Source organism: Oscillatoria salina IIICB1 (assembly GCF_020144665.1).
Lineage (GTDB): Bacteria > Cyanobacteriota > Cyanobacteriia > Cyanobacteriales > SIO1D9 > IIICB1.
Genome location: NZ_JAAHBQ010000053.1, coordinates 1 through 45,644, shown reverse-complemented (window position 1 = coordinate 45,644; position 45,644 = coordinate 1). Strand labels below are relative to the sequence as shown.

45 protein-coding genes, 1 tRNA gene and 1 other RNA gene are annotated in these 45,644 nt (G+C 41.1%); 23 read left to right on the top strand and 24 right to left on the bottom strand.

Features of this window, described 5'->3' with window-relative positions; genetic code table 11:
* Positions 1–4: 4 nt before the first annotated feature.
* The 3 genes from rnpB to corA form a co-directional block, all read right to left on the bottom strand.
* Positions 5–468, bottom strand: an RNA gene (gene rnpB, locus G3T18_RS16550) — RNase P RNA component class A.
* Between the two features lie 78 nt (positions 469–546).
* Positions 547–1,209: a hypothetical protein gene (locus G3T18_RS16545; RefSeq protein ID WP_224411680.1), complete on the bottom strand. Its 663-nt coding sequence runs from the start codon at positions 1,207–1,209 to the stop codon at positions 547–549.
* Between the two features lie 159 nt (positions 1,210–1,368).
* Positions 1,369–2,511 carry a magnesium/cobalt transporter CorA gene (corA, locus tag G3T18_RS16540; protein ID WP_224411679.1) on the bottom strand — a complete coding sequence of 381 codons (1,143 nt, stop codon included), beginning with the start codon at positions 2,509–2,511 and terminating at the stop codon, positions 1,369–1,371.
* A 165-nt stretch (positions 2,512–2,676) separates the two neighbouring features.
* Between corA and G3T18_RS16535 the strand changes: the two genes are divergently transcribed.
* Positions 2,677–3,279, top strand: coding sequence for a class II aldolase/adducin family protein (locus tag G3T18_RS16535; RefSeq protein WP_224411678.1), 603 nt, complete (start codon positions 2,677–2,679; stop codon positions 3,277–3,279).
* A 284-nt stretch (positions 3,280–3,563) separates the two neighbouring features.
* Here the strand turns inward: G3T18_RS16535 and groL are convergent, their stop codons facing one another.
* Positions 3,564–5,246 carry a chaperonin GroEL gene (groL, locus tag G3T18_RS16530; protein WP_224411677.1) on the bottom strand — a complete coding sequence of 561 codons (1,683 nt, stop codon included), beginning with the start codon at positions 5,244–5,246 and terminating at the stop codon, positions 3,564–3,566.
* Between the two features lie 240 nt (positions 5,247–5,486).
* Complete coding sequence (gene fabG / locus G3T18_RS16525; RefSeq protein ID WP_224411676.1) at positions 5,487–6,251, bottom strand: 3-oxoacyl-[acyl-carrier-protein] reductase; 765 nt, start codon at positions 6,249–6,251, stop codon at positions 5,487–5,489.
* Positions 6,252–6,382: 131 nt separating this feature from the next.
* Here fabG and trxA point away from each other — a divergent pair, with 131 nt between their 5' ends.
* Positions 6,383–6,700, top strand: a complete 318-nt coding sequence (trxA, locus tag G3T18_RS16520; RefSeq protein ID WP_224411675.1) for a thioredoxin — start codon at positions 6,383–6,385, stop codon at positions 6,698–6,700.
* Positions 6,701–6,821: 121 nt separating this feature from the next.
* On the opposite strand, the gene psb29 is transcribed toward trxA, so the two are convergent.
* On the bottom strand, positions 6,822–7,514 hold the full coding sequence (gene psb29, locus G3T18_RS16515) for a photosystem II biogenesis protein Psp29 (RefSeq protein ID WP_224411674.1): 693 nt from the start codon (positions 7,512–7,514) through the stop codon (positions 6,822–6,824).
* Positions 7,515–7,679: 165 nt separating this feature from the next.
* On the opposite strand from psb29, the gene G3T18_RS16510 reads away from it, so the two are divergent.
* A complete protein-coding gene (locus tag G3T18_RS16510) occupies positions 7,680–8,294 on the top strand; it encodes a chromophore lyase CpcT/CpeT (RefSeq protein ID WP_224411673.1) in 615 nt (204 codons plus the stop codon).
* Positions 8,295–8,356: 62 nt separating this feature from the next.
* Here G3T18_RS16510 and G3T18_RS16505 read toward each other — a convergent pair whose 3' ends face one another.
* Both G3T18_RS16505 and hemF read right to left on the bottom strand, forming a co-directional pair.
* Positions 8,357–8,725 (bottom strand): STAS domain-containing protein, encoded by a 369-nt coding sequence (locus G3T18_RS16505; RefSeq protein WP_224411682.1) that lies wholly within the window; start codon positions 8,723–8,725, stop codon positions 8,357–8,359.
* 158 nt (positions 8,726–8,883) lie between these two features.
* Positions 8,884–9,915 carry an oxygen-dependent coproporphyrinogen oxidase gene (gene hemF, locus G3T18_RS16500; RefSeq protein WP_224411672.1) on the bottom strand — a complete coding sequence of 344 codons (1,032 nt, stop codon included), beginning with the start codon at positions 9,913–9,915 and terminating at the stop codon, positions 8,884–8,886.
* 331 nt (positions 9,916–10,246) lie between these two features.
* Here hemF and G3T18_RS16495 point away from each other — a divergent pair, with 331 nt between their 5' ends.
* The 5 genes from G3T18_RS16495 (at position 10,247) to G3T18_RS16475 (ending at position 14,592) form a co-directional block, all read left to right on the top strand.
* A complete protein-coding gene (locus G3T18_RS16495; RefSeq protein ID WP_224411671.1) occupies positions 10,247–10,762 on the top strand; it encodes an SRPBCC family protein in 516 nt (171 codons plus the stop codon).
* Positions 10,763–10,984: 222 nt separating this feature from the next.
* Positions 10,985–12,046, top strand: a complete 1,062-nt coding sequence (locus G3T18_RS16490) for an Mrp/NBP35 family ATP-binding protein (protein ID WP_224411670.1) — start codon at positions 10,985–10,987, stop codon at positions 12,044–12,046.
* A gap of 232 nt (positions 12,047–12,278) precedes the next feature.
* Positions 12,279–13,571, top strand: coding sequence for a rod shape-determining protein RodA (rodA, locus tag G3T18_RS16485; protein ID WP_224411681.1), 1,293 nt, complete (start codon positions 12,279–12,281; stop codon positions 13,569–13,571).
* A gap of 62 nt (positions 13,572–13,633) precedes the next feature.
* Positions 13,634–13,822 carry an NAD(P)H dehydrogenase subunit NdhS gene (locus tag G3T18_RS16480; RefSeq protein ID WP_224411669.1) on the top strand — a complete coding sequence of 63 codons (189 nt, stop codon included), beginning with the start codon at positions 13,634–13,636 and terminating at the stop codon, positions 13,820–13,822.
* A gap of 83 nt (positions 13,823–13,905) precedes the next feature.
* Positions 13,906–14,592 carry an HAS-barrel domain-containing protein gene (locus tag G3T18_RS16475; protein WP_224411668.1) on the top strand — a complete coding sequence of 229 codons (687 nt, stop codon included), beginning with the start codon at positions 13,906–13,908 and terminating at the stop codon, positions 14,590–14,592.
* A 5-nt stretch (positions 14,593–14,597) separates the two neighbouring features.
* Here the strand turns inward: G3T18_RS16475 and G3T18_RS16470 are convergent, their stop codons facing one another.
* The 8 genes from G3T18_RS16470 to G3T18_RS16435 all read right to left on the bottom strand — a co-directional run bounded on the left by G3T18_RS16470 (position 14,598) and on the right by G3T18_RS16435 (position 23,323).
* A complete protein-coding gene (locus G3T18_RS16470) occupies positions 14,598–14,921 on the bottom strand; it encodes a hypothetical protein (protein WP_224411667.1) in 324 nt (107 codons plus the stop codon).
* Between the two features lie 176 nt (positions 14,922–15,097).
* Positions 15,098–18,712: a DNA polymerase III subunit alpha gene (dnaE, locus tag G3T18_RS16465; RefSeq protein WP_224411666.1), complete on the bottom strand. Its 3,615-nt coding sequence runs from the start codon at positions 18,710–18,712 to the stop codon at positions 15,098–15,100.
* 115 nt (positions 18,713–18,827) lie between these two features.
* Positions 18,828–19,715, bottom strand: a complete 888-nt coding sequence (locus G3T18_RS16460; RefSeq protein ID WP_224411665.1) for an alpha/beta hydrolase — start codon at positions 19,713–19,715, stop codon at positions 18,828–18,830.
* Between the two features lie 59 nt (positions 19,716–19,774).
* A complete protein-coding gene (gatA, locus tag G3T18_RS16455; RefSeq protein ID WP_224411664.1) occupies positions 19,775–21,238 on the bottom strand; it encodes an Asp-tRNA(Asn)/Glu-tRNA(Gln) amidotransferase subunit GatA in 1,464 nt (487 codons plus the stop codon).
* Positions 21,239–21,560: 322 nt separating this feature from the next.
* A tRNA-Pro gene (locus tag G3T18_RS16450) sits at positions 21,561–21,634 on the bottom strand.
* Between the two features lie 217 nt (positions 21,635–21,851).
* Entirely contained in the window at positions 21,852–22,217 is a 366-nt protein-coding gene (locus G3T18_RS16445) for a DUF1818 family protein (RefSeq protein ID WP_224411663.1), read from the bottom strand.
* 182 nt (positions 22,218–22,399) lie between these two features.
* Complete coding sequence (locus G3T18_RS16440) at positions 22,400–22,999, bottom strand: hypothetical protein (protein WP_224411662.1); 600 nt, start codon at positions 22,997–22,999, stop codon at positions 22,400–22,402.
* Between the two features lie 96 nt (positions 23,000–23,095).
* Entirely contained in the window at positions 23,096–23,323 is a 228-nt protein-coding gene (locus tag G3T18_RS16435; RefSeq protein ID WP_224411661.1) for a DNA-directed RNA polymerase subunit omega, read from the bottom strand.
* 278 nt (positions 23,324–23,601) lie between these two features.
* Between G3T18_RS16435 and G3T18_RS16430 the strand changes: the two genes are divergently transcribed.
* Positions 23,602–24,330: a GDSL-type esterase/lipase family protein gene (locus tag G3T18_RS16430; protein ID WP_224411660.1), complete on the top strand. Its 729-nt coding sequence runs from the start codon at positions 23,602–23,604 to the stop codon at positions 24,328–24,330.
* A gap of 46 nt (positions 24,331–24,376) precedes the next feature.
* Here G3T18_RS16430 and G3T18_RS16425 read toward each other — a convergent pair whose 3' ends face one another.
* Complete coding sequence (locus G3T18_RS16425; RefSeq protein WP_224411659.1) at positions 24,377–24,889, bottom strand: pentapeptide repeat-containing protein; 513 nt, start codon at positions 24,887–24,889, stop codon at positions 24,377–24,379.
* Entirely contained in the window at positions 24,882–26,390 is a 1,509-nt protein-coding gene (locus G3T18_RS16420) for an LCP family protein (protein WP_224411658.1), read from the bottom strand. The genes G3T18_RS16425 and G3T18_RS16420 overlap by 8 nt, the downstream gene beginning before the upstream one ends.
* Before the next feature lie 353 nt (positions 26,391–26,743).
* Here G3T18_RS16420 and G3T18_RS16415 point away from each other — a divergent pair, with 353 nt between their 5' ends.
* Positions 26,744–27,808: a mannose-1-phosphate guanylyltransferase gene (locus G3T18_RS16415; protein ID WP_224411657.1), complete on the top strand. Its 1,065-nt coding sequence runs from the start codon at positions 26,744–26,746 to the stop codon at positions 27,806–27,808.
* 115 nt (positions 27,809–27,923) lie between these two features.
* The gene (locus G3T18_RS16410; protein WP_224411656.1) at positions 27,924–29,570 is read left to right on the top strand and encodes an ABC1 kinase family protein; all 1,647 of its coding nucleotides are present in this window, start codon (positions 27,924–27,926) and stop codon (positions 29,568–29,570) included.
* 84 nt (positions 29,571–29,654) lie between these two features.
* On the opposite strand, the gene hisC is transcribed toward G3T18_RS16410, so the two are convergent.
* The gene (hisC, locus tag G3T18_RS16405; protein ID WP_224411655.1) at positions 29,655–30,704 is read right to left on the bottom strand and encodes a histidinol-phosphate transaminase; all 1,050 of its coding nucleotides are present in this window, start codon (positions 30,702–30,704) and stop codon (positions 29,655–29,657) included.
* 186 nt (positions 30,705–30,890) lie between these two features.
* On the opposite strand from hisC, the gene G3T18_RS16400 reads away from it, so the two are divergent.
* Positions 30,891–32,531, top strand: a complete 1,641-nt coding sequence (locus tag G3T18_RS16400; RefSeq protein WP_224411654.1) for a B12-binding domain-containing radical SAM protein — start codon at positions 30,891–30,893, stop codon at positions 32,529–32,531.
* Between the two features lie 30 nt (positions 32,532–32,561).
* On the opposite strand, the gene G3T18_RS16395 is transcribed toward G3T18_RS16400, so the two are convergent.
* The 3 genes from G3T18_RS16395 to G3T18_RS16385 all read right to left on the bottom strand — a co-directional run bounded on the left by G3T18_RS16395 (position 32,562) and on the right by G3T18_RS16385 (position 35,505).
* Positions 32,562–33,446, bottom strand: coding sequence for a DUF4435 domain-containing protein (locus G3T18_RS16395; protein ID WP_224411653.1), 885 nt, complete (start codon positions 33,444–33,446; stop codon positions 32,562–32,564).
* A 2-nt stretch (positions 33,447–33,448) separates the two neighbouring features.
* A complete protein-coding gene (locus tag G3T18_RS16390) occupies positions 33,449–34,519 on the bottom strand; it encodes an AAA family ATPase (RefSeq protein ID WP_224411652.1) in 1,071 nt (356 codons plus the stop codon).
* 98 nt (positions 34,520–34,617) lie between these two features.
* Positions 34,618–35,505, bottom strand: a complete 888-nt coding sequence (locus tag G3T18_RS16385; protein ID WP_224411651.1) for an oxygenase MpaB family protein — start codon at positions 35,503–35,505, stop codon at positions 34,618–34,620.
* Between the two features lie 416 nt (positions 35,506–35,921).
* On the opposite strand from G3T18_RS16385, the gene G3T18_RS16380 reads away from it, so the two are divergent.
* From G3T18_RS16380 to G3T18_RS16355, 6 genes are all read left to right on the top strand, one after another.
* Positions 35,922–36,839 (top strand): hypothetical protein, encoded by a 918-nt coding sequence (locus G3T18_RS16380; RefSeq protein WP_224411650.1) that lies wholly within the window; start codon positions 35,922–35,924, stop codon positions 36,837–36,839.
* A 54-nt stretch (positions 36,840–36,893) separates the two neighbouring features.
* Positions 36,894–37,220 (top strand): DUF433 domain-containing protein, encoded by a 327-nt coding sequence (locus tag G3T18_RS16375; protein ID WP_224411649.1) that lies wholly within the window; start codon positions 36,894–36,896, stop codon positions 37,218–37,220.
* A gap of 3 nt (positions 37,221–37,223) precedes the next feature.
* Positions 37,224–37,559, top strand: coding sequence for a DUF5615 family PIN-like protein (locus tag G3T18_RS16370; protein WP_224411648.1), 336 nt, complete (start codon positions 37,224–37,226; stop codon positions 37,557–37,559).
* Positions 37,560–37,679: 120 nt separating this feature from the next.
* Positions 37,680–38,027 (top strand): DUF433 domain-containing protein, encoded by a 348-nt coding sequence (locus G3T18_RS16365; protein WP_224411647.1) that lies wholly within the window; start codon positions 37,680–37,682, stop codon positions 38,025–38,027.
* Positions 38,028–38,030: 3 nt separating this feature from the next.
* On the top strand, positions 38,031–38,372 hold the full coding sequence (locus tag G3T18_RS16360; RefSeq protein ID WP_224411646.1) for a DUF5615 family PIN-like protein: 342 nt from the start codon (positions 38,031–38,033) through the stop codon (positions 38,370–38,372).
* 73 nt (positions 38,373–38,445) lie between these two features.
* Positions 38,446–39,159, top strand: coding sequence for a DUF4058 family protein (locus tag G3T18_RS16355; protein ID WP_224411645.1), 714 nt, complete (start codon positions 38,446–38,448; stop codon positions 39,157–39,159).
* 131 nt (positions 39,160–39,290) lie between these two features.
* On the opposite strand, the gene G3T18_RS16350 is transcribed toward G3T18_RS16355, so the two are convergent.
* A complete protein-coding gene (locus G3T18_RS16350; RefSeq protein ID WP_224411644.1) occupies positions 39,291–39,953 on the bottom strand; it encodes an ImmA/IrrE family metallo-endopeptidase in 663 nt (220 codons plus the stop codon).
* A gap of 2 nt (positions 39,954–39,955) precedes the next feature.
* Positions 39,956–40,306 carry a helix-turn-helix domain-containing protein gene (locus G3T18_RS16345; RefSeq protein WP_224411643.1) on the bottom strand — a complete coding sequence of 117 codons (351 nt, stop codon included), beginning with the start codon at positions 40,304–40,306 and terminating at the stop codon, positions 39,956–39,958.
* Between the two features lie 167 nt (positions 40,307–40,473).
* Between G3T18_RS16345 and G3T18_RS16340 the strand changes: the two genes are divergently transcribed.
* From G3T18_RS16340 to G3T18_RS16320, 5 genes are all read left to right on the top strand, one after another.
* A complete protein-coding gene (locus G3T18_RS16340; protein ID WP_224411642.1) occupies positions 40,474–41,469 on the top strand; it encodes a coiled-coil domain-containing protein in 996 nt (331 codons plus the stop codon).
* A gap of 39 nt (positions 41,470–41,508) precedes the next feature.
* Positions 41,509–42,648 (top strand): coiled-coil domain-containing protein, encoded by a 1,140-nt coding sequence (locus G3T18_RS16335; protein WP_224411641.1) that lies wholly within the window; start codon positions 41,509–41,511, stop codon positions 42,646–42,648.
* A gap of 192 nt (positions 42,649–42,840) precedes the next feature.
* Positions 42,841–43,740, top strand: coding sequence for an RnfABCDGE type electron transport complex subunit D (locus G3T18_RS16330; RefSeq protein WP_224411640.1), 900 nt, complete (start codon positions 42,841–42,843; stop codon positions 43,738–43,740).
* Between the two features lie 8 nt (positions 43,741–43,748).
* Entirely contained in the window at positions 43,749–45,062 is a 1,314-nt protein-coding gene (locus G3T18_RS16325; protein WP_224411639.1) for a DUF2330 domain-containing protein, read from the top strand.
* A gap of 139 nt (positions 45,063–45,201) precedes the next feature.
* Positions 45,202–45,644: DUF2330 domain-containing protein (locus G3T18_RS16320; protein ID WP_224411638.1), on the top strand; the 443-nt coding region annotated here is incomplete at its 3' end.

The window sequence follows — 45,644 nt, the reverse complement described above, 5'->3', positions numbered from 1 at the left end:
TATAGGAGAGAGTCGGACATAAGCCGGGTTCTGTTCCCACAAGAATTACTCTCGTGAGGGCGGTTATCTGTCTGGGACGACTGTTACCAGCCGCCTCTAGCGGTACTCCTTGCAGCCTCAGCAGCCTCAGCAGCCTCAGCAGCCTCAGCAGCCTCAGCAGCCTCAGCGAACCTAGACTGCGACGGAACTGGAAAAAGACCAACCATAGTTCCTTCGACCTTGCTTCCGACTGGGGTTTACCGAGCCACGACCTCTCGATCGTGCTGGTGCGCTCTTACCGCACCTTTGCACCCTTACCTTTTTCAGCGATCGGTATTGACTGACTACCAAAAAAGGCGGTATTTTTCTGTGGCACTATCCTCACGGTTGCCCGCACTGGGAATTACCCAGCAAGTCTGGTCTTTCGGAAGCCCGGACTTTCCTCAAACTTACTCAACTGGCAAGCCTGCAACCACCTTCGCCTACTCTCTCCATTTTTCAGTTTAATTGTTAATGAGTTGTTTGTCTTTAACAGATAGTTAGAGATTTCCGCCACTGGTATTAAACTTATTTCTTCTTTTTCTTCTTATCTTTCGATTTCCAAGCCAAAGATTTATACCAGGGTGGACTTTTAATCGTAAACTGACAAATTATCGTATACAAGCGCCGTTGTCCGAGACGATCGAGAGGTTCGGCTTGTTGAATAATTAATCGGAGCGAGAATTTTACTGGTTTTTCTGCTGTTGCAGCTTGCATTTTCTTCGGGTCAAACAAAGGAGAAACAATAGCTAAAGCTTCGCCCGGAATACCTTTAAGTGTTTCTTCGCTAGTTACTTTCTCTTCTAAGATTTGACCAGGTGCAACCACTCTTGTCACCTGCGGTTGAGACAAATCCATCGTCATTCCTGGAATCAAGCGAATTAGTCGCTGCGATCGCCCTTCTTGGTCGGCGATCGTACTTTGCTCCCAATCGACTATAAATGTATGTTGCCCGGATTTATTAGTAATCTTGATGGGTATTAGTTTAAAATTTGGAGGCTTAATTCGATCTTCTAGTTTAAATGAGATGCTTAATAAATCTTTTAAATTTTTTTCTTCTAGTTCAGCATCTAAAGCTTCCCGATCTAATTTGACGCTAATATATTCATTAACATCCTTCACCATTTTGTAAATTACATAAGCAACACAAAGCAAGTAAACAGTTAAAACAAATAAGTTACGTTGGTTCATTGGTAATTAGAGACTGGAAGGGACTGCTGACTGGAGAAAAGGGAGTTTTCACCTTATCAGTTTTCAGCAGAAATTCGAGACAAGAAGCAATTAGCGAATAAACTGTTCACTGGTAACTGTTCACTGATAACTGTTCACTGATAACTGATTTCCTTATCTCTAATCCTCCTTCACCGGATAAAAGTTTTCAAACCAACCTCGCCGCCAGAAGAAAAAGATTAAACTAGACGCGATCGCCGCTACTATTAGCCAAAAACCCCAATAACCCCATTTCCAGCCTAATTCTGGTATATGTTCAAAATTCATTCCATAGACACCAGCCATAAAGGAAAGTGGGATAAAAATTGTCGAAATTACAGTTAAAAGTTTCATAACTTCGTTCATTTTATTACTGATTGAAGACATATAAACATCCATTAAACCAGAAGCCAATTCTCGATAAGTCTCGACAATATCTAGTATTTGGATTGCACGATCGTAGGAATCGCGAAAATAAATTTGGACATCGCTGCTAATCAAATCGCTACTACCACGAACTAAAGTATTAATCGCATTCCGTAGGGGCCAAATTGCGCGTCGGAGGGCGAGTAATTCCCGGCGAACTTGATAGATTTTTTCTAAAGTTCGACGAGTAGGATTAAGTACAACTTCATCTTCCAAATCTTCAATTCGTTCGCCATAATCTTCTAAAACAGGGAAAAAATTATCAACGATCGCGTCTAAAAGCACGTAAACTAAATAATCAGAACCACATTGACGTACTCTACCTTTATTGAGACGAATGCGATCGCGTACTGGATCGAAACAATCTCGTAAAGGTTCTTCCTGAAATGTTAACAAGTAACATTTTCCCACAATAAAACTAACTTGTTCGCTAATAAACCCTTCTTCATTTGGCTTCGGCATCACCATTTGAGCGATAATCAGCAATCGATCGTTATAATCATCGACTTTGGGACGCTGAGGAACGTTAACTACATCTTCCAACAGTAGCGGATGTAAATTAAATATTCTCCCAATTTCTTTTAACATCGCTTCGCTACCCAAACCTTGTACGTCCATCCAAGAAACTGAATCTGTCTCCAGATAAGGAGTACACTCTGATGGTTCAATCTTAACTTTCCGCTTCGCTTGACTTTCGTTATAGTCGATGAGAACAATTTCTGTTGGTAAAGCATCGGGATCGATACTTAGAGCACCAGGTTCGCTTCCGGGTCGATCGTAAAAGTAGTCAAAGTAATCTTCTTCTTCTTGTTCTGATTCGATAACAATTTCCGACTGTCGAGGTGGTAATTGTGCCATGCTAATCTTAAGGTGGGTCTGTGCTGGCGCGGGATTCGCCACTCTGATAATAAGCTTTTTGAGTCAAAATGACAGGGGCTGGGCGATCTTTTCCTAATTCGTACTTGCACTTGACCGAAATTAGTCGATAATCTTTTCTCAAGTAACCAACTGAGGAAATTAACAATGATTGATGAAGGTTATGTTAAATATAACTGTAATTGGATTCCCTCATCTCCTCTTCCTGATGAGGAAATTCAAGAACTAAATTTATGGCGTTCAAAATTATATCAATTAGGTTTAATTGGTATTTATGACAATGGAATTGGCTTTGGGAATATTAGCATTCGCGCCAAAAAACCGGGACAATTTCTTGTTTCTGGGACTCAAACCGGGAAAATTGCCCAATTAACTAACGAACACTATACGACAGTAATTGATTTTGATTTAGAAAAAAATTCTTTAACCTGCGAAGGCGCGATCGCGGCTTCTTCGGAGTCTTTAACTCATGCAGTTATTTACCAAGCAAATTCACAAATTAAGGCAATAATTCACGTCCATAATCTGCAAATGTGGCAGAATTTAATGTTCAAAATTCCTACAAGTTCTCCCGATTGCCCCTATGGTACTCCAGAAATGGCAAAAGAAATCTTACGCTTGTTCGCAGAAGCAGATTTAATGACTAAGAAAATTCTTGTTATGGGCGGACATGAGGAAGGAATAATTAGTTTTGGCGAAAATTTAGACACCGCCGGAAATTTGCTTTTGAAATATTATAATTCTCAGTAAATAATCAAAATTTGCTAGTTTTTCTAGTTTCAATTCTAATAAATTAATCATAATTATCTCAAAATTAATCTTGAGGATAATTCTCCAAATTGGGAATTTTTATTAAGGAAAAGTGGATTATTTGAACTCCTCCATACTGTAATTTTTTTAATAAATATTTGAATATTCTTAGCAAAAAAACTAAAAAAGTCAAGTAAATTTAGCAATTATTAATATTAACTAAAAATGGTAGAGACGTTGCACGCAACGTCTCTACCAGGCAATTTAAGGATTCAGAGGGCAGTTTACATCATACCCATACCGCCCATACCGCCCATACCGCCCATACCGCCCATACCGCCCATGCCGCCCATAGCGTCCATACCGCCACCGGGAGCAGGTGCAGGGGGTTCGGGTTTCTCAACGACTAAAGCTTCGGTAGTTAAGACCATACCAGCAATAGAGCCTGCATTTTGCAGTGCCGATCGCACCACTTTTGCTGGATCGATAATTCCCGCCGCAATCATATCTTCAAATTCACCTGTCAGAGCGTTATAACCAACGTTAAATTCGGTATCCCGCACTTTCTCGACGATCACGGAACCTTCGACACCAGCATTATCTGCTAGTTGACGTAAAGGTGCTTCTAAAGCTTTGGTAACAATGTCAGCAGCAACTTTTTCTTCGTTATTCTCCATCTTGTCTTTAAAGTCACTGACTTTCTTCGCCAAGTGGATTAAAGTTGTACCACCGCCGGGAACGATACCTTCTTCTACTGCGGCTTTGGTGGCGTTCAGAGCGTCTTCAATGCGTAGTTTACGCTCTTTTAGCTCAGTTTCAGTAGCAGCACCAACTTTGATTACCGCTACACCACCAGCAAGTTTGGCGATTCTTTCTTGCAGTTTTTCTTTGTCGTACTCGGAATCGGTTTCTGCTAGCTGTTTGCGGATTTGAGCGATCCGTTTTTGTACGTCGGCTTTGTGGTCGTCGCCAGCAACAATGGTGGTATTGTCTTTTTCAATGGTGACTTTGCGGGCTTTACCGAGCATATCCATTGTGGCAGTTTCTAGGCTCAGACCGATTTCTTCAGAAATTACTCTACCACCAGTGAGGACAGCGATATCTTGTAACATTTGCTTGCGGCGATCGCCAAATCCTGGGGCTTTAACCGCAGCTACACTTAATACACCTCTAGCTTTATTGACGACTAGAGTTGCTAAAGCTTCGCCTTCTACATCTTCGGCGATAATCAACAAAGGTTGTCCCGCACGAGCAACTTTTTCTAAGACGGGAACTAAATCCGCGATCGCGCTAATTTTCTTATCAGTAATTAAAATCGCCGGATTCTCGAAATCTACAAGCTGTCGTTCTTGGTCGGTGATAAAGTAAGGCGAGGTATAACCGCGATCGATCTGCATCCCTTCGACAACTTCTAATTCTGTCGCGAGAGATTTCGATTCTTCGACGGTAATTACACCATCTTTGGTCACTTTATCCATCGCTTCCGCGATCATTTGACCAACTTCTTCATCGTTACCAGCCGAAACAGTCGCTACTTGCGCGATCGCATCTCCTTCGACTGGTTTCGCTACTGCTTCGATTTCTTTTACTAATTCAGCGACTGTTTTCTCAATACCGCGCCGTAATGCCACTGGGTTAGCACCTGCGGCAACGTTTTTCAAGCCTTCTTTAATTAAAGCTTGAGCAATTACTGTCGCGGTAGTTGTACCGTCACCCGCAATGTCTTTAGTTTTCGAGGCGACTTCTTGGATTAATTTCGCACCCGTATTTTCTAAGGGATCTTCGAGATCGATCTCTTTAGCAACGGTAATCCCGTCGTTAACGATTTGCGGTGCGCCAAATTTCTTCTCTAAGAGTACGTTACGACCTTTTGGTCCCAAGGTAATTTTGACCGCATCAGCCAGGGAGTTAACTCCTCGCTCTAGCGATTTTCTAGATTCTTCTTTAAACGAAACGATTTTTGCCATATATTTTTCTAGTTCCGTCCTGTCTCCATTAGCAAATTTAGCACTCTTAGGTTCAGAGTGCTAACTCGATCGAGGGGCGGATAACCCTACCCGAAGGGATTGGTGATTGGGGACTGGGTTCAGTTATCAGTTAACAGTTACCAGTTACCAGGGAACAGTTAACCGTTTATCCTCCTTGTCTTCCTTGTCGCCCCTAATCCCCAATCCCCAGTCCCCAGTCCTCAGTTCCCAATCCCTAATCTAAGCCATTACCATACCGCCATCGACGTTAAAGACTTGTCCGGTAATATAAGCCGCAGCCGGATCGGCGGCAAGAAAGCGCACCATTCCGGCTACTTCTTCGGGTTTTCCGTACCGATTGAGGGGAATATATTTCAGGATTTCTTCGGATTTGAGGTCGCTAGTCATGTCGGTTGCGATGAAACCTGGAGCGATCGCGTTAACCGTAATTCCTCTGGGAGCTAGTTCTTTGGCTACTGTTTTGGTAAAGCCGATTACTCCTGCTTTGGCGGCGCTATAATTGGCTTGACCGGGATTGCCCATTTGTCCGGCTACGGAAGCGATATTAATAATTCTGCCGCTTTTTTGCTTTAACATCAGTTTACTGACGGCTCTGGTACAAAGAAATACGCCTGTCAGGTTAAGGTCGATTACGGCTTGCCAATCGGCTGGTTTCATTCGCAATAATAAGGTATCGCGGGTAATCCCAGCATTGTTAACTAAAATGTCAATTTTAGTTAATTTCTCTAAAGTTTGCTTGACCAGATTATCTACTTGTGATTCATCGCTAACATCAGCTTGGAGTGCGATCGCTTCGCCACCCGCAGAGGTAATTTCCGCCACTAAGTCTTCTGCGGCTTGACTAGAACGAGCGTAGTTAACAATTACTTTTGCTCCTTCACTGGCTAAAGCTAAAGCAACTGCACGACCGATACCGCGTGAAGCGCCAGTTACGATTGCTACCTTATTTTGTAAATTTTGTAAAGACTCAGGCAATATTTCCATAAAAAAAATTATTTTTTAATGATTTCCCCGATCCAGAGTCTAACGATTGTAGACTAAAATCAAGCTGAATCAATAAACTAATTAAAACAATTAAATCAAAATTATTAGCGATCGCTACTTTAGCAATTCCTATGGCAATTAAGAAACAATTCTCCAGCTTTAACGAACTCCTCAGCAGTGCAGAAACACCAGTCTTAGTAGATTTTTACGCTACTTGGTGCGGACCTTGTCAGATGATGGCACAAGTGTTAGAGCAAGTAAAAGACCAATTAGCAGGTCGAGTGCAAATTGTCAAAATTGATACAGACAAATACCCACATTTAGCATCTCAGTACATGATTCAAGGGCTACCCACACTAATTTTGTTTAAAAACGGAGAGCCAATGGAGCGCATCGAAGGAGCAATGCAAGCACCACAGCTAGTGCAACATTTAAATTCTTTACTTTAATTTTGAGTTGATCTAAAGAAATAGCGGGAGCATCTGGCTCCCGAAGATAGTTAATGTAGCTTTCTCTAGCTCAAGAGCAGGCAAAAAGCCCACCTAGTAAAGAAAAACCCGATCCACAAGACTAATTACTTTCAGCCTGCTTTTTTTCTTGAGCGCGTTGTTCGCGTTTTTTGCGAGCATCGCGGAGAGCATCTTCGATCGCACTAAGACCTTGAGTCATTTTCTCAAGATTACCGCGATATAGTTCCAGGTCTTTAAGCAACTTTTCTTGAGGTAAATTGAGAGCATCACCGACTTCTTGCAAAAGGCGATCGGGTTGTTTTTCCTCTTTCAGCAACTCAGGATCTGCCTCTTGCAACAGAGTATACAAACCAATAGCGAACAAACGACTATATTTGTATTTCGGGTCAGCACTAATTTCTTGGACAGTCTCCATGAGATCCCCTGCACCTTCAACAGGAGTCGGAGAAACCAACCAAGAAACCAATTCTTTACCAGACCTCGACTTAGCAAAAGCCAACAAGCGTTCTGCATCCTGTCGATATTGTTGCGGATCGTCACCCACAGAACGACATAGAGCCTGAAAAATTGACTCTTTATCCTCTTCAGGGCGATAACCCTGCATAAACTTCTCAAAAGAAGTGACTACACCCAAAGCGTAAATTGGATCGTAGTGAAAGTCACTATTGACCGAAAGCAAGTGTATCTCCACAATCAACTCATCGACTACGCGTCGATAAATTGAATTAATGGGACGAGTGTGATGATTATAGAAATCTCGTTTAGTATCAGAGACTGTGCGAACTTTATCCACAAAGCAGAATATTAGGAAACTTTTAATCCCATTGTCGCGCTATCTGGTAAGTTTGCCAAGTTGACTACGCGCGTTTGACGCAAAATATACATCCCGCTTCCAACATACCCATTGCAAGATTTCGACAACTAAGATAAATATTTGTCCAGCGTTATTTGCGAGCGAATGAATTTATCACCAGAGCTAATTACATTAGGGAAGTACCTAGCGGGAAAATTCGATAACCAAGAACAAGCGAGATCGTCTCCCACTTGGTACGTCCACCTCCATCTTTGGCATCGTCCCGTACCCTTATTTACCGAAGACAGCATCACTCTTTATGCAGAACAAGCAAATATTATCAACCTCAATAAACCCTATCGTCCTCGATTGTTAAGACTGCGCCAAAACAACGAACAAGCCAACTCACTAAAAGTTGATTACTATAAATTCCACGACATCGAATTTATCAAAGGCGCGGGACGTAACCCAGAAAAGCTTCAGCAACTGCAACCAGAACAAATCGAATTTTTGCCTAACTGCACCTTGAAAGTCAAAACCAAGCACTTGTCAAGGTCTCGCTATCAATTTACCGCCACAAGTGCCACAGGCAAACCCTGTAGCTTCACCTACCAAAGCAACACCTATCATATTTCACTCGGCTTTGAAGTCACCCCAGAAGAATTACGAATTTTTGACAAAGGAATCGACCCCAAAACAGGCAAAGCCACTTGGGGAGCAATAATCGGACCATTTCGCTTTCAGAAACAGCAAGATTTTACTAACGAGTTACAAATTTGAAACTTGAGCATCAACTTCAGAAAGCTACCGCCAAATCAAGACTGATTTGGCGAGTAGAGAAGTCAAGTTTGCAGAGTGCGGGGAACGCCTTCAAGAGCTTCCTCTTCCGTCTCAAAAATTTCAAACACCGAGTCCATCATGGTCACTTCAAACACCAGCTTAGCTTCTGGATGAACATTACAAATGCGGAAACTGCCCTTAACTTTATCAGCATCGCGCATTCCCGCTACCAGCGAAGTCAAACCAGAGCTATCAATAAAGTTAACTTGAGAGAGATTAACCACCACATGAGGACTAAGTTTAGAGATACACTCTTGTAATTTCAGACGAAACTGCCAAGCAGTAGTAATATCTAAACGTCCACTGGGAGCTAATACAATTACTGTCGTGCCATCCTCGGTTGTATGTGTTCTTTGATCGATATGAATCACCATTAGCCTCCATTCCAGCAACAACAGCTAATACCTATCCGTATTGTTGTCAAAATTGATTGAGTTAGGTAGCCGGAAAAACCTGAATAGGGTAGAGAGCGATCGCCCTGCCGCTTTTATTGCTGTTTATCGACAGTATTCTAACTCAGAAACCTCTCTTAGCAAGGCTGCCAATTTGCCCAATCTTGAGGTTTAAGAAATGTTGTGTACAACTCTGCTTCCGGTGTATTGGGTTCCGGTTCGTAGCAGTATTGCCAACGTACCAAGGGCGGCAAAGACATTAAAATCGACTCAGTACGTCCGTTAGTTTGCAGCCCAAAAATCGTACCTCGGTCGTAGACAAGATTAAATTCCACATAGCGTCCCCGGCGATAAAGCTGGAAATCGCGTTCGCGATCGCCATATTCAAGCTGACGACGACGTTTAATAATTGGCACGTAAGCCGGTAAAAACGCTTGACCGCAATCGACAACAAAATTAAACAAATCTTCCCAACTACGTTGAGAAACTTTACCTATCTTTTGAGTGTAAATTGCTGCTTCCCCTTCTAAACTAGGACCGCGATACAGTTCGCCCGTACCATCTTGATAATCAAAAAACAATCCTCCAATCCCGCGTGGTTCCTGACGATGCTTAAGATAAAAATATTCGTCACACCAACGTTTAAACACCGGATAATAAGCTTCGTGGTGGCGATCGCAAGCAGCTTTTAAGCTTAAATGAAAATGAGTAGCATCTTCTGCAAATGGATAATAGGGAGTTAAATCTGCCCCACCACCAAACCACCACACAGGTCCTGCTTCAAAGTAGCGGTAATTGAGATGAACCGTTGGAATGTAGGGATTACGAGGATGTAACACCATCGACGTACCAGTCGCATAAAACTCGTGTCCTTCAGCTTCCGGGCGTTGTCGCAGAATGGAAGGAGGTAAATTTTTGCCCCAAACTTCCGAAAAATTTACTCCTCCTTGTTCAAAAATCTCACCTTCACGGATGACGCGAGAACGACCCCCACCACCTTCAGGGCGTTCCCAACTATCTTCGTGAAATTTGCCTACACCATCCACTTCTTCGAGAGTCTGACAAATTTCGTCTTGTAGCTGTTTCATAAACTCGCTGACTCTGCTTTTCGAGTCAGCAGGAGGTAACAAAGCAGCAGAGGTGGTTATTTCTTGAGAATCAACTGTCATAAACTAAAATCGATATAATTCAACAAGCTTCCTGTTTCCAGTTTGGCAATACTTCAAGGTAGCTTTAGCCACTCTAGATCGAGTCAGGCAGAAAGTAATCATTGAGCAGTATCGCCGATCGAGACCCTAAAACTCAATGCTTGATTCATGTAGCTTAAAAGAAACCTGACAGTATGAAAATCCAGGCTACCATAAGCTGTTGAGCCTTGCTGCTACCATCAACTTTCTGAGGTAACAGTTATTTATTAAGTATCCTTGAGCAGGAAACTAAGCGCATTCCCATTTTCATACAATAAGAGACTTGCCTGAGCATTACTGCGGGAGGCGTGTAGTGATTCTTAATTTTTCTTTCAAGTTAATTGCTGGTCGTGGGAAAATTTGCTGCAAGTTTTCCCTATATAAAAGTTATCGCGCTGTGAGTAGTGTCCCGGTAGATATTCTGTGGGAAAAATTGATTAATATTACTGATTTTTCTTGGCATCCTTTGATTTCTAGTAGCAATGCTCCTCATGGCTTGATTCCCAAACCCGGCTTAATCTACCAAGTGGTGACGCGTTTAATTCCTATTCGACTGCGGATTTTTGTGGAGCGAGTACGCCCGCGAGAGTTACTCAGCGTGCGGGTGTTGACAATTCCTGGTGTCGAAAAAAGAGTGACTTATCAAGTAGAATCTACACTTTGTGGTAGTTACATATCTTATTCGGTCTCGCTACGAGGTTGGCTATCTCCTCTGGTTTGGTTGGTGATTAAACCTTATGCTGCTCGTGTGGCTTCTGAATTGGCTCGTGCAGCCGAACAAATTCCCCTTGGTTTGCTTCCTCCGCGGGGACTGGAGACAAGCGAGTAGGTTTTAATCTTTCGCTTTTGAAATTAGCTTAGAGTTTGGGTTTTTGGGGGTTTCCACCCTTGAGTTTGTCGTCTTTAGATAATTTTTGTCGTGCTAATTTACCTATCTGGGAAAATAACTACCAATCAAAGTGCAACAAACCGTTAAGATCCATGAATAAGAAGAAATTTTTCTTCACGTTCGCGCTGGTTAGGCAACTAGGAAAACCAAGTTTATTTGATTATGCTCGATACTAATTCAGTTTTAGAGGTTCTGCGTCCCGTGGAAGATCCCGAACTCCATAAGAGTTTGGTGGAGTTAAACATGATCCGTAATGTGGAAATTACTGGTGGGAAGGTAAGTTTTACTTTGGTTTTGACTACACCTGCTTGTCCCTTGCGGGAGTTTATTGTCGAAGATTGCCAAAAAGCGGTCAAGCAGCTACCAGGAGTAGAAGAGGTAGAAGTAGAAGTAACAGCAGAAACACCGCAACAAAAATCTTTACCCGATCGCCAGACGATCGCTGGAATTAAAAATATTGTCGCTATTTCCAGTGGGAAGGGTGGTGTAGGAAAAAGTACGATCGCAGTGAATGTGGCGGTGGCTTTGGCTCAAGCGGGTGCTAAGGTGGGTTTGCTCGATGCTGATATTTATGGTCCCAATGTCCCGACCATGTTAGGACTGGAAAAAGCTAAGGCGATCGTCCAGCAAGGAGCCGAGGGCGAAATTCTCGAACCAGCTTTTAATCATGGTGTGAAAATGGTTTCGATGGGTTTTCTGATTAACCCAGATCAGCCGGTGATTTGGCGAGGTCCGATGCTCAATGGAATTATTCGTCAATTTCTTTATCAAGTCCAATGGGGCGAGTTAGATTATTTAATTGTGGATTTGCCACCAGGAACCGGAGATGCCCAACTAACTTTAGCACAGGCAGTACCAATGGCTGGTGCAGCGATCGTAACTACTCCGCAAAATGTTTCTTTGTTAGATGCTCGTCGCGGTTTGAGAATGTTTCAACAGTTAGGTGTAAATGTGTTGGGGATTGTGGAAAATATGAGTTACTTTATCCCGCCAGATTTGCCCGAGCGAAAATATGATTTGTTTGGTTCTGGAGGTGGAGAAAAAACTTCCCAGGAACTCAATGTACCCTTATTAGGTTGCGTACCCCTAGAAATTTCTTTACGTGAAGGTGGCGATCGCGGCATTCCCATCGTCACTGGTTCTCCTGAGTCGGCTTCAGCTCAAGCACTCACGAAAATTGCTCGGGCGATCGCCGCGAAGGTATCTGTAGTTGCTCTTGCTTAAAAAAACCTCTCAGCAAAATAAATCACTAATTCCTAAATAAATCACTGACTTTTTTCAGGTTTTGCTATACTCATCAAGAAAATTATTGTGAGCGATGTCCTTTCTTTGCTAACAAGGCGTAGACTAGCCAAATGAGGCAACTCTGATGAGTAAGCTTCGTCTTTGTGCAACTTGCGGTATCCGTTCTCAGCAGTATTGCCACAGTATGCTTTTCTCAACTACAAAAAGAAAAATGTTGTCTAAGTCCGTATTAACTCGTAATCGCTGGACATCCTTGTTAGCTTCTTGGAAGCAGGTTGATTGGTTTCTGTTTAGTTTGGTTCTCGGTTTGACCAGCTTTGGTGGACTGATGATTTACACTACAGAAATTGGTCAGCACGATACTACCTGGTTGCAGCACTCGGTTTTTGGCATAGTTGGAGTGGCGATCGCCTTATTTCTCTCTCGCTGGCGGTACGAGTACCTGTTGCAGTGGCATTGGCTCATTTACGCATTCACTAATTTATCTTTAGTGGCGGTAATGGCGATCGGGGCTACCGCTAAAGGGGCGCAGCGTTGGATTACGGTTGGCGGTTTTAATGTCCAACCGTCAGAGTTTGCTAAGTTAGGTTTGATTATTACTTTGGCTGCTTTGCTCCACGCTCGTCCGGCTTCGACAGTAAGTGCGGTTTTTCGTGCTTTGGCTGTCACCATGCTACCTTGGGCATTAGTATTTTTACAGCCAGACTTAGGTACTTCACTAGTGTTTGGGGCAATTACCTTGGGAATGCTTTATTGGGGAAATGCAAATCCGGGTTGGCTGATTTTGTTGATTTCTCCTTTGCTCTCAGCAATTTTGTTTAATGTCTTTTTTCCGGCATGGTTGGGTTGTCTGGCGATCGTGATTTTGCTTGCTTGGTTTACTCTACCTTGGCGCTTTTTCGGTACGGTAATCGCGATCGTGATTAATTTTATCAGTGGCGGTTTGGGTGGCTTTCTGTGGGGATTTTTGAAAGATTATCAAAAAGACCGCTTGTTGCTGTTTCTGGAGCCGGAAAAAGACCCTCTCGGAGGCGGATACCATTTAATTCAATCGCGGATCGCGATCGGCGCAGGAGAGCTTTGCGGGCGAGGTGTCAATAGTTTGGGAAAAATGTGTGGGGGAGGAGTCGATGAAGCTACTCAAACGAAGTTGAATTTTATTCCCGAACAACATACGGACTTTATTTTTAGTGCGATTGGCGAACAGTTGGGGTTTATTGGCGCGATCGCACTCTTAATCGCTTTTTGGTTAATTTGTTTGCGTTTGGTGCTAATTGCTCGTTCGGCAAAAGAAGATTTTGGTTCTTTGTTGGTGATTGGTGTTTTGTCAATGATTGCTTTTCAGGTAATCGTTAACATTAGTATGACTGTAGGCTTGGCTCCGATTACTGGTATTCCTCTCCCGTGGATGAGTTACGGACGCTCGGCTCTACTGACGAATTTTCTGGCGATCGGAATTGTCGAGTCGGTGGCTAATTACCGACAAAGTAGAATGAGATATTAGCCTTAAGAGTCGCAAACAACAGTAAACTAAACAAAGATTGAGTTTGAGGATAGAAAAGAGTTATGATTCTTCCCGGTGCAACGGTGAAAGTAACTAATCCAGACGATACTTATTACCACTTTGAAGGTATTGTTCAACGAGTTAGTGATGGCAAAGCAGCAGTTTTGTTTGAGGGTGGTAACTGGGATAAATTGATTACTTTTAACTTATCCGAGCTAGAAAATGTCGATCTCAAAGCTGGGAAAAAATAGTAATCGCGAGATCGGCGCTGGCATCTAGCCCGATCGCTGTTTTTCTCGGTCTGCTCAGTTTATCTACTTAAATAAGCTCGATTATGCGTCTTCCCTTACCGCAATTTGCTACTGAATCTCGCCACCCAAATCATTTTGCTGAGGTGATTGAAACCGCAACGACGGAATTTTTGGCGCAGTGTTTGGAACCGGAAGATTTGAGTTTTCCGAAAATGCCTCCTTTTGCCAGTTGGGTAAAATCAGTTGATGAGGAGTCGGGAAATAAAATTATGGCGGTGGTGACTCATGTTACTACTTCGGTAATCGATTCTGTCCATCGCGCTAGAGCTTTGGGTTTGTCCCTCAGTGAGTTGCGCGAACAGCAACCGCAAATTTTCGCGATGCTCAAAACTGAATTTTCGGCGGCGATCGTTGGTTTTGAGTCTCCTCAATCTTCTTTGAATGGCGCGAGTTCTGCTGGTAAAATCTTTCAATATCTACCTCCTCGTCCACCTCAGATCCATCAAGGAGTTTACTTTTGTCAACCTGAAGAGGTAATTAATTTTACGAACGAACTCGATTTTCTGCGAATTTTGTTAGATACGACAAGAGTACCGGGAGAGGCTTTAACGGCAGCCACCTTAAGAAATATTTATCGCTTGCGTAACGGCGATGGCTGCGCCGACCTTACGGTTCGTCAGTGGTTAGTAAAAGCGGGGAAAGCTTTAAACGTCTTACTCCAGGATGACTACGATCGCCTACGTTATATCCTCAGTCAAGTTCGCTATTAAAATTTTTACAGGTACTCAGCCAGAAAATCAAAGTTTTCTGACTGCTCCCAAAAGTTATCTTCCCAACAAGGTTGGGGAATAAAAGCCAAGAGAACATCTCTAACGTTATTTTCTATATCTTCTATATCTTCTCGCTCGAATAATCGAGCTAGAGCCGTCGAATCTCGTGGATTGAGAGGCATTAATGGAGCAGCGTGGAAAGAGGCGTCCCGACTAGACTTTAAATTTCGGCTAGCTCTAACGGCAGCTACTTTAGCGCTAAACTTCGCTAATTCTTGGGGAAAGGCGCTTCGATCGCGACTAGAGTGAGAAGATAGCAGAAATTTCATAAATACTACTAAAACACTAGGTGAAAACGCTAAGAAGGAAAATAATCTTGTCTGTGCTAATTTTTCTAGTACCAATCAAGTTTTGAGCTGGAAATTTACTCTTTATTATATTCGCCTAGAAAAATAAAGGCATACTCAAAATTTAACCTTATGTAAAGAAACGAGCGAAAATACTCTTAGGAACGATAGTCACTCAGCAAAGATTCCCGACGAGCAGCAAATTTCGCATTTTGCAGAGAATTAACAGTAGCTTGACAAGATTGTACCCAATATTTTTCGGCGAAAAGAACAAATTGACGAGCTTGATGAGAACCAATAATTCCTACTACCGGAACTCGTGCTTTTTCTCCTCCTCGTTGTTCTTGTAAAAGGCTTTTCAAACGGTTTAAATAACTATCATTTTCACTATGATTAACTTGATTAACGTCTAAGTCAATCATAATCATTCGTACCTTTTCAATAAGCTCTAAATCTTCCACAATTAGTTGAATTTTTTCTTCACGTTTATCTACTTTCCCCCAAATAACCAAAGGAACATCAACTTGCAAATATTGTTCAATCTCAGCATAAACACTAGCAAATACTACACCTTCAATTTGACTAGAAATATCTTCTACTTTTACAAAAGCCATGCGATCGCCAGATTTTTTACTAATATGATGTTTGACTTCGCTCAACATCCCAATTACACAAACTTTTGACCTCAAACCTTTTCCACCTAACTGATTAAAATCAATTGGTGAAAATATTCTTCCTGCCGCTTTATTGGCTGCATTTAAAGGATGTTCGGAAACGTAGAAACCCAGCAATTCTTTTTCAGACTGTAACTTTTCTTTTGCGGGGAAATCAGCTACTTTCCCAGCTTTCGGTGCAGACTCATATACTCGTTCGCTATCTTCTTCTACACTTGTATTTGCCATCACATCGAAGAGAGTTATTTGCCCGATTTCGCGATCTTTTGCTCTCCTTTGCGCCCAACCGTAAACTAATTCAAGATCGTGTAAAAGTTGATTGCGATTTGGCTCAATATTATCCAGCGCACCACACTTAATTAAAGTTTCCAAAGCACGACGGTTAACCACACGCAAATTCACGCGATCGCATAATTCTGCTAAACTACTAAACTTTCCTCCTGCTTCTTTTCTCGCAGTTAAAATATTCTCAATTGCTGCTTCCCCTAAATTACGCACTGCGGACAATCCAAACAGAATCTTCTCTCCCACCGGAGTAAAATCTACCTCTGAGCGATTAATATCTGGCGGTTCAATCTTAATATTTATTGTCCGACAATTTTCAATATATTTCTCAATTTTATCTGAATTACTACTATTTAAAGTTAGCAAAGTTGCCATAAACTCAACCGGATAATTAGCTTTCAAATAAGCTGTTTGGTAAGTTACATAAGCATAAGCCGTCGAATGGGATTTATTGAAACAATATTCTGCAAAATTGATCATTTGCTCGAATAAACTTTCAGCAATGGTTTTCAAAACTCCATTTTTAGTAGCACCATCGATAAAAATTTCTCGATGCTTTTGCATCTCAGCCATTTTCTTTTTTCCCATTGCTCTTCGCAACAAATCTGCTTGTCCTAAAGAATAACCAGCTAAATCTTGAGCCATCCGCATAATTTGTTCTTGAAAGCAAAGAGTTCCATAAGTTTCTTCTAAAATTGGCTCCAACATTGGATGCTGATATTCAACTTGTTCGCGACCATGTTTTCGGTCAATAAATTGGTCTACAAGTCCCGAATCTAAAGGTCCCGGACGATAAAGAGCTAAAATTGAAGATATATCTTCTATATTGGAAGGTTTTAGTTTTTGTACTACTTGACGCATTCCCGAAGATTCTAATTGAAATACGCCTTCTAATTCACCAGATTCTAAAAGTTCGTAAGTTTTTCTAACGGGATTCTCTGAGTTTAACTTAATTTTTTCTTTGCGGACAATATCCAGAGTTTTTCTTTCTTCAAAAGTGATTTCATCTGGTTCTATTTCCACTTGTTTGTTTTGCCCAATTAACTTAACAGTCTTTTGGATTGCCGTCAAATTTTTTAAGCCCAAAAAGTCCATTTTCAGCAAGCCCAGCGATTCTAATTCATCCATAGAATACTGAGTAATTACTGCTTTTTCATTATTTCTTTGTAGCGGGACAATTTCATCTAAAGGTACAGAAGAAATGACGACACCAGCCGCATGAACGCCAAAAGTTTTATTAGTTCCTTCGATCCGAATTGCCATATCTACCCAGCGACGAACCGGAATTTCTTCTTTTTCTTCACCTCGGATATTTTTAATTTTAACTGTCTCTTGTTCGTAAGCTTCTTTAAACCTTGGTTCGGGTGTAGCCTCGGAAATCATCACTTTCAGTTTAGCTGGTTTTCCCCTCGCTACAGGAATCATTTTTGCTAGGCGATCTGAGTCTGCATAACTAACACCTAAAACTCGCGCTACATCCTTCAAAACTGCTTTAGAAGTCATCCGGTTAAAGGTAATAATTTGAGCCACCTTATCTGCGCCATATTTTTCAGTTACATAGTTGATAACTTCATCTCGTCTTTCAATACAAAAATCGGTATCGATATCCGGCATTGAGATGCGTTCTGGATTGAGAAATCTTTCAAATAATAGTCCGTGATGAACTGGATCGATATTCGTAATTCCTAAAGCATAAGCTACTAAAGAACCTGCGGCAGAACCGCGTCCCGGACCGACAGGAATTTGGCGTTCTCTAGCATATTTAATATAATCCCAGACAACTAAAAAATAGGTAGAAAAACCCATTTGTTGCATGATTTTTAGTTCGTATTCCAGTCGTTGTTTGTAGTCAGGCTCGATTTCCGATCGCGTTTTGCATTTGAGTCGATTTTCTAGTCCTTCCCAAGCTACAGCTTCGAGATAAGTATCAGATGTATAGCCCGAAGGTATGGGAAAATTAGGTAGGCGAGGTTTACTTTTTAAGTTGTAAGGCTGGACTTTTTCAGCAATTTCGAGGGTATTAGCGATCGCTTCTGCAACGATTTCGTCATCCAAATGATCCCGGAATAATTGTTTCATTTCCTCTGCGGATTTGAGATACTCAGTCCCGCTATAACGCATTCGTTGATTATCTTCGATGAGTTTTCCAGTTTGAATACAAAGTAATGCGTCGTGTGCTTCTACGTCATGACAAGCAATAAAATGAGAGTCGTTAGTTATAATTAATTTAATATCTAATTCCCGGGCAATTTTCACTAGTTCAACGTTAACTAAACGATCCTCTCTCGAACCATGATCTTGCAATTCTAAATAGTAGTCATCACCAAAGATTTTTTTATACCATTTGGCTACTTGGCGCGCTTGTTGAAAGTCGCCTTTAATGATATTTTGGGGAACTTCGCCAGCGAGACAAGCACTGGTGATAATTAAACCTTCGCTGTATTCTGATAATAACTTTTTGTTAATTTGAGGGCGATAGTAATAACCTTCTAAATGGGATTTAGTAGTTAATTTAACTAAGTTTTTATAGCCTTGACTGTTTTTGGCTAAGACTATTTGATGGAATTTTTGATACTTTTTTCTCTCACTGATATTATCGGCGTTGATGATGTACATTTCATTGCCGATAATGGGTTTAATGCCTCGATCTCGACAAAGATTAACTAATTGAACTGCACCATACATGACACCATGATCGGTAAGGGCGATCGCGGGCATTCCTAATTCTACTGCTCTCTCAACTAAAGCTGGTAACTGGGAAGCTCCATCGAGCAGGCTATAATCGCTGTGGATGTGAAGACCAACAAAAGACATAAAATTTCGTAATTAGAGACTAAATTTCCGAAAAATCAAGCTGAAAAAAGTGGTTTGGAAGCTCGCACCACCAAAACAGCTAGGTTAAGATATTTAACTTGTACGACCGAGATATCTATGTTTTTACTGTAGTGCGGTGAGAGTTAACCATTTCGAGAAATTCACGAATCTTTTGTAAATATTGTTCTCCCGCAACAGAAGCTACATCATTATGTCCTGCGTCGGGTACAAACCAAAGTTGTTTTGGTGATGTAGCTGCGTCGTGTAAAACTTGACTCATGTAAGCGGGTACAGTGCGATCGCTAGTGCCGTGAATAAAGAATAATGGCATTGAGAGGGAATTAATTTTACTCAGCGAGTCAAATTTGTGAATGAGTAACAAATCTACCGGGAAAAGACGGAAATACCAACTTTTATGGTTCGACATTTCCCGCAAGGAAGTAAAAGATCCTTGAATAATCATAGCGGGAATTTCCGGATGATGAGTTGCTAACTCGATCGCGATCGCGCCTCCCAAGGAAAAACCATAAACAAAAATCTCTTTTGGAGAGATACCTCTTTCCTCTACTAAATAGTTGAAAGCCGTTTCCGCATCTTCGTAAACCTGTTTTTCCACCGGAAACTTGCCTTGACTGCGACCATAGCCGCGATAATCAAAGAGGAAAACATCGAAACCTAAGTGAAGAAACAATTGGGCTTGGGACAAATAACCAACCACATTACTACCGTTACCGTGAAGATAAAGTAAGACGCCAATTTTCGGAGCCACTGCGGGCAACCACCAACCGTGTAAATTTTCTTCCTTACCCTTTTTCGCGGTAATTGGCAACCACACCTCTTCATAAGCCAAACCGATATCTCTAGGAGTTGTCTCCACAGGTAGATAGGGAACAAAAATCAAGCGATTTTGCCACAGTAACAAGACAAGACAAAGTAAAAGATAGATAGAAACGGCTGTTCCCGTCGCGATCGCCAGGAAATACTTAAAGGCTCCAATTTCCACTTTATTTTGCCCCAAAATCAGTTTTCAGTAAGATGTATTCACTTTACTAAAGAAACTGCTTATCGTGTCAATGACGGATTTTTTAGATGCCAGTTGGTTGATTGTTCGTAAGCATGAGCCACTTGCAGTAGTAAATCTTCCCGGCAAACTTTACCAATAAGCTGCATTCCGATGGGTAATCCTTGTCCGTCAAAGCCACAAGGGACGCTAATTGCAGGTAAACCAGCCAAATTAACGGGAATAGTCATTAAATCGATCAGATACATACTTAAAGGATCGGTGGTTTTTTCTCCTGCTTTAAAGGCGGTGATTGGTGAAGTTGGACAAACTAAGACATCAACTTTCTCAAAAGCAGATTCAAAGTCTCTTTTAATCAAAGTGCGGACTTTTTGCGCTTTTAAGTAGTAAGCATCATAATACCCGGCTGAAAGAGTATAAGTTCCAATCATAATCCGGCGTTTAACTTCCGAACCGAAACCCTCAGCGCGGGTTTTCTCGTACATTTCCAATAAACTATCGGGATCTTCTACCCGCAAGCCATATTTAACTCCATCGTAACGAGCTAGGTTAGCCGATGCTTCACTGGGAGCAATAATATAGTAAGCAGGCAAACCGTAACGGAAACGAGGACAAGAAATAATTTGAATTTCTGCACCTAAATCTTGTAGTTGCTCGATCCCTTTTTTCACTGCTTCTTCAACAGCAGTGTCTAAACCTTGACCGAAGGTTTCTTTAATAATGCCAATTCGCAACCGGCTGCGGGAATGAAAATTTGGTCTGAGTAACTTCGCGTAATCCGGAATTTCCACTTTTAGAGAAGTAGAATCTTGAGGATCGTGTCCGGCGATCGCGCCCAGTAGAATTGCTGCATCTTCTACACTGTTAGCTAACGGACCAATTTGATCCAAAGAAGAAGCAAAAGCGACTAAACCATAGCGAGACACTAAACCATAAGTCGGTTTCATCCCTACCACACCGCATAAAGATGCAGGTTGGCGAATCGAACCACCAGTATCCGAACCTAGCGCGACTACACATTCTCTTGCGGCTACTGCTGCGGCTGAACCCCCAGACGAACCTCCCGGAACTCGTTGTAAATCCCAAGGATTAGCTGTCACCTTATAAGCAGAATTTTCCGTAGAACTTCCCATTGCGAACTCGTCTAAGTTCGTTTTCCCCACCATTACCGCTCCTGCCGACTTCAGCTTTTGCGTTACCGTTGACTCATAAGGTGGGACAAAATTTTCTAAGATTTTCGAGCCGCAAGTTGTCCGAATTCCTTTGGTACATAAATTGTCTTTAATCGCGATCGGAATTCCCGCTAGTAGCCCAATTTCCTCCCCAGCAGCAATTTTTGCATCCACCTGCTTTGCTGTTTCTAGGGCTAAATCTGCCGTCACGGACAAATAACTATTTACTTTTGGTTCTATAACTTCAATACGCTCTAATGTTTCTTTGGTAATTTCAATAGCCGAGCGTTCTTTCCTAATTAATTGTCTATGCAACTCGCGGATGGATACCATGCGTATACCTTTGAAGACTCAATTAAACTAAAAATTACACTATTATGCTGGAAATATTTGCTCTGCTGAGCAAATCCTCCTCAGAAAAAGCACCGTTTTGGCAGTAACACCTAAATTCAAGTATACCTTTGTCAATTTACCAAATTGGCTGCCTAAGTTTTGAAGCTATGGTGGCTTAATTTTTCTATCCCTGTCTTGGCTTCAGTAAGCAAGATCGGCTACTGAAGCAGATCTTGACAATTATTTTCCGTATTTCCTAGCTTCTAATAACAAATCCCAGGAGAGGGGTTACTCCTGGGACTGTAATTGTTTTGTTTAGCGATCGGAGCGGCGGGATTTGAACCCACGACCCCTACTACCCCAAAGTAGTGCGCTACCAAGCTGCGCTACGCCCCGATGTCGCTTTATCAGTATAGCACAAGATTGGGGATTGGGGATTGGGGATTGGGTTCAGTTATCAGTAAACAGTTAGCAGTTACTACCCTAACAGTAAACAGTAAACAGTAAACAGTGAAAAGTTTATTCGCTAATTGCTTCTTGTCTCCAATCTCTACTGAAAACTGAAAACTGAAAACTGATAACTGATAACTGATAACTGATAACTGGTCAGTGTTTAAAATACTTTGAGGTTTTTGGCTGCTTGGACTAATTCGGGAACTGCTGCGACTGACCAATTTCCCTCGCATCTGCGACCTGTGTTGAGAATTAAACGCAAATCGTAAGCGCTGGGATATCCTTCTACTTCCAGCCAAAGTAAGTTGCTTTCGGCTTCGCAGGCGATTTTTTCTTCGTCCATTAATTCTCTTGACATTTTGCTCATTGTCTGGGCTAACTGGGCAAGTAAGCGACAAAAATCGTCTAATTCTGCTTTGGTTAGTTCGATCGCCCAATCATCGCCGCCGACTAAGCCACAATACGTTGCTGTTCCTGGGTTCCAGCCAATTCGCCAGCCATTTCCAGTTTTGAGAATTCGCTCCATCAGTTATCAGTTATCAGTTATCAGTTATCAGTTATCAGTTATCAGTGACCAGTTATCAGTTATCAGTTATCAGTTATCAATCCCCAATCCCTTCCAGTCCCCAGTCCCCAGTCCCCAGTCCCCAGTCCCCAGTCCCCAGTCCCCAGTCCCCAGTCCCCAGTCCCCAATCCCCAGTCCCCAATCTAAGGTTTAAGTAAATCAGCCGCACCGGGACTAGGAAGAGTAGGAACTCTTCTTGGGGGTGGGGTGTAAGTTGGTTGGGGCGTTGGTTCGGTGGTTATTGGGGGAGTAAAGTTATTATTGGTAGCATTGGGATTAAAAATGCTGACGAGATTGTTAATCAAGCGATCGCGTTCTTCTCGGGTCATATTTTCAATGATTGCGCGATCGCCTGCTAAGGGATTTGTTTGTAAGGTGTTATATCCTGGATATTGATTTTCGTAAATATATTCGTGAGCGTCTAGGTAATCAGCGATCGTGAGTTTCCAATCTAAACGGAAGTTGGGGGGACGACTTTTGACGTAAAGATGATAGCTGAGTAAGCGACTGATGAAGGTGCTGTCTGTGTCTACTTCACCTGTTTCTACTCGGATGTATTGGTTTTCGGTTGGTAATTCGGGAAAACGTTCGTAAATTATTGATGCTATTCGGGCTGGTTCGACAAATTGTGCGATTGCTGGTTTGATTCCCATTTGTGTCGGTTGTTTTCCATAAATAGACAGGAAAATGCTACTTAGGATTACAATAATTAGTTTGGCTTGGGCTTTTTTGTTCAGTACCACGGTAACTAGCTTGACAAAAAAGAATTTTTGCTTAGTTGTTCTCAAGTAAGATTTGAGTGGAGCGATCCCGGTGCGATCGCTCTGAGTTTTTGTGCTTTACTCTCCAATAATTTCTGGTTGGGTGAGTTCGTCTGACATCTCGATAATTGCTCGAATTACTGGTTTCATCATCGGATCTTCGTTGTTGTTAAACTCTTCATCTCGACGACGTTTGGCTCGATTTGCTACTTGTACTGTAATTCGATAGCGGTTTGATGCTGCACTCATTAAGTCTTCGGAGCGATTCATGATTTCGGCTGGATTAAAGGAGAGACGCTTGCTCATGGGGTTTTGTTGCTAGATTTTTCAGTTCTACTTTCTAGACTCCAGTGTAATAGTTATTACGGCAAATTGCTCAATGCTTTAGCCGAGCTTCGTTTCGGGGACTGGGAAAGGAGAAGGCTGACAAGATTGACTAATCTTTTGAAAATCTGATGACGATGATACGATCCATTTATTGCTTGAGATTGGCAATAAAATGAGCGATCGCTTGATATTATTGTATAGATTGTTTTCAATTTCTTGACTTATAAATCGTTATTTAAAATCGAAATTAACAGTTTATGCAAACACTTTCCGCTCCTAGTTCGGTATTTATTCGTTCTGTTTCTCGTTCCCATCCCTTGAAAATTGTGGCTCTGGGAGATAGTATCATTTACGGATATGGCGATCCCGAAGGTGGTGGTTGGGTGGAACGACTGCGCCGCCAATGGATGTATCCAGAAAGTCCCGGTCATGTTATTTATAATTTAGGGATTCGTGGTGATGGAGTTGCACGAGTATCGCAGCGTTTGCAACATGAATTTGCTACTCGTGGAGAACTGCGCAATCGTCTTCCCGATTTAATTATTTTGTCAGTGGGTGTTAATGATTCTCCCCGTTTACAGCGTCCAAATGGTCGTTTATATACAGATTTTAATCTTTTCCAGGAACAAATAAATCAGTTACTTGATGAAGCACAAAATTTGTGTCCGGTGCTATTTGTGGGGATGGTTCCTGTAGATGAAACTAAAATGCCTTTTGGGGATTGTTTATACTATAATCATGAGGAACAATATCGTTATAAAGAAGCAACAAAATCAGCTTGTTTAAAACATAACATTCCCTATTTAGATATCTTTGATATTTGGATGAGCCGAGGACAAAGCTGGCGAATTTCAAGGCTTTATGCTGATGGTTTGCATCCGAATGTTCGAGGCTATCAAAGTTTATTAGCAGATGTTTTGAATTGGCAACCGATTGCTAATTTATCAGGGGTTAATTGCCAGGAAAAATCTTCAATAGTTAGTTAACTAATGTAGAGACGTGGGGTGCAACATCTCTACAACTGATAACTAATTAATAATCGCAGCCCAAACTTTCTCTCGTAGAAACACCAGTAACCGGATTAACACCATCAGCGCGATCGCACATCAATTTAACTTGGTAGCGATCGATAATCGCATTAGTAAAATCAGCGCCAGTAATTTTAGCATCAAAAAAGCGACTTTGGCTAGCGATCGCGTCGGTAAAAATGGCATTAGTCAAATCAGCAGAATCAAAAATCACGCGATCGATTAAAGATCCGGTTAAATCAGCACCATTCAAGTTAGCTTCTAACAAAATTCCTTTAGTAATAATCGCATATTGTAAGTCAGCGTTACTAAAATTTGCTCGACGCATATCAGCACCTGCAAATACACCACCCCGCAAATCTTTACCCGAAAAATCGCGATTTCGGAGTAAGGTACTAGTGTAATTAACATTAGCATCTTGCGCCCATGCTGGACGTGCATCTAAAAGTACCCAAAAGATTGCCAAAATTAAGATAACAATGATGGCGAACAAGCGCCCAATTCGAGTTTTAATCATCTGATTCTATTACTATTTCTTCTTCGTCTGATTCTACTACTTCGTCTTCTTTTTCTAACTTTCTCAGCAAATCTCGTCCAACTTTAATTGTTAAATCAGAATCAAGATCTCCGGTAGAATTAGCTTCGACTGTACCCAAACCTAAAACCTTTTTCAAGGTATTGGCTGCTTCGAGATCGCCCTTTTGGACAATAATTTCCGTATTAGTTAGTTGTTCGGGCTCCTCAGAAGCAAAATAGAGATTGTAAAATTCTTTTTTTTCCAAGTAATTAGCGACACGATAAATTACCTCTGGGTCATCAGTAGCATTTTGAAGAGCAATTCTGACTCGAGTGACTGGACGACGGAAATTTTCCTCCTCATCAGAGGTATCGGTATAGACATCAAAGTATTCTCTCATGATGCGATCGCGTCCAGTTTCGGACATAATCCAATAGCTGGCATTATATTCTTCTGGTGCGCTGAAACGACCTGGTAACATGACCATTTTCACGTCGTCTTTTTCTAAATCCAGAGCAAAACTAACTAATGCGAGCATTTCTTCAGTGCTGAGATTAGTATCGAGATATTGTCCGACAATCCGTACCGCTTTCGGCAAACGAGGTAAAATAGCGGGATTTTGGAGACGTTGCTTTAAGGCTGTGAGTAAAATTTGCTGTCGCTGTACTCGTCCAATATCTCCTTTATTATCGTTACGGAAACGAGCAAACTGTTCTGCTTCATCGCCATTGAGAGTTTGCCATCCTGGTTCTAAATCTATTTCTAATTTTTGAGTCACGTCCACGTAAAACATTTTTTCTGGGACATAAACCTCAACACCGCCCACCAAATCAACTAATTCCACAAAAGCATCAGTAGTCACGCGAATATAACGGTCAATTCGCACATTATTTAAAGTTTTGCTGACAACTCGCGCTGCTAGGGACGGACCGCCATCAGCATTTGCTTGATTGATTTTGGGAATTTCGAGTTCGCTAAATTCAACTCTAGTATCTCGCGGAATTGAGAGCATTCGTAAAGAATGGTCGGTAGGATCGAAGCGTAGCAATAGCATGGTATCGCTACGACCGTCAAAAACTTCTGCGGAATTAAGGTCGGCATCTGGGACTCGGTCTATTCCCATGACGAGAATATTAACTGGGCGTGCCAAATTATATTGCAGTAAAGCTCCCCAAGGATCTTTGTCTGATTTGCGGTCAGAATTACTAATGAGAAAGCTTTTCGGTTTCAGAAAAGAACTGAATTGAGGCGGTTGTGCGAGCATAGCGATAGTTGCTCCGACGATCGCAGAAATTGTCGCTGTAGCGATAAAAGCTGCACTCCAAAAACACCACTTCCAGAATCTAGTATTCAAGAAAAGTTTGTCTTTTGCTGTATTTTCCTCCTCAATTTCAGCTTCCGAAGCACAATCCTTATCTCTAGGCATTTCTTGAGAGGAGTCCTCATGGGGAGACTCTTCAAGCGCACAACCTGTTGTCAATTGTTCAACGCTGTCTTTCACACTCACCTCACACACTTAATTCAACTTAGGAGCGATCGCGCTAGAACTTCGTCAGACAATTTAAGCACAACCTTTGCACCCTTTGTGAATCTCTCATCTGCATTTTGACATTCACTGCCACTAATCCGAACAGGTTAGTCAGAATTTACTGTTGGTTTTAAGAAAGATTTACCATCTCTACTACTGCTCTTGGTTTAATGGTAAAGGAGCAACCGATCTCCTGACTAGAAAGAGCGAGATCGTCTCTACATCTGTTGACAGTTGTTATTTCCTCGGCTCAATAGTTATCCTCCCTGGTGAGGATATAACTAAAAAAATCACCAATTTTCTGTGTCCAACTACAAGCTACCAAAATGAATCAATCTTTGATACCTGTAATTCTTGCTGGTGGTAAGGGAGAACGCTTTTGGCCCCTTAGTCGCCAAAACCGCCCGAAACAGTTTTTGTCTCTTGATGGCAGTGGTAAAACTCTGTTAGAGGCAACTGCGGATAGACTTTTACCTTTGGCGGGAGGCTGGGAGCGACTTTGGGTCTGTACTGCGGCTGAGGTTGCTGATGGGGTACGAGAGCGATTGCCTCAATTACCCAAGGAAAATATCCTCATTGAACCAGAAAGAAGGGATACTGCTCCGGCGGTGGCTTGGACTACTTTAGAGGTTGCCAAGCGTTACGGACAACAAGCTGTTTTAGGTTTCTTCCCGGCAGATCACTGGATTGGCAACCAACAGGCTTTTCAAACTACTCTCCAAGCTGCTACAGAATTGGCTAGCAATGAAGCCGCGATCGCTACTTTGGGTATTACTCCTACTTATCCTTCTACTGGTTACGGCTATATCGAACAAGGAGAACTAAAAGGAGATTTTCAAGGTTTACCTACTTATAAAGTTACTCGCTTTACCGAAAAGCCCGATCGCCAAACTGCTGAGTCTTTTATCTCTACCGGACGCTTTAGCTGGAATAGCGGAATGTTTATTTTTCGTGCCAGTGTTTTCTTGACAGAGATGCAAAAATATGCTTCTGAGATTTTTCTTCCTTTACAAGCAGTAGGTAAAGCCGCTTACGGACAGTTAACCAAAAAAAGCATTGACTACGCTTTAATGGAAAAAACCCAACTAGCTTATGTCGTACCAGCAAACTTTGGTTGGGACGACCTCGGCGATTGGAACGCCCTCGAAAGACTCTTAAAGAAAGATAACCAGAATAACGTCGAATTAGCCGACCACGTCGGACAAGAGACGAAAGGAGCGATCGTTTACGCCAGCGATGACGAAGAAGTAATTGTTACCATCGGCTTAGAAGACCTAGTAATTGTTCGAGACGGCAAAGTTACCCTCGTAGCCCAGAAAAACCGCACCCAAGAAATCAAACAAGTTCTCAAACAGCTACAAACCCACCCAAAATATAAAAAACTCTTGTAGTTGTCCAGACATAATCCTCAATTCCAAACCGAAAAACCTCTTAGCGCCTCTTCTTAGCGCCTTAGCGCCTTTGCGCGACACTTACCACCAACCAACAACATAAGGACAAAAACTTGTGCTTTCCCTAACTCAAAACACATCCCGCCAAGGTTACATTATCGAGGTTGTCCTACGCAATGGCTGGGACTATATGCGAGGACTACTTAGCGGTAGTAAAGCCAACGATCCTCAACTACCACCACCAGAAGTATTGCGAAAAATTCTGGTCGAATTGGGACCTGTATATGTCAAACTCGGACAACTGTTGAGTACCCGCCCCGATCTCTTACCACCAGATTACATCGAAGCCTTGACAGCTTTACAAGCGAACGTACCGCCCGTACCTTGGACGGAAATCGAAGTGATGATTCGCAAACAGCTACGTCAGTCATTAGACGAAGTATTTACCGAAATTGACATTGAACCAGTAGCGGCGGGTTCGATCGCGCAAATTCATCGGGCGACTTTAACTAATGGTCAGCAAGTGGCGATGAAAGTGCAACGTCCGGGTATTGACGCGATCGTCGCCCAAGATATTTCGTTAATTAAAGGTGTCGCCGATCTCGTGTCTCGTACTGATTTCGGGCAAGATTATGATGTGGTTGCCTTAGCTGAGGAATTCACTAGCGCGATCGAAGCGGAATTAGATTTTACCCAAGAAGCAGCTTTTACTGACCAATTACGGCGCAATTTATCGACAAGTAAATGGTTCGATCCCAAAGATATCGTCGTACCTGCTATTTACTGGGACTTAACTACGGAAAAGTTACTAGTAATGGAATGGTTAGAGGGAGTCCCAATTTTAAAAGCTAATGTTGACGGACAAATAGGTAAAGACGGTAAAACTCGCAGACAAGAAATTACTACTTTATTGTTTCGGGTGTTTTTTCAGCAGTTATATATCGATGGTTTCTTTCATGCCGATCCCCATCCAGGTAATTTATTTTATCTGCGAGACGGTCGCGTAGCTTTAATTGATTGTGGCATGATCGGGCGTTTAGACCCTCGCACCCAGCAAATTTTAACCGAAATGTTATTAGCAATTGTCGATCTTGATGCCCAGCGTTGCAGTCAATTAACTTTAGATTTGGCTGAGTCTGGTCAGCCGAGAAGTTTGATTCGTTTGGAAAATGATTACGACCGTATGCTGCGGAAATATTACAATCGCAGTTTGTCGCAAATCAATTTCTCAAAAGTCTTTTATGAGGTGTTACAAGTTGCTCGCGACAATAAAATTAAATTGCCCGGTAATATGGGTTTATATGCTAAAAGTTTAGCTAATTTGGAAGGGGTTGCTCGTAGTTTTAACCCAGAAGTTAATCTCCTGGACGAGATTAAACCTTTGATGACGGATATTTTCCGCCGTCAGATTTTGGGAGATAGCCCGCTAACAACTTTATTGCGAACTGCTTTGGACGTGAAAAGTCTTTCTTTGCAGTCTCCTCGATTGGTTGAGTTACTTTTAGACCGGGTGACTTCGGAAACTTTAAAATGGAATTTAAGTTTGCGGGAATTAGAACCTTTGCGCCGCAGTTTGGATGATTCAGCGAATCGACTTTCATTTAGTATTTTGGTAGGTTCGTTGATTATGGGCGCGGCAATGATTTCTACTGGGGCGCAAACTCAACAATTATCGATTATTAGTACAATTTTGTTTGCGGCAGCGAGTTTTCTGGGTTTGTGGTTGATTATTAGTATTTTGCGATCGGGACGCTTACGCTAGGATGGCGATCGCGAATAAATCTGTTGTGAGGTTGAGGTAATTGAGCAAAATTCAGGCAAGACAATAGCCGCTTTCTTTTCTTACTTAAGTGAGAATTTGAGTTAAAACTTCAATTAAAATTTGATTTTGCTCCTCCGTACCTACTGTAATTCGCAGCTTATTGTCTAGATGAACCTGTTTGAAGTAACGGACTAAAATTCCCTGTTTTTTGAGAAGCTGATATATCTCTTCTGCATTGCTTTTTGGTGGTTGTACCAGTAAAAAGTTCGCTTGGGAGGGATAAACGTGAAAGCCAAGTTGCTTCAAATCTGTGGTTAACTTAGCTCGTGAAGATTTTACTCGTTCGGCATTATTAACTTTGTGCGATTGGTCTAAGATTGCTGCGGTGCCGACGCTGCAAGCAATAGCATCGATGTTATAACTATCTTTAACCTTGACCAATCCTTCTAAAAGAGAGGGATTTGCAAAACAAAAACCCAAGCGCAATCCTGCTAAGGAGTATCCTTTGGAAAGTGTTCTCAAAACAATGACGTTATCATGTGTTTTAACTATTTCTAAAGCATCCGCTTCTGCAAAATCGACATAAGCTTCATCAATTACTAAAACCCCTGATAATTGGCTAGCAAGTTGACTGAGCAATGTTGTAGGAATAGCATGACCGGAGGGACTGTTAGGAGATGCGATCAGAGTAACTGCTCCGTTTGCAGCAATCAGTTGTTCGATTGGGAGGTTATAGTCTTTGTCGTAGTCTACTTCTACGAACTGAGCTGGCTGCATTTGTGCCAGGGTACGGTAGAGGATGTAGGTGGGAGTAGGATAGACGACTTTTTGAGTCTGTTCCACACAAGCACGGACGATCGAATTTAAGATTTCGTCACTACCATTACCTACTAGAATCCAGTCTGGAGGAAAACCGAAAACATTACCTACAGCTTCGCGAAATTCTGTAGCCATTGGATCGGGATAGCGACGTAGTTGTTCCCCATCAATTTTTTGCAATACCTGTAAGGAAGCAGGTGAAGGTGGGTATGGGTTTTCGTTTGTATTCAGTTTAACGATCTTGACACCTAGCGGAGGTTGCTCGCCAGGAGTATAACCAACCATAGTATTAATATTCGCTCGAAAGTATCTCATTGACTAGTTTTTGCTCCCTGGGCTTTACTGGAAAACACTTTGCCGATCGTAGCTCGATCGGCGATCCCCATTATCAAATTTTTGTTACAGATGTAGTTCGCTAACACCGATAATATTCAATCTGATTAAGAGAAGGCTGGAAGAGGTTATGATTGTTTTGATTACTGTTGCTCTTGGCTAGACCCCATGACTGCGACTTTAAAGGATTTTGACCGACTAATTCCAGAAAGTACGACGGGCAGACAGCGTTATTTTCCCCGAAACCGTCGCCGCATTCTTTGCGTTTTTCCCCGGTATTCGCGCTCTTTTGGGACTTTACACCATGCTTATCCGTTGATGGGTAGGGTTCGGGCTTTTATGCCGCCACAGGGTATTTTACTGGTGGCTGCTTATTTGCCTGATGAGTGGGAGGTGCGTTTTATTGATGAGAATATTCGTCCGGCGCGAAAATCGGATTATCGTTGGGCGGATGTGGTAATTGTTAGTGGAATGCACATCCAGCGATCGCAGATTAATCGCATTAATCAATTTGCTCATGAAGCTGGCAAAATTACTGTGGTGGGGGGTCCTTCGGTTTCTGGTTGTCCGGAATATTACCCGGATTTTGATATCCTTCATTTGGGTGAGTTGGGGGATGCTACGGATGAGATGATTCGCTATCTTGATGAAAAGTGCGATCGCCCCTCAACACAAGTTCGTTTTGAAACTAAGGAACGTCTCCCTCTGAGTGAGTTTCCGACTCCGGCTTACAATCTCATCAATTTAAATCAATATTTCTTGGGTAATGTGCAGTTTTCGAGTGGTTGTCCTTATCGCTGCGAGTTCTGCGATATTCCGGAACTTTACGGGCGCAACCCTCGGCTGAAAACGCCGGAGCAAGTTTTAAGAGAACTTGATGCAATGTTGGCGGCAGGTAATCCGGGGGCGATTTATTTTGTTGATGATAACTTTGTTGGCGATCGCCGCGCTACTACCAAGTTACTTCCTTATCTGATCGACTGGCAAAAAACTAATGGCTATCCGGTACAATTTGCCTGTGAAGCTACTTTAAATCTCGCCCAAAGTCCGAAGCTTTTAGAAATGATGCGCGAGGCTTATTTTTGTACGGTTTTCTGTGGTATTGAAACGCCAGAAACGGATGCTTTACGCTCAATTTCTAAGCAACAAAATTTGAGTATTCCGATTTTAGATGCGGTAAAAACTCTCAACAGTTACGGTATGGAAGTGGTATCGGGAATTATCATGGGACTCGATACTGATACGCCGGATACTGCTGACCGAATTTTAGAGTTTATTCGCCTTTCTAACATTCCGATGCTAACAATTAATTTGCTTCATGCTTTGCCGAGAACTCCTTTGTGGCGAAGGTTAGAGCAAGAAGGACGTTTAGTATTTGATGAAAATCGCGAGTCGAATGTTGATTTTTTAATGCCTTATGAAGATGTGGTGGAAATGTGGCGACGTTGCATTACTACTGCTTACGAACCCGAATTTTTATATCAACGTTTTGCTTACAATTTAGAACATACTTATCCGAACCGAATTAAGGTTCCTAATAGTCCGGCGCGAACTTCTCCTGCTAATATTCGTAAAGGTTTGACAATTTTAGCTAATTTGCTGGTGCGAGTGGGTGTTTTTAGTCACTATCGCCGCACGTTTTGGCAGATGGCTTATCCTAAACTTAAATCGGGCAATATTGAAGGGTTAATTCATGTGGGACTTGTGGGTCATCATTTGATTAAGTTTGCTCAAGAATGCTTGACAGGAGACGAATCTGCGTCTTTTTATTCCCAGAAATTAAAGCAGCCAAAAACAGCAAAACTTTGAGTTATTTTTGAGTTTGATTAAGGGAAAGTTTTATAGCTTTTCAATCTTTGTCCTTAATTCAATAATATCTGGATATTGAGCGATCTCAAAGTGACTAATAGCCCAATTATAAAATGATTTTAAAGAAATGTATTGAGGTTGTTTAATTTGCATTGCTTTTTGCAAATCTTTACCATGAAACCAGATCGTATACTGCTGCTGTTGCCAAAATTCATCTTGAGCAAACCGATCGCAATAAATATTAAGTTGTTCTGTAAATCTTTCTTGTGTAACTGTATCAACAGCTTGTAGAAATTGATTAACTAACTTGATAGCTTCATTATTACAGTTTTGACGAGTTAAAGAAGAAGGAAGTTTACCGCTACCACCCGTCCATGTAGTTTTAAGCTGCGATCGCACTGCACTTAGCCGTAACAGATCGGCTAATGCCCATCTTACAGCTTGGTAGTATAACAAACTCCTCGCTGCATTTTCAATCCACGCAGCAATTGCTTGAATTCCCGGTGAATTACCATGTCCCCATCGGGAACTAGGATTTTCTTGCTTTTCAACATATTTGGCTGTCCAATATTCATGGATTAAATTAGGCTCTAGAAGATAATTTTCAATGCAAGCACGATGTGTGAGAAACATGAATTTTCGACCTAATCTAGTATTTAGTTGAAGTAATTGAACATTTGCTGTTGGTTCAACGTCAAAATCTCGATCCCGAAAGACAAGATAATGTTGATTTTCTAGATCCTCTCGAAAGAAATATCCTTGAGCAAAAACAGAAAATGTAAATTTACCACCCGTAGGAACAATCGTAGGTCGATCTCCTGAAATGTTCTCAAGGATTTTTGGGAGCAATTGATAGTCTAAACTACTCTTCTTTCCCTCACAAAAAATTATTTTCCTCCCCTTAATAACACTCACGACTAAGCCTCTAAACGAATAATTTGTGCTTCAGGAACTAACTGCTCTACATAGTCAGAGTGGGTAGTAATAATAAATTGATTGTTTTTGCCTAATTTAGGCAAAGCTCTAAGTAATGCTTGTTGCATTGGTGGATGTAAGTGCAACTCAATCTCGTCAATCAAGATCACAGAATTATGAATGTTCCAACTAGCAAAATCAAGTAAAATGGGAAAAATGGCACGCTCACCCCCAGACATTTCTGAAATTTCATACTGATTTTTGCCGTCATATAGATAAAACCAAGGTTCCTTGAGGAGATCGTCTATATTCTGTCGCAGACTTGGACCTTCAAAGCTACGTTCTGGAAAAACTATTCTGTAAGCTTGTTCAATTTCGGCATATAAGTCTTTTTGTCCTGGTCGTAATTGCTGAATTCTACCTGTTTCTAAATCTTGATGAAACTGCCGCCACTTTGAAAGGCGATCGCGTAAAATATCTTCAGTAATTTCCAGTTTCCGTTCGGGATCTTCAGTTGTTAAACTAGTTGAAGTTCTTTGTTCAGTGTACCAGAAAACTGTGCCTACTCGCTCAAAAACAGTAAAACCTTCAGATCGCAAAAGTTGTTTAGCATATGCTCGTCCTTTGAATTGAAACAATTCAGCAACAGTATCTGCATGAACACGATCTTTTTGCCATTTGAGATTGACAATATGTTCTTGAGCAGGAGAAACGGGTAAATTACGCCCCATTTCCTGTAATTTTTGATAAAACTCATGAATTGCTTTCAATTCTGAAGAGGAAAATTGCACCTTTAGATTTACCTCCGGTTCAAAGCGACCCCAGTTGCTTGCGAGTAATTCGTAGTTAAATCCTTTCCATTCTAATTCTAAATCAGAAAGCTTTGATAATCTTCCAGTTGCAACTCCTAATGTTGCTGCAATTGCTTGTAAAATACTTGTTTTCCCTGCACCATTTATTCCTACTAAAACAATTAAATTTTCTGCTAAACCAGTTTCTGGATTGCCAAAATCCAAAGTCGGAGAATTACGAAATCTTTTAAAATATTTTAGCTGAATTGATTGAACTTTCATAAGCAAAGCTACTTATATAGATAGCAATATTTGTTACTCAGACGATGAAAATTATTATCTCATCTTAGCAAAGATAAAATCAAAATAATCTAATATGTTTATTTGTTGTCATCACTTAGCTTTTGACCTTGATTAAGGGAATCAAGCATTTTTTTTGGACCCAAATCAGTTAGTTTATAACCTTGGGGATAACTGCGTAACTGAGAATCTGTGAAAAATTCTGGTTGGGTTCGGGGTGGCAGAATTCTGACCAAATTACCTCGCAATTTTAAGCTATTTTCAACTAAAGATCGCATTTGCGGTGAGGGATGGGGAAAACCAAAAGCATCTAGCATTTTTTCGTCTAACATTGCATAAACACCTGGTCGCAAAACTGGACTTAACCAGCTAGGAAACCAACCGAGAAACATTTTTATCGTTGCTTCTCCAACCTGACGATTTGTTGCTGAATAATGAAAGTTTTCCCGTTCGTATTCCAGGTTAAATTGTTCAAAAGCTGTGTAATTAGGAGGAATATTTTTAATCTCCATTCTCTCACCAATTGCTTGCCAAAAATAATAACAAGCTTGCTTTTCAGTTTCGCACATTAAACGCCAACCAAAGCGTTGATTCCAGCGAATCGGTTCATAAATAAAAGTTGAAAGAACATAAAGAAAATCTTCGTTACTGATGGGAAAACGTCCGTGAATTTGGTTCATGCGTTGAATAGCTTGGGAACCGCGATCGCTGTCGTAACCCCATTTGATAATTTCCGCTACCAGTAATGCAGTATCGTCGTAGCGTTTTTGGGTATGCAAGCGAAATTCCCCAGTTTTATTTAATAATTGAGAAATACTGGGAACGCAAAATGTCCGCAGTAAAGCTATTTCTAAAGCGCGGACAACGTCCCAAGGAAACTCATATCCGGCAATTAAATGACAAATTTTACAGCGATCTTTTTGGGGATCGAGTTGCTGAATTCGCTGGAGATTATGGTATTTACTCATAAATTAACATAAAAACTACAAAAGTAGCTAACCTTTGTAGTTTAACCTGTTTGCGTTCCCTTGTCCGAAAAAATCAGACACAAAGTTGAATTATTTATTAGGTTTGACAACCATCCATTTACCAGTTTTTGGATCTCGATAAACTGTAAAAGGATTTTCTTTTAGTGGTGGGTTAGAAACTTTCATCATTTCGCTACCCCGATCGCTGACTCTATTATTCTAAATTACCGAAAACCAGCCTTGGGTGACATCAATTCAAGAATGGGTGTGATAACTCTCACGAAACTTTAGCGATTGCGATCGTTGTCTCTGTGTCAAACTAGATAGTAGCGATCGCAAATATTAAATTTTGCTGCGTAAGCGCCAAAAAACGGCACTTTGAACAGAAAAGATCATAGAGAGTAGGAAAAATAACCATGAAAATTAAATCTCGGTATCTCGCTGGTATCTTAATTACTTTAGCTGGATGGGGAATTCTTAGCACTATTGTTACCCCAACTCAACCTGTATTTGCACAAAGCGGAACTGTCTGCGGTAACGATATCTTACCAGAACGTTCTTTTGAAACACCAAATTTCTGGATTTATATTTGTCAAGTTAACGGCCGTTTATTCTATATCGGACAAGCAAAAAATTCTGCTAATTCAATTCGTCTTCCTGCTAACCGAAGACAAGACAATACTTATACTGCTACTAATCAGTCTACCAACTACTTTATTAACTCTAGCCGTTTAGAAGTTTATCAAAATGGGCGGCGAATTGTTTCCGAACCCGTGCTTAAAACTTATAATCCTAACGGTAGCGATGGAAGAAATGATTCTGATTTAACTACTGTTCCTCTTGCCGCACTTAATGCTTGTCGAAACCGTGCTTTAACTATATTTAATACTAATACATCAGACATTGAAGTTACTGATTTTCTTCCCGACAGAAGTGGAGTTAGAACTATATTATTACGGCGCCGAAGTAATGGAACAACTGCTACTTGTCGGGTTACTCTCGATGGCAATATTATTTCCTTTGAAACTCAAACAAATCCCAATCCCAATAGTCCAGAGGAAAGGACAGTTCTCGCTTTTCAAACTGACGAGTACGCGGTCAGAGTTTATCATCAGCAAGGACAATTGCGGATGAATGTTTATGATAAAAGAAGTAGAAATTTGCTGCTTAATGGCGCTCTAGCTGATAGTATTACTGCCGATGGGGGAACGAGTTATTTTCATACTAGAGGCGAAACAGAATATTTTGCCCGTGTCGAAGGTAATAATCGTTATTTACTAACAATTAATCGCGGCTCTCGGACAATTTACCGAGAACCAGGCTACAATTATTAAAAATCGAGTTGGGTGCATCGTTGATTTTCTTTATTTTTAGCTAATTTTAACGAAATGAAACTACAAGAATTGAAAAAACAAATTCTTAGCTTATCTTCCTCAGAAAAAGCTGAAATTATGCAAATCCTGACAGAAAGTTTAAGCAACGGTTCAAGCGGAATTACTAAGACTCCCGGTGTGGTGGGAGGTGATGCTTGTATCGCTAAAACTCGAATTCCCGTTTGGATGCTTGTAAGTTTACGTCGTCAGGGTTCAACTGATGCTGAACTACTTTATTTTTATCCACAACTTAATGCTATTGATTTGGTGAATGCTTGGGCTTATGCTGAAGCATTTACCGAAGAAATTGAAAAAGCACTTCAACAACAAGCAGAAGTATAAATAATGGCAAATATTTATGCGGATGAACAATTTCCCTTACCTGTTGTGAAATTATTACGTGCTATGGGTCATAATATTCTTACAGTTCAAGAGTCAGGAAATGCTGGATTTACTGACCCCGAAGTATTAGAATTTGCTGTGAATAATGAGCGAGTAGTATTGACCCAGAATCGGCATGATTTTGTAAGATTACATCGCTTAGAAGCCAATCATGCGGGTATCATCGTTTGTTCAGTAGATCGAAATGTGACAAGTTTGGCAAGGCGAATTAATGAGGCTATTGAGCGAGAAGAAACTTTAAGAAATAAGTTAATTCGAGTCAACCGTCCGCAAAATTAATTCTTAACTGTGGCTCTCCTGCTAGCTACTAAAACCCATGTTAAAATTATTAAAAATAGTTTTAGGTGCATCGTAAATTTTCTTCATTTGCCGCTAGTCAACTTGCTTAATACTAACAATATGAAATTGCAACAATTAAAAAGTCAAATTCTTAACTTATCTTCCTCAGAAAAAGCTGAAATTATCCAAATACTGACAGAAAGTTTAAGCAACGGTTCAAGCGGAATTACTAAGACTCCCGGAGTGGTGGGAGGTGATGCTTGTATCGCTAAAACTCGGATTCCCGTTTGGTCGTTGATAAATTATTGTCGTCTTGGTGCTTCTGATGCGAAAATACTAGAAAGCTTTCCTCAGCTTTCTGCTGCTGATTTGGTAAATGCTTGGGCTTATGCTGAGGCATTTCCAGAAGAAATTGAAGCCGCAATCGAAAAAAATGAGGCAGTAATGCAAGAAAGTGAGGCGGTTTAAAAGTTGGCATTGCTTTATGCAGATGAGAATTTTCCTTTGCCAGTCGTAGAGTTTCTACGCACTTTTGGTCATGATGTTTTAACTGCACAAGAAGCGGGAAATGCTAACTTAGGAATTCCTGATGAAGATGTGTTAGAGTTTGCTACGAACTGCGATCGCGCAGTTTTGACAGGAAACCGTCACGACTTTGTAAAGCTGCATAGTTTACAGCCAAATCATGCTGGTATTATTGTTTGTTCTGAAGACCTTAATTTTGAGAGGTTTGCAAGGCGAATTGATGAGGCTATTGAGCGAGAAGAAACTTTAAGAAATAAGTTAATTCGAGTCAACCGTCCGCCAAATTAACTATTAATCATAGCTCCAATCGAAATCACTAAAGTTCGGGTTACAATGATTAAAAAAGGAGTAATATTTGCCAATGCCGTCACCATTTCCAGGTATAGACCCCTACCTTGAAAATTCCGAGTTATGGTCAGCCGTACATAACCGTTTAATTGTGGCGATCGCGGATAATTTAGTAGACCGTCTCAGTGAAAAGTATCGAGTAAAAATTGAGAAAAGAACCTACTTTAGCAGTGACGAAGAAAGTGTTTTAGTTGGTATTCCTGATGTGTCAGTAGCGACCAAAAATCTTAAGAAAAATAACTCTCAAGAAGTAAATGAAAGGTATCTAGAAATTAAAGAAATAGGTACTGGTACTGTTGTGACAACTATTGAGTTATTATCACCTAAAAATAAGCGTAAAGGGGAAGGACGTAATGCTTATTTAAACAAGCGTAATCAAGTTTTAGCTAGTGCAACTCATCTGGTGGAAATAGATTTTTTGCGAGGAGGTAAACCTTTACCGATTAGAAGTACAAATCTGGGAGATTACCGAATTTTGATTTCTCGCAGCGATCGCCGCCCAAATGCGGACTTGTATGCTTTTTCTCTCCGACAATCAATTCCACCTCTACCAATTCCCTTGTTACCAACAGAAACTGAACCGATCTTAGATTTACAACCTTTATTTAATTATGTTTATGAAAAAGGGCGCTATCGTTTGGCAATTGATTATACTCAACCTCCTAAACCGCCCTTATCTCCAGAAGATCGCGAATGGGCAGCAACTTTAAATTATCCAACTAATTAATAATTAATAGTCTGACAAAAATGCTCTTCTAACTAGCTATGGTAGATTTTAATAAAATTTTCAAAATTATAAATTAGCCCGCACTGGCGGGCTAAAATATGGTAGCTGCGCCCTAAAAAATTACAGTATTACTAACTTACTAATACCTGATTTTTCTCCCGAGAAATTGCTTCACCTAATTCAAGATTTTTCGAGCCTTCGCTTAGGTAAATCCAGCCTAAATCTTTGAGACGATGAATCAGATTAGAAATGGTGACTCCTAATTCTTCTGCCATTGCATAAAGATCGCGCCATTGGGTTAAGTCACATCCTTTTTTTAGCTCGGTTAATTGATATTGAGGCATTAATAAACAACTAGCAAAATATTGGGCTTGCCACTCAATTCCAGCTAAGTTTTCTGCACTCCTGCATAAAAGAGGATCGACTTTAATTTTTACCCCTTTTTTTTCTAGTCTCAAAAATCTTTTGATGGCATTTTTGTCGATATGTAATACCCAATGTCCGATTTCATGAGCAATGGTAGATTCGCCAAAACCGCCTTGCAGTTGGGGAATATTTTCATTGATCTCAATCAGACGTTCTAAGGGTAAAATTCTGGCAGCGATCGCGCCTTCTTCGTCGGCAGGAATACTATCCCAAACTACGTCTAATCCGAGAAATTCGGCTACGCGACTAGCATCTAAGGGCAGTTTCGGCACGTAATTGGGCGTTTCTTCCATTAAGACTAAAATTTCAGTCGCTTTGGCTTCTATTTCGGGCTTAGAAATAAAGCGAAACGGTTTGAAGATACTCAATTTTACTTCTCCTGATTTTCAGCTTTGCTTGCTTCCTGAAGCACTCGACGAGCAAATTCGGGGTTTTCGCGCATTCTCCGGAAAAGGGTTGGCATCGATTTGTAGTGTTCCTTGAGGATGTCTTCGTCTTGTTGGGGGACGCGCCCCGCTAGGAAGACTAATTCCTCTTCGTCTAAGTCGAGATGACGCGCTAAACCTCGGATAATCTCTTCTTTGGGGGCATACTGCGCTCGCTCGTTTTCCAGTTTCGATAAGTAAGTGAAGTCTAAACCTAGCAGCTTGGCTAGCTCCCTCTGCGAGTATCCCTTATCCTTTCGCGCTTGACGGATTAGTTGACCAAAGTTTTTACTCACGTTCGTTGTATCCTCCTTCATTCCTTATGTTAACGCAGTTTGACGAAAAGTTCAACAAGGCTATTGACGAAATAGTCAACTAGCAGTTAGTATAGCTTTAGCGTTGAAGAAAACGTCAAGTTTAGCTTAAGACTCGTGCTACTGTTGCATCTTTCAGGAGAAGAATTATGACTCAAGCCCAAGCTACACCGAAAGAAAGTAAAGAACAGATTTTAGCGGCTTTTAGTAAGTTACTTACCGAGCAAAAACAAGCGGAAGCCAAAGTCGCCACGAAAGAAGAAGAAGCTGAGAAAGAAAAGAATCAACAATTATTAGAAGTAGCCTCTAACTACACAGTTGACAACATTGTCAATAGCATGGCTACCCTCCAATTAGATTTCGGCACGATCGTTAATCAACTGACGGAAAAGTTAGCCACAGAATCTTCTAAACTAGACGAATTAAAACGCGCGAGATTAGTTGAAAATGAACAACTCGAACAGTTACGCAAAATCCGCTTAGTTGCCGATGCACTTTATATTTTACGTCAAGAACATCAAGCCAAGTTAAAAGAACTAGAAAGTCAAATCGCATCTCGCCGAGAAGCAGTAGAAAAAGAGATAGCGCAATCGCGGAAAGCTTGGTCAAAAGAGCAGCAAGAATTCGAGCTTAAAGTGCAAGAAGAAAGCGAATTAACTACTAAACAGCGCGAACAAGAAGCAGCAGATTATCAATATGAAATTGAGCGCATTCGCCAAGTTGAAATGGACGAATACGAGGAACACAAGCGCTTGCAAGAGCGAGAGTTAGAAGAATTAAATCGGGACAAAGAAAAAGCTTGGACAGAGCGAGAACAATACTTAAGCGAGCATCAAGCTGAATTTGAGGAAAATCAACAAAAAATTGCTGGTTTCGAGGAAGAGTTGAAAAAAGCTTATATTAAAGCTAAAGAAGATGCGATTAAAGATGCAGATCGCGAAGCAAAAGTTAAAACTGAACTGATCGAAAAAGAATGGCAAGCTGCGGAACAAGGCTATCAATTGAAAGTCCAATCTCTGCAAGCTACAATTGAGCGCCAAACCGAACAAATTGCTGATATTACTGCTCAACTACAAGCAGCAACTAATCAGGCGCAACAATTGGCAATGCGAGCTTTTCAAAGTTCTAACGGTAAAGCAAGCTAAATTTATTTAAATTAAGTAAAAAATTAGAGGAAATTCAGGATGGCAAGTAAAAAGAAAAGTGATTCTGCTCAAACCAATCGAACAACTAAAAAAGTAACCATGCGCTCTACAAAAGTAGAAATTATGGAAGCGTATGAAGAAATAATTCAAGAGAAAAAACAGCTAGAAACTCAAGTTAAGCAACTAGCAAAACAAGCACCCGCAGCCGCAGTCGCGATCGCACCAGCAACCGTTCAAAATAATCCCTCTACTCCAACTAATATGAATCAAACTCAAACTGCTCAACGGAAAATCAGTCAGACAATTAAAAGTCTGGAGACGTTGCAACAAAATTTTGGTAGTTCAGTTAGCGATTTATCAGAACAATTAATCGCTCAAGCTTCTTCTTTGGCAGAAATTCAAGAGTTTGTCAATACTGAAAAAGAGCAATTACAAGAATTACACGAGCTAGAAACAGTTGGCGAAGATACTCTCGATGAGTTGATTGATTCTTACGAAGAAAATGCGAAAAGCTTTGAGGAAGAATTAAGCGATCGCCGAGAAAATCTCCAGCAACAAATCCAAGAATTAGAGAAGGCTTGGCAGAAAGAACAAGAAACTCATCAGCGCGAAATTAAAGAGCGAAATGAAGAAAATAGTAAGTCTCGTCAGCGCGATCGCGAAGAGTATGAATATAACTTGGAACTCGAACGGACTTTGGCTGAAGAAGAATACGAACAGCGCAAGAAAAACTTGTATAAAGAATTAGCAGAAGTACGCCAAGAACAAGAGAAACAATGGCGAGAGCGAGAAGAAGCTATTGCAGAACGAGAAAAACAGTATGCGGAAGCTAAACAGAAAGTTGAGGCGCACAAGGAAGAGTTAGAAAAAAATATCAAGAATGGTAAGGAAACTGGACGCAATATTGGTAATTATCAAGCCAAAGTTAAGGCAGATTTGCGGGCGAAGGAAATTGAGGGACAAAAACGTTATTATGAGTTACAGATTTCTTCTTTAGAAGAAACAATTCAGAATCAAGAATTGCGAATTCAAAATCTTTCTAAACAGTTAGATGCAGCACTCAAACAAGTTCAAGATTTGGCTGTTAAAGCGATCGAAGGTGCTTCTAATGCCAGTTCTTATCAAACGATGAAAGAGCTTTTGCAAGAACAGGTTAAGAATCCACAAAAAAGTAAGTAATTATAAGTTTTAGGGGCAAAATATGGGGAGGCGAGATCAAAATCGCCTCTTTTTTTTTCTTCGCAGTTAAAAACCCACAGTAACCTAGAGGAATAGTCGGTTACACAAAATGTAACGCTATGAGTATCCGGGAACAATCTCCGGCATACTGGATCGGTTAATAATAAATGTATGGCGCGATCGCGAAGGCTTATGTTATTGCAAGACGCACGTATTTCCCAAATTATTTTTCTCTCACTGTTCTTATTTTTAGGTCTTAGTACCCGCGACTGGACGTTACGCCCCGATCTGATTTTGGTGGCGATCGCCAGTTGTCTCTTGACTCAATGGTTGTTATCATGTTTTGTGCCTTTTGTCAAGAGTAAAATTAGAAGTTATCAGATTCCGAAACTAGGTGTAAAAGAAGTCAAGAGTCGAGTGCAACTATTCGAGCTAACTTGTTTACGCAGTGCAGCGATTACAGCTTTAGGACTGTGCTTATTGTTGCGTTGTAACGATTATACAACAATGGCGATCGCCGGGAGTTTAGCGATCGCCAGTAAATTTCTCTTCCGTCACAAAAACAAACACTTCTTTAATCCTGCCAATTTTGGCATTATCGCCGCCTTAATTTTAACTCAAGACGCTTGGGTTTCGCCCGGACAATGGGGAACAGATTGGTGGTATCTACTCTTATTTTTCTGCACCGGAGGCACAATTTTAAAGCAAGTTGGACGTTGGGATACTTCCATCGCTTTTTTAGTAGCTTATACCCTCTTAGAAGGACTGCGTAACTATTGGCTTGGTTGGAGTTGGGACGTATTACAACACGAATTAATGAGCGGTAGTTTACTACTTTTTGCCTTCTTTATGCTCACCGATCCTCGCTCAATTCCTAATGCTACCATCAGCCGGATAATTTGGGCAGTAGCGATCGCTTTCCTCACTTTTATCCTCCGCAATCAATTTTATCTTTCCACAGCAGTTTTTTGGGCATTATTTTTCCTTTCACCCTTAACTATTTGGTTAGATACCATTTGGTCAGCACCAAAATTTGAATGGCTAAAAACAATCAATAAACGCCTTCCCAACCAATCATTCACAACATCGTAAAACTCAAAATGAAATTATTCCGAATTTTAACAACTTTTCTGGTAACAATAGCAACTCTTTTTAGTTTAGCACTACCAGCAGAAGCCTTTTGCGGTTTCTATGTTGCCAAAGCCGACACCGACTTGTATAACCAAGCCTCCCAAGTCGCGATCGCGAGAGACGGCGATCGTACCATTTTAACAATGGCAAACGACTATCAAGGAGATGTCCAAGACTTTGCTTTAGTAGTACCAGTACCAGTAATTTTGACAGAAGATCGAGTTCGAGTTGGCGACCCCAAAATTATGCAACGACTTGATGCTTTTAGCGCACCTCGACTGGTAGAATACTTTGATGAAAACCCTTGTAATCCTCGACCAGAATATTTACAAAGAGGAGGAACAAGAGGCGCACCAGCACCACAAGCAGCCTTAGAAGAAAGTGAAGATAGCACATTAGGTGTCACAGTAGAAGCAAGCTTTTCCGTCGGAGAATATGACATTTTAATTCTCAGCGCCACCGAATCTTCTGGACTAGAAACTTGGCTAATTAATAACGGTTATAAAATTCCTCCTGGCGCTAAAGAATTGCTTCAGCCTTATATTCGACAAGACATGAAATTTTTCGTCGCCAAAGTCAATCTTGCTGAATATAAACAAGCAGGATATGAATTTTTGCGTCCTTTAATGATGGCTTATGAATCACCGAAATTCATGTTACCAATTCGCCTGGGAATGACCAACGCCAAACAAGACCAAGACTTAATTGTTTACTTGCTATCTCCTCAAGGACAAACCGAATTAACTAACTATCGTACCGTCCAAGTTCCTTCCAACGTGGAAATTCCCGAATTCGTCAAAAACGAGTTTGGTGATTTCTACAAATCGATGTTTCAAACTGTTTACGAACGAGAAGGAAAAAAAGTTGCTTTTCTCGAATATGCTTGGAATATGCAAACTTGCGATCCTTGCGCTGCCGAACCACTTTCCCCAGAAGAATTGGAACAAGCAGGAGTATTTTGGTTACAACCCGGACAACGCCCAAATGTGTTTATTAGTCGGCTTCACGTTCGTTATACTCGCGATAAATTCCCCGAAGATTTGCGCTTTCAAACAACAGCAAATAAACAAAACTTTCAGGGACGTTATGTAATTCGTCATCCTTATAAAGGTGAAATGAACTGTCCCGCAGCCGAACCATACCAGCAAGCATTACAACAGCGCCAAGAGCAAGAAGTACAAACTTTAGCAAATCTCACCAGATGGGACATTCAAACAATCCGTGATAAAGCTAATTTATCCCAAGTTCAAACTACACCTTGGTGGCGAAACATTTGGAACTAAATTAAGACTTAGTTTGTAGTCATGCTTGAGCCTTGAATATTAGTTTCTTCCAGTCAAAGTAATCTAATTTTCAACACTTAAAAAATTGGAGATACATTTTATGTAATGTTTATCCAAGCAAAAAAATGAGGTAATCAAAATGAAAATTTGGCGAGTTTTAGCAACAGTAATTTTGACTCTGTTCTTAACAATTAGCTTTGTTTTACCAGCAGAAGCATTTTGTGGTTTTTACGTCGCTAAGGCTGATACCAATTTATATAACCAAGCTTCTCAAGTAATTATTGCTAAAGATGGAGCGCGGACAATTCTCACAATGGCAAACGACTACAAAGGTGAAGTAAAAAACTTTGCTTTAGTCGTACCAGTTCCCGTAGTTTTAGATGAAGAACAAGTGCGGATTGGTGAAACAAAAATTATTCAACGACTCGACGCTTTTAGCGCACCACGATTAGTAGAATATTTTGACGAGAATCCCTGTCAAATTCGCGATCGCGGTTTTGTCTTAGAATCAGCACCCGCACCTGCTGCTGGCGCTCCCAGAGCCAGAAGAGAAGACGAAAGTTTGGGGGTTACTGTAGAAGC

What these genes read in the sequence shown, in the direction of transcription:
- G3T18_RS16380 (WP_224411650.1), top strand. Translation starts at nt 35,922, where the DNA reads ATGAAAATTAAATCTCGGTATCTCGCTGGTATCTTAATTACTTTAGCT.
- G3T18_RS16480 (WP_224411669.1), top strand. Translation starts at nt 13,634, where the DNA reads ATGATTCTTCCCGGTGCAACGGTGAAAGTAACTAATCCAGACGATACT.
- G3T18_RS16445 (WP_224411663.1), bottom strand. Translation starts at nt 22,217, where the DNA reads ATGGAGCGAATTCTCAAAACTGGAAATGGCTGGCGAATTGGCTGGAAC.
- G3T18_RS16330 (WP_224411640.1), top strand. Translation starts at nt 42,841, where the DNA reads ATGTTATTGCAAGACGCACGTATTTCCCAAATTATTTTTCTCTCACTG.
- hemF (WP_224411672.1), bottom strand. Translation starts at nt 9,915, where the DNA reads ATGACAGTTGATTCTCAAGAAATAACCACCTCTGCTGCTTTGTTACCT.
- rodA (WP_224411681.1), top strand. Translation starts at nt 12,279, where the DNA reads ATGTTGTCTAAGTCCGTATTAACTCGTAATCGCTGGACATCCTTGTTA.
- hisC (WP_224411655.1), bottom strand. Translation starts at nt 30,704, where the DNA reads ATGAGATACTTTCGAGCGAATATTAATACTATGGTTGGTTATACTCCT.
- G3T18_RS16435 (WP_224411661.1), bottom strand. Translation starts at nt 23,323, where the DNA reads ATGAGCAAGCGTCTCTCCTTTAATCCAGCCGAAATCATGAATCGCTCC.
- corA (WP_224411679.1), bottom strand. Translation starts at nt 2,511, where the DNA reads ATGGCACAATTACCACCTCGACAGTCGGAAATTGTTATCGAATCAGAA.
- trxA (WP_224411675.1), top strand. Translation starts at nt 6,383, where the DNA reads ATGGCAATTAAGAAACAATTCTCCAGCTTTAACGAACTCCTCAGCAGT.
- G3T18_RS16415 (WP_224411657.1), top strand. Translation starts at nt 26,744, where the DNA reads ATGAATCAATCTTTGATACCTGTAATTCTTGCTGGTGGTAAGGGAGAA.
- G3T18_RS16425 (WP_224411659.1), bottom strand. Translation starts at nt 24,889, where the DNA reads ATGATTAAAACTCGAATTGGGCGCTTGTTCGCCATCATTGTTATCTTA.
- G3T18_RS16400 (WP_224411654.1), top strand. Translation starts at nt 30,891, where the DNA reads ATGACTGCGACTTTAAAGGATTTTGACCGACTAATTCCAGAAAGTACG.
- G3T18_RS16545 (WP_224411680.1), bottom strand. Translation starts at nt 1,209, where the DNA reads ATGAACCAACGTAACTTATTTGTTTTAACTGTTTACTTGCTTTGTGTT.
- G3T18_RS16475 (WP_224411668.1), top strand. Translation starts at nt 13,906, where the DNA reads ATGCGTCTTCCCTTACCGCAATTTGCTACTGAATCTCGCCACCCAAAT.
- G3T18_RS16385 (WP_224411651.1), bottom strand. Translation starts at nt 35,505, where the DNA reads ATGAGTAAATACCATAATCTCCAGCGAATTCAGCAACTCGATCCCCAA.
- G3T18_RS16325 (WP_224411639.1), top strand. Translation starts at nt 43,749, where the DNA reads ATGAAATTATTCCGAATTTTAACAACTTTTCTGGTAACAATAGCAACT.
- G3T18_RS16430 (WP_224411660.1), top strand. Translation starts at nt 23,602, where the DNA reads ATGCAAACACTTTCCGCTCCTAGTTCGGTATTTATTCGTTCTGTTTCT.
- G3T18_RS16490 (WP_224411670.1), top strand. Translation starts at nt 10,985, where the DNA reads ATGCTCGATACTAATTCAGTTTTAGAGGTTCTGCGTCCCGTGGAAGAT.
- G3T18_RS16335 (WP_224411641.1), top strand. Translation starts at nt 41,509, where the DNA reads ATGGCAAGTAAAAAGAAAAGTGATTCTGCTCAAACCAATCGAACAACT.
- fabG (WP_224411676.1), bottom strand. Translation starts at nt 6,251, where the DNA reads ATGGAAATATTGCCTGAGTCTTTACAAAATTTACAAAATAAGGTAGCA.
- dnaE (WP_224411666.1), bottom strand. Translation starts at nt 18,712, where the DNA reads ATGTCTTTTGTTGGTCTTCACATCCACAGCGATTATAGCCTGCTCGAT.
- G3T18_RS16355 (WP_224411645.1), top strand. Translation starts at nt 38,446, where the DNA reads ATGCCGTCACCATTTCCAGGTATAGACCCCTACCTTGAAAATTCCGAG.
- G3T18_RS16535 (WP_224411678.1), top strand. Translation starts at nt 2,677, where the DNA reads ATGATTGATGAAGGTTATGTTAAATATAACTGTAATTGGATTCCCTCA.
- G3T18_RS16370 (WP_224411648.1), top strand. Translation starts at nt 37,224, where the DNA reads ATGGCAAATATTTATGCGGATGAACAATTTCCCTTACCTGTTGTGAAA.
- G3T18_RS16375 (WP_224411649.1), top strand. Translation starts at nt 36,894, where the DNA reads ATGAAACTACAAGAATTGAAAAAACAAATTCTTAGCTTATCTTCCTCA.
- G3T18_RS16365 (WP_224411647.1), top strand. Translation starts at nt 37,680, where the DNA reads ATGAAATTGCAACAATTAAAAAGTCAAATTCTTAACTTATCTTCCTCA.
- gatA (WP_224411664.1), bottom strand. Translation starts at nt 21,238, where the DNA reads ATGGTATCCATCCGCGAGTTGCATAGACAATTAATTAGGAAAGAACGC.
- groL (WP_224411677.1), bottom strand. Translation starts at nt 5,246, where the DNA reads ATGGCAAAAATCGTTTCGTTTAAAGAAGAATCTAGAAAATCGCTAGAG.
- G3T18_RS16510 (WP_224411673.1), top strand. Translation starts at nt 7,680, where the DNA reads ATGAATTTATCACCAGAGCTAATTACATTAGGGAAGTACCTAGCGGGA.
- G3T18_RS16470 (WP_224411667.1), bottom strand. Translation starts at nt 14,921, where the DNA reads ATGAAATTTCTGCTATCTTCTCACTCTAGTCGCGATCGAAGCGCCTTT.
- G3T18_RS16390 (WP_224411652.1), bottom strand. Translation starts at nt 34,519, where the DNA reads ATGAAAGTTCAATCAATTCAGCTAAAATATTTTAAAAGATTTCGTAAT.
- G3T18_RS16340 (WP_224411642.1), top strand. Translation starts at nt 40,474, where the DNA reads ATGACTCAAGCCCAAGCTACACCGAAAGAAAGTAAAGAACAGATTTTA.